This is a genomic window from Actinosynnema sp. NPDC004786 (genome assembly GCF_053601135.1).
The window spans coordinates 1-57,671 of sequence record NZ_JBSGBG010000019.1; the positions used below are offsets into that span (position 1 = coordinate 1).

Consider the following 57,671-nt stretch of genomic DNA (forward strand, 5'->3'; position numbering starts at 1 on the left):
GACACGGTGCCACCGGTCATGTGCATCACCCTCCGATCGACCCCACTCGGGGACTTCACGGAAGTGTGCAACAGGGGACCGACAAATCCGGGACGCCAGGAGCCGTACCCACTGAAACCGAGCGTTCCTCGACGAAACCGTCCATGGTGAACCGGGCCCGAGAGGCGCAATCGCCGTCGAGGGTGTTCGCCATTCTGCAGGGGTGTCGAGCTGCCTGGGTGACTGTAACGGTCAATCTGGCTGGGTTCGGTGCAACATCCAATCGTGTGCCGCTCACCTTAGCGCTTCAGGGACAATGCCGTTTAGTTAGGCGGTGTTGCCGTAGATGTGCAGGTGGGGTGGGGTATTATGGCAGGTGCCGGTGTGGTGGGGCGTTTGAGGATTTTCGCGCCGACGTGTTTGCGTTTGACCATGGACTCTAAACGAGTGGTGTAACTCCTGATCAAGGATGCGCACCTGATGACCAAGATGATGCGCGGCCCACACTCTGCGACGGGCCGACCGCCCTTCGGTGGGAATCCACGACCCGTACGGGTGTGCGTGGTCGCGGGCCTTGCGGCCACCCCGGCGTGCCGGCTGGCTGGACGGCATGACCAGACGCGTTCTGCCCGTCCTGCTGACCGTGGTGGCGTTGCTGTGCACGCCCGCGACCGCCGGAGCAGGCCCGCATCCGCCCTACACCCCGCTCAACCCGTCCGCGATCGAACTGTCCCAGTGGGGCCGCTTCACCGGCCAGGTGACGTTCACCAACCTGCCTTGGGTCTACGCCTGGAGCTTCAAGATCAGCGAGTCGTGGGCGGTGGGCATCGTCGGGCCGGTCACCGAGTTCACCACCCTGGACTGCGACGGCAAACGCATCGCCGCGAACGACCACGTCGAGTATCCGGACTACCTCTTCCACGGCTCCTCGGCCGTGAACTCCTCGTGCGGCGAGTACTACCTGTTCGGCCGGTTGGACTTCGTGCGGCTCAACCAGAAGGGCTGGATCGAATACTGGGACCGCTTCACCGTCGCGTTGGCCCGCGACGGCGGCACCACGCTGCTCAGCTTGGGCAGCGGCATCAGGCATGGCGTCGAGGGCACGACGCGGTCCGCCGCCGCGCGGGCAGGCTCGGTGCCGGTGCGGCGCACTACGCTGCCGGCGTGACCGACCACCCCGATCACGACGATCCGAAGCCTCCCGCTCCGTTCATCGTCCGCGCGTCCACCTCGATCCGCGAACCCGAGCTGGCGGCACGCGCCGTCACGGCGATCGTCCCGGCGTTGACCGACCTGGTCGTCGGGGCGCAGCCGCCCGTTCCGGGGCATCCGCCGGTGACGGTCACCGTCGACGACGCCGGCGACCACGGCGGCGTCATGGTCCGGGTGGACCACGCCGGGTTCGGCGTGTTCACCCCGACCGACGTGACCGCCGCGGTGGCCGACGGTCTCCAGCAGGAGGTCGTGCGGCAGTTCGCCGTCACCACCCCGGTCTGCCCCGGACACCGCCATCCGGCCCGCGTCGCGGTGGTCGACGGGGCGACCGGATGGCAGTGTCCGGTCGACCCGGAACACTGGTCCTGTCGGCTCGGTGAATACCCCGGTGACGCCGCAGGACGATCAGCGGTGTGACAGGCTGCCGTTCCGCCCGCTTCAGGAGAACCCGTAGTCGGCGAAGGGGGGTCCGGCGGCGTCGTGCCATTCCCGGGGGCCGCGGGCCGGCGGGGGGTGCTGGCGGGGGGTGCTGGCGGGGGGTACAGCGCGTTCCGTCCGTCGGCGTCGGCCGGTCGCAGGGTGGCCCGAGCCAGAACTCTCCGGCGGGTACTCGGCACCGTAATCGCTGACGATCGTCATGCCGGGCCGCTCCAGGAGGACCGCCAGGTGGCGGCGCTGGTCAGGCCCATCGCACGCCCGGTCGATCGCCGTGGCCCCGGCGTCGGAACCAACCGGCCGGAGGTTCGGTGTCCGCCCGCTTGCCGTCTTCGGGGCACGCCCCTCCGGGCGTCGCCGTTGATCCGGCCGACCGAGGCGACCGCCATGGTCTTGGGGGGTACCTGACCGTGTAGCTGCGTCCGCACCGGGGTGGTCGTGACAGCATTCCCCCATGTCCGACGAGCGGCTCGAAGGCGGGCGCGCCGACACCACTCCGGCCGGTGCGACCGGGCCGGCGAGCCACTGTCCCCGGGGTTTCCCGAGGCTGCACCCGCTGGACTGGGTCGCGCTCGGCCTGCTGGCCGTGGGGCTGCTCTGCGTCCTTTCCGGCGCGCTGCCGGTGGGGCAGGCGGAGGCGACGGTCGCGCGACTCGTGCCGCTGCTGCTGTTCCTCGGCTCGGTGGTCGTCCTCGCCGAGCTGACCGCCAGGGCCGAGGTGTTCGACGTTGTGGCCACCCGCCTGTCGATCCTGGCGCGCGGCCGCTACCCGGTGCTGTTCCTGTTGTGCGTGGCCCTGGCCGCGGTGACCACGATGGGGCTCAACCTCGACACCACGGCGGTGCTGCTCACCCCGGTGCTGCTGGCGTTGGGGGTCACCCTGCGCATCGCGCCGCTCCCGCTGGCGATGACCACCGTGTGGCTGGCCAACACGGCGAGCCTGCTGCTGCCCGTCTCCAACCTCACCAACCTGCTGGCCGCCGACCGCGTGGCGCTGACGCCGTCGGAGTTCGCGGCCCGGATGTGGGCGCCGCAACTGGCGGCGATCGCGGCGACCGGCGTCTTGTTGTGGGCCTTCTACTGGCGGCGCGGCCGACGCGGAGGTGACGCCTCCTACCGGCCGCCCGCGCGGTACGAGCCCGCAGACCGCGTGCTGTTCCGGGTGGCGGCGATGGCGTGCCTGGTCTTCGTCGCCGGGATCGTCGCGGGGGTGCCGATCGGCCTGACCTCGGCCGTGTCGGCGGGTCTGCTGGTGGTGGCCTACGCGGTGCGGCTGCGCTCGGCGTTGCGGTTCGGACTGGTCCCGTGGCGCCTGCTGGTGTTCGTCATCGGGCTGTTCCTGGTCGTGGAGACGATCAACCGGCACGGGCTGGCCGGGATCGTGGGCGCGTTGATCGGCGTCGAGGACGACGCGCTGGGCGCGGTCCGGGCGGCCGGCACCGGGGCCGCGTTGTCGAACCTGGTGAACAACCTGCCCGCGTACGTGGCGGGGGAGTCGGTCGTCCCGGCCGGCAACCACACCCAGTTGCTCGCGCTCCTCATCGGCACGAACGTCGGTCCGATCGTCACACCGTGGGCGTCGCTGGCGACCCTGCTGTGGTACGAGCGGTGCGTGGCCTTCGGCGTCAAGGTGCCGGTGGCCCGGTTCGTGTGGACCAGCGCGGTACTGGCGGTCGTCGCGCTGACCGCCTCGACGGGAGCGCTGCTGCTGGTCGCCTGACGGGCCGCTCAACCTCGTCCGGGCGACCCCGGCCACCTGCGGCTCGGCAATCGCCGTCCGTGCCCCGAACCGCGAGTGGCAGGGTCGCCAAGCGTCCGTTTTCCCGGAAATGCCGTCGGGTTCGCCCGGCATTATGGGCGAGTGGGAGCCCTCGCGCAGATCGGCATCCTGGGCGCCATTTGATTCTTCGGCGAATGATTCTTCTTCTTGATCGCTGCGACCATTCGTGGGTCACACGATCGCGTGAGCCACGACTGGGCACTGTCAGGTGTGGTCGCGGTGGAGCAGAATGGATTCGCACTGCTCACGCGCCGCACTCCCCCTGCACGCCGACGCCACTTGCGTCACGGGCGCTACGGCGGTGACGTGCCGACGGCCACCGCGCCTGCGCCGGCCCGCACGATCACGTGGAAGCGCAGTTCTCGTGATGTCGATGATTGTCGGCCTTGAAACGGTGAGGACGTCGGGTCATGTGGGAGCCACGCGAGATCGGGCGGCCATCGCCTCGGCGGGCGGGTGAGGCGTACGACACGTGGCGGCGGAAGCTCGCCGCCGCGCCGGTCGGGACCCAGCGGGAACTCGTCCTCGAACTGATCGGCGACCACGTCCGGGCGGCCACCGGCCGGCCGGGTCCGCACCGCGTGGACCGCCAGGCACCCTGGCGTCGGCTCGGCGTCTACCGGCACATCGCCGACCGACTGCGGGAGGACCTGTCCGCGGCCGTGGGGCTGCGACTGCCGACCACGCTGTTGTTCGACCGTCCGACGCCGGACGCTCTCGCGGCCCACCTGCGCGCGGAGCTGCTGGGGCTCACCGAGGACACGGCCGACACCGCGCCGACCCACGCCCCGGGCGGGGACGACGATCCGGTCGCGATCGTCGGCATGGCGTGCCGCCTGCCCGGCGGCGCGGACTCCCCCGAGGCGTTGTGGGAGCTGGTGCGCGAGGGCCGCGACGCGGTGGCGGGCTTCCCGACCAACCGGGGCTGGCAGCTCGACCGCCTCTACGACCCGGACCCGGAGCGGCCCGGCACCGTCTGCACCCGCCACGGCGGCTTCCTCGCGGACGTCGACCGGTTCGACGCCGCCTTCTTCGGCATCGGCCCCCGGGAGGCCAAGGCCCTCGATCCGCAGCAGCGGCTCATGCTGGAGCTGTCGTGGGAGGTGCTGGAGCACGCGGGCATCGACCCCGGGACGCTGCGCGGCAGCACGCGGACGGGCGTGTACTCGGGCGTGTCCCTCCAGGACTACGGACCGCCGTGGCACCAGGCGCCCGCCGAGGTCCAAGGGCATCTCCTGACCGGCAACGCGCTGGGTGTGCTCGCCGGCCGCGTCTCCTACACCTTCGGGCTGGAAGGGCCGGCGCTGAGCGTGGAGACCCAGTGCTCGGCGTCGCTGGTGGCCCTCCACCTCGCCTGCCGGGCGGTACGGGCCGGCGAGTGCGATCTGGTCCTGGCGGGCGGCGTCACGGTCATGTCCACCCCCGGCATGCTGCTGGAGTTCAGCCGCAAGCAGGGCCTTGCACCGGACGGGCGGTGCAAGGCGTTCTCCGCCGACGCGGACGGAACCGGCTGGGCGGACGGCGCGGGCGTGCTGCTGCTGGAGCGGCTGTCGGACGCGCGCCGCCACGGTCGCCGGGTCCTCGCCCTGGTGCGCGGCAGCGCCGTCAACCAGGACGGGGCGAGCAACGGCCTGACCGCTCCGAACGGCCTGTCGCAGCAACGCCTGATCCGCCAAGCCCTCGCCGACGCCCGCCTGACCGCCGCCGAGGTGGACGTGGTGGAGGCGCACGGGACGGGGACGAGGTTGGGCGATCCGGTGGAGGCCGCCGCCGTCATCGCCACCTACGGGCAGGGCCGTCCCGCCGGTCGCCCCGTGTACCTGGGATCGCTCAAGTCCAACATCGGCCACGCCCAGGCCGCGGCCGGGGTCGCCGGGGTCGTCAAGATGGTGCAGGCGATGCGGCACGGCGTGCTGCCCCGGACCCTGCACGTGCGCGAGCCCTCGCCGCACGTGGACTGGTCGGCGGGCGGGGTCGCGCTGCTGACCGGGAACCTGCCGTGGGACCGGTCGGATGGTCGTCCGCGCCGAGCGGGCGTGTCGGCGTTCGGCGTCAGCGGCACGAACGCCCACGTGATCCTGGAGGAGGCGCCCGACGACCCGGCCTCCGCGGCGGACGCGGTGTCGTCGGCCCCGGTGCCCGTCGTCCTGTCGGGCCGGGCGGAGGCGGCGCTGCGGGCGCAGGCGAGGCGGCTGGACGACTACCTGGCGCGGCACCCGGACGCCGATCCGCTGGACGTGGGCCACACCCTCGCCGGCCGCGCCCGCTTCGAGGACCGCGCGGTGGCCCTGGTGTCCTCCGGACCCGACGGGCGCGCGGAGCTGGCCCGCGCGTTGCAGGCCCTGGCCGGTGGTCACGCCGCGCGTGGCGTGATCCGCGGCTCCGCCCGTCCGCCCACGGGCGGCACGACGGCGGTGTTGTTCACGGGACAGGGCAGCCAGCGCCCGGAGATGGGCCGCCGGCTCTACGACGCCTACCCGGTGTTCGCCCGGGCGCTGGACGAGGTCTGCCGGGGTTTCGCGCCGCACCTGGACCGTCCGCTGCTGCCGGTCCTGTTCGCGCCGGCGGGCTCCCGGGACGCGGCGGCCCTGGACCAGACCCGGTACACCCAGTGCGCGTTGTTCGCCTTCGAGACCGCTCTGTTCCGCCTGGTGCGGTCGTGGGGACTGACCCCGGGCGTCGTCCTGGGCCACTCGATCGGCGAACTGACCGCCGCGCACGTCAGCGGTGTGTGGGACCTGGAGGACGCGTGCACGCTGGTGGCCGCGCGCGGACGGCTCATGGGGGCGTGCCGGCGGGACGGGGCGATGATCTCGTTGTGCGCGGGGGAGGCGGAGGTCCGCGAATCCCTGTCCGGGCTCGACGGCCGGGTGGGGATCGCCGCCGTCAACGGCCCGACGGCGACGGTGATCGCCGGGGACGCGGACGCGGCCGAGCGGGTCGCCGCCACGTGGGCGCGGCGGGGGCGCGGCACGAAGCGGCTGGCGGTCTCCCACGCGTTCCACTCCTGCCACATGGACGGCGTGCTGGAGGAGTTCCGCGCGGTCGTCGGACGGGCCGCGTTCGCCGAGCCGTCGATCCCGATCGTCTCCAACGTCACCGGCGAGCTCCACAAGCCCGAGACGCTCACCTCGCCCGACTACTGGGTGCGGCACGTCCGCGAGCCGGTCCGCTTCGCGGACGGGGTGCGCCGCCTGCACGAGAGGGGCGTGACGGCGTTGCTCGAACTCGGGCCCGACGCCACGCTCACGGCGCTCGCGTCGGCCTGCCTGCCCGAGGCGGACGGGCCGGTGCGGGTCGCCGCCTGTCGCCGGGGGAGTCCCGAACCGGAGACGCTGCTGGGCGCGGTGGCCGAACTCGACGTGCGGGGCGTTCGGGTCGACTGGCGGGCCGTCCTCGACGGGCGTGGCGGCCGGCACCTCGACCTGCCCACCTACCCCTTCCAACGCACCCGCTTCTGGCTCGACGAGACCGACTCCGACTCGCACCGCTCCGCCGAATCCGCGAGGACCGAATCCGTCGCGCCGCGACCGGGTGACGCCTGTCCGGACGACCTGCGCTACCGGGTCGAGTGGGAGCCGGTGGCGAACGACGTCACCGCCACGGTCTTGGCGATCCACCGGCCCAGGACACCGCTCCTCTCGGGTGCCTGGTTCCTGCTGACCACGGCGCACGGGTGCGACGACGCGCTCGTCTCGCGCGTGGCCGTGGTCGTGGAACGCCTCGGCGGCAAGGTGGTCCACCTGACGTTGAGCGGCGCGAACGCGGACCGCGCCGATCTCGCCGAACTGCTGTCGGAACAGGTGTGCGCCAGTGGGGACGCGGTGGGTGGCGTGGTGTCGCTGCTGGCCCTCGACGGCACGCGGCACCGCGACCACCCCGCGCTCACCGGCGGGCTCGCGCTGACGGTCGCGCTCGCCCAGGCGCTGCGCGACCTCGGGCTGGAGGCGCCGACGTGGTTGGTCACCCGGGGGGCGGTCTCGACCGGCCGGCACGACCCGGTCACCGCCCCCGACCAGGCGATGGTGTGGGGGCTGGGCCGGGCACTGGCCCTGGAACGCCCGCGCGGCGGGGGCGGGCTGGTCGACCTGCCCGCCGAAGTCGACGACTCCGCGCTGGGCGGGATCGGCTCCGCGCTGGTCGGCCCCGGCGGCGAGGACCAGTTCGCCGTCCGCGGCCGAGGGCTGCTGGTCCCGCGCCTGGTCGAGGCCGGACCCGCCGCCCCCGCGCCGCCGTGGCGGCCGGGCGGGACCGTCCTGGTCACCGGCGGTACGGGAGCCCTCGGAGCCCGCGTCGCGCGGCGGCTCGCCCGCGACGGGGCGCGCCGCATCGTGCTGGTCAGCCGGCGCGGCCCCGCGTCACCCGGCGCGACCGAGCTGGTCGCCGAACTGGACGACCTCGGTGCCGAAGCGCGTCTCACGGCCTGTGACGTCGGCGATCCGGAACAGCTGGCCGCGCTCGTCGGCGAGTTGGCCGAGACCGGTCGACCGGTCACGACGGTCGTCCACGCGGCGGGTGTCGCCGGCCGCGTCGCTCCCCTGCACGAGTGGGACCTGGACGAGTTCGCCGAGGTCCTGGGCGGGAAGGTCGTGGGCGCCGCCGAACTGCACCGGCTGCTCGACGGGCAGGACGAGGCGCGCCACGCCGACGGGTCGAGCGAGACCGACGCGGCGCGCGGCCCTCGCTTGGAGGGGTTCGTGGTGTTCTCGTCCGTCGCGGCGACCTGGGGCGGCGGCGGCCAGGCCGCCTACGGCGCGGCCAACGCCTACCTCGACGCGCTCGTTTCCCGCCGCCGCGCCCACGGGCTGGCGGCCACGTCGATCGCGTTCGGGCCGTGCGCCGACGCCGGGATCGGCGCCCGGCCGGGCTTCGGCGACTACCTGCGCGAGCGGGGTCTTCGGCCCCTGGGCCCGGAGGTGGCCGTCGCCGCGCTGGCCGACGCGGTCGCGGCGGACGAGGACGCCGTCACCGTCGCCGACGTCGACTGGGAGCGCTTCCTCCCCGCCTTCACCGCCGCCCGCCCGACCCACCTGTTCGACCGCCTGCGGACCCGGGTCGCCGCCACCTCCGCCGATGCCGACGCGCCGCACCCACCGGCGGACTTCGCGGCGCTGCCGGAAGTCGAGCGCGTGCGCGCCCTGGTCCACCTCGTCCGGGCCGAGGCGGCGGCCGTCCTCGGGCACGCCTCGCCCGAGGACGTCGACGCCACCCGGCGCTTCCTCGACCAGGGATTCGACTCGCTCGCGTCGGTCGGGATGGGCCGACGACTCGCCGCCGCGACGGGCCTGACCCTCTCGCCGCAGGTCGTCTTCGAACACCCCACCGCCGAGGACCTGGCCCGTCACCTGGGCACGCTCATCGACGCGGCGCCGCGCCACCCCTCGGCGGTGCGCCCCGTCGGCGGCGGAGCGGGGGAACTCCTCGGCGACGGCTCGACCGGGGTCCGCGGCCTCTACCGGCACGCGTGCGTGATCGGCAAGGTCATTGAGGGCGTGGGGCTCCTCCGCGCCGCCGCGAAGCTGCGGCCCACCTTCCGCACGGTCGCCGAGTTCGGCAGGCCGGTCGCGCCGGTCGCGCTCGCCTCGGGACCCGCGCCCACCGCCCTGGTGTGCGTGCCGTCGATGGTCGCCCCCTCGGGGCCGCACCACTTCGCACGCCTGGTGCCGCACCTGCACGGCCTCCGCGACGTCTACGTGCTGACACTGCCCGGTTTCGGCGACGGTGAACCGCTGCCGGCCGAGCCCGGCCTCGTCATCGACCTGCACGCCGACGCCGTCCAGCGGAGCTTCCCCGACCGGCCCGTCGCGCTCGCCGGGTACTCCTCGGGCGGATGGCTGGCGCACGCGGTCGCCGCGCGCTTGGAGGAGCGCGGCACGCGGGCGGCGGCGGTGGCGCTGCTCGACACCTGGCTGCCGGAACACCGCATCCCGGAGGCGGACGTCGAGGAGGAGTTGCGCGGCATCGCCGTCAACGACCAGGCTTTCGCCCTCATGACCGAGGAACAGGTCACCGCGCAGGGCGCCTACCTGGACCTGTTCGGCGACTGGCAGCCGAGCGCCGTCACCACACCCGTCGTGCTGGTCCGCGCCCGGGAGCGCATGCCCCGGCGACCCGACGACGGAACGGGCGCGGTGGGCAGCGGCTGGACGGCGGAATGGAACCTCGAGCACGAGACCGTGGACGCGCCCGGCAACCACCAGACGATGATGAACGACCACGCCGGGTCCACCGCCCAAGTGCTCCACGACTGGCTCCACGAGCAGGAGCAGCACCGCTGACGGCCGCGGTTCCTTCCCTGTCCCGGTGATGCCCGTGACACAGTCGGCGTCGCGTGAGGGCGCTTGCCTCCTCACGGCCGGCCGTCCGCCAGAGCCGACAAACGCGCCCGCCCGGGGGCGCCGGCCGCACCTGAGGGCTGACGGTACCCGGACCGGCTCTGGCCGCGGCTCCACCGATCAGGAATGCTCCGCCACGTCGTCAGTTCCGGTAGCCCCCTCGCACCGGTGGAAGGATTGACGACCATGACCGACGCCAGACCGCTGGGCGCCGCCGAGGCCACGTTCATCGCGGCGGTCCGCGCCGGCGACACGGCGCGGTTCGCGCTCGTCACGGAGCGCCACCGGCGTGAGCTGCAGGTGCACTGCTACCGGATGCTCGCGAACTACGAGGACGCCCAGGACATGACGCAGGAGACGTTCCTGCGAGCGTGGAACAAGCGGGAGTCGTTCAAGGGCCACGCCGCGCTGCGGACCTGGCTGTACCGGATCGCGACGAACGCCTGCCTCGACTTCCTGGAGAAGCGCGACAACCGGACACCCGAGCCGTACGGGCTGCCGGACCCCGGCTCCGAGGTGCTGCACCTGCAGCCGTACCCCGACCGGATGCTCCCCGCGGACCCGCTGGAATCGGTGGTGGCGCGGGAGACGGTCGAGCTGGCGTTCATCGTCGCCGTCCAGCACCTGCCGCCGCGGCAGCGGGCGGTGTTGATCCTGCGGGACGTCCTCGGCTGGCCGGCGTCGAAGGCGGCCGACGCCCTCGAGCTGACCGTCGCATCGGTGACCAGCGCACTGCAGCGGGCGCGCGTGACGATGCGCGAGCACCTGCCCGGGCGCCGCCTCGACTGGCGGAGCCCTGCCACTCACGAGCTGTCGGATGACGAGCGCGGCGTGGTGAAGGCGTACATCGACGCCCATGAGCGCAACGACCTCGACGGGTTGATGTCCCTGCTGCGCGACGACCTGCGCTTCGCGATGCTGCCCGATCCGGGCACCGTGATCACGGGGGCCGGGGACGCGGTGGACGGCTGGATCTCCGGCGGGCTCTTCCGGCGCGGCTACGACGACTGGCGCTGTATCGCCACGACGGTCAATCGCATGCCTGCCGCCGCGCTGTACCTCCGTGCCGCCGGCGACCCGGAGCACCGGCTGTTGAACATCGCGGTCCTGCACATCGCCGACGGGAAGATCGCCGAACTCACCGGATTCGACGCCACCGACAAACCCTGGCTGGGCCTGCCCCCGACACTGTGACCACAAGGGCCCCGCTCGTCCACGAGTCCAGCACCCGGGCCGCCGTCACCGAAGTCACCACGGGATGAGCACCCCGACCCGCTGAACCCAACGCGAACACCGTCGCCCCGCCGGCGTCGCCGACGGGGCGCCTCCACGTCCCGGAGCATCCGTCACGATCGGCGACGCCGTCGTGCTCATCCGGCGGGGGTCACGGCGAGCACGTCAGGACGGATGTCGACCGCCCTCACGAGTCGAGCGCCTGGCTCGTGCTCATCGCCTCGTCTCGTATCGGGTCAGCACCACGCCGCCGGGGAACGTCCGCGTCTCCACCAGGGTCAGGTTCACCCGGCTGTCCAGCGCGGTGAAGAACGGCGTGCCCCCGCCCACCAGGACCGGATGGGTGACGATCTCGTACTCGTCGATCAGCCCGGCCCGCATGGCCGCCCCGGCGAGCGTCGCGCCGCCGATGCGCATGGGGCCGCCGTCCTCGGCCTTGAGCCGGGTGATCTCGGCGACCGCGTCGCCGGTGACCAGGCGGGTGTTCCAGTCGACCTGGTCGAGCGTCGCGGAGAAGACCACCTTCGGCGTGTCCCGCCAGTTCCGCGCGAACGCGATCTGCGCCGGGGTGGCGTCGGGCTGCCGGTCACCGGTCGGCCAGGAGGCGCTCATGGTCTCCCACAGCCTGCGCCCGTACAGCGACATGTCCCTCGTCCGCTCCTGGTCGAGCCACCACTGGAACAGTTCGTCGCTCGGCCTGCTCCAGTTGATGTCGTCGCCGGTCGCGGCGACGTAGCCGTCCAGGGTCACGTTCATGCCGAAGATCAATTTCCGCATCGTGCCAGCCTCTCGTGGGTCGGAACTCACACGTACAGACGGGCGCGGCGCGGAAACCTGATCTGTGCTCGAACTGCGTCCGCGGGAAGTGCTCGCGGACCCTGTGCACGCGATGTTCGCCGGACGAGCCCGCGAAGGGCCGTCCCGGAGTCACCGGGTGGGTGCGAACGGGATGCCGGCCGGCGCCGTCTGCGGCGGTGGGGCCGGGTGGTTCCACAAGCCCTTGGCCCGCAGCAGTGGCAGCACGCCCTCGCCGAACCAGTAGACCTCCTCCAGGTGCGGGTGGCCGGACAGCACGAACTCGTCGATGCCCAGCGCGTGGTACTCCTCGATCCGCTCGGCCACCTCGACATGGCTGCCCACCAGGGCGGTGCCCGCACCGCCTCGGACCAGGCCGACGCCCGCCCACAGGTTGGGCGACACCTCCAACCGGTCGGTGCGCCCGCCGTGCAGTTCGCGCATCCGCCGCTGGCCGACCGACCCGCTGCGCGCCAGGCCGTCCTGCACGGAGGCGATGACCCGGGGGTCCAGCGCGGCCAGCAGCCGGTCGGCCTCCGCCCACGCCTGCCCGGAGGTGTCGCGGCTGATCACGTGCAGCCGGATGCCGAACCGGGGCGCGCGGCCGGCCGTCGCCGCCTCGGCCCGCACCCGGGCGATCTTCTCCGCCACCTGTGCCGGCGGCTCGCCCCAGGTCAGGTACACGTCGACCTGGCGGGCGGCGACCCGGACGGCGGCGGGGGAGGACCCGCCGAAGTAGATGTCCGGCACCGGGTCCGGCACCCGCGACAAGGCCGCGTCGACCACGTGGACGTGCTTGCCGTCCAGGGTGACGCGTTCGCCGCGCCACAACGCGCGGGTCACCGCCAGGAACTCGTCGGTGCGCTCGTAGCGCTCGTCCTTGCCGAGGTGGTCGCCGTACGCGCGCTGCTCGTGGTCCTCGCCGCCGGTCACCACGTTGAGCAGCAGCCTGCCCCCGGAGTGCCGCTGGAACGTGGCCGCCATCTGCGCCGCCAGCGTGGGGGAGACCAGGCCGGGCCGGAAGGCCACCAGGAACTTGAGGCGTTCCGACTCGCGCGCCACCATCGCGGTGGTGAGCCAGGCGTCCTCGCACCACGCGCCGGTGGGGGTGAGCGCGCCTACGAAGCCGAGCTGCTCGGCGGCGCGGGCGATCCCGGCGAGGTAGGAGATGGTGGCCGGCCGGTCGCCGCCCGCCGCGGTGATGTCGGTGCCGTGGCCACCGCCGACGAGGTAGCGGCTGTCCCCGTACGTCGGCAGGAACCAGTGGAACGTCAGGGTCATGACGGCCTTCCGGGTCACGGTGTGGGCACGAGCGAACGAGCGCGCACGGCGGCGGAGAACCCGTCCACCACCGGGTGGAACGGGCCTGCGGTGTCGGGGTGCGGCCGCACGTCGCCGTCCGGCGCGTCGATGTGCCGGTCCAGCACGAACCAGCCGGTCGAGGACAAGTCGGGCCTCCGGTCAGATCAGGCCGTGCCGGGGCGGCGGCGCCCCGGTCAACGCGTAGCGGCCGATGTGCTGGACCTTCCAGCGCACCGGGTCGTGCAACGTGTGGGTGCGGGCGTTGCGCCAGTGGCGGTGCAGGTTGAGCCGGTCCAACGCGGAGCGGGTGCCCGACACCTCGAACAGCGCGCTCGTCACGTCGACGGCCGTCCGATCGGCGAACGCCTTCGCGGTGGCGACGGCGATGGACGCCGAGGCCGCGTGCTCGTCCGGCGACGCCTCGGGTCCGCCCTCGGCGAGCCGCGCGGCCGCGTCGTCGACCGCCCGGCCGGCCTCGGCGAGCAGCGCCTCCGCCGCGCGCACCGAGATCTCCAGCTCGCCGAACCGCTGCACGGTCAGCGGGTCCTCCTCGGCCCGCTCGACACCGGCCTCGAACCACGGCCTGCTCTTGGTCCGGACGAACGCCACCGCATCGGTCAACGCGCCACGCGCGATGCCCACGTCGATGGCGGCGTGCAGGACCTGCGCCTGCGCGCCGTAGAGCTGCGGGCCGGTGAACGTCAGGTGGTGCGGCACGACTCGCTCGGCGGGCACCCGCACGCCGTCCAGGCGCACCGAACCGCTCGCCGTGGTGCGCTGCCCCATACCGTCCCAGTCGTCCACCACGGTCAGCCCCGGTGCGTCGGCCGGCACGTAGGCGACCACCACCCGGTCCTCCGCGTCCCGGGCGAGCACCGGGATCCAGTGGGCGAACAACGCCCCCGTCGAGTAGTGCTTGAGCCCGTCGAGCACGAACCCGCCGTCGGGATGGGGCAGCAGCCGCGTCCGGTGCTCCTGGACGTGGCCGGTGCCCGCCTCGGACTGCGCGTTGCCGAACCGCCTGCCCGCCAGCACCTCGGCGAAGAAGAACCGCCGCTGCTCCGGCGTGCCCTGGTGCCGCAGCACGTTCACGTACGCGATGTGGCTCTGCGGGATCTGGGCGATGTTCGGGTCGGCGGTCGCGAGCCGCCGGAACACCTCCGCGACGACGGCCGTGCCGACGTCCGCGCCGCCGTGCGCCCGCGGCACGGTGATGCCGAGCAGGCCACTCGCCGACAGCTCGGCCAACTCCCCGGTGGGCAGCAGCCGGTGGGCGTCGCGCTCGGCCGCGCGTTCGGCGAACCGGGCGGCCAGCCGGTCGGCCGCCGCCAGCGCCTCGGCCCCGTCACGGATCACCGCGACCGCGCGCGGTGGTCCGACCAGTCCGGTCATGGCGTCCTCCGGTGTGGTGACGAGGGCCGAGGCCCGGCGGTCGGTCAGGTGTACCAGGTGGGCTCGGGCACCTCGCCGAGCAGCGCGTACCGCCCGACCTCCACCCGCTTGTACGCCACCGGGTCGTGCAGGCTGTGCGTGCGGATGTTGCGCCAGAAGATGTCCAGGCCGACGGAGTTCGCGCTCGCCCTGGCCCCGGTCACCTCGAACACCTTCGTGCCGATCTCCAGGCCGGTGTCGACGGCCCGTTGCTTGGCCGCCGCGACGAGCACGGCCGCGTGGCCGCGTTCCTCCGGGGTCACCGCGTCGGCGTGCGCGTTGATCCGCTCGATCGCCTCGGCGGCCCGTTCCGCGAGGGCTTCCGCGGCCCACAGCTTGGCGTGGAGGTCGCCGTAGGTGTCGAGGATGTAGAACTCCTCGGTCGCGGACTCCTTGTTGTCGCCGCCGTAGGGCCACGGCCGCGTGCGGTCGCGGGTGTACGCGGTCGCCGTGCGCAGCGCGCCGCGGGCGATGCCGAGGTAGAAGTTGGTGAACACCAACTGGATCAGCGGCACGTTGAGCGTGTTGTAGGTCCTGGGCCGGAACTCCTTGTCGACGTACCCCGCGGCCTGCGCCCACGGCACCCGCACGTCGCGGATCTCGACGCTGCCGCTCTCGGTGAGCCGCTGGCCGAGGTTGTCCCAGTCGTCGTTGAAGGCGATTCCCTCCTGCGCGGACGGGACGATCGCGAAGATGTGCTTGTCCGTCCCGGCCAGCACGCCCTCCAGCACCGTGACGTCGGAGACCTTGCCGCCGGTGGAGAACGACTTGCGGCCGTTGAACACCAGCTCGTCGCCGTCCTCGGTGATGACGAGGTCGTCGTCCCTCGGGTTGACCGCGCCGCCGTAGAACCAGCGCTCGCGGGTGGCCTGCTCCTCCACGGCCGCGATCTGCTCCGGCGTGCCGACCAGCCGCGCCGCCCACGCCCACAGGTAGTGGTAGCCGATGAGCTGGCCGATCGAGCCGTCGCCGCTCGCGATCTCGCGGATCACCCGGTAGGCGGTGGTCCAGTTCTGCCCGCCGCCGCCGTGCTCGGCCGGGCCGAGCAGCGTCACCAGCCCGGAGTCCTTGAGCAGTCGGACCTCGGCGTGCGGGGTCTTGCCCGCGCGGTCGCGCTCGACGGCGTCGGAGGCCAGGATCGCGGCGACCTCGGCCGCCCGCGCCACCCAGTCGGCGGAGTTCGCGGGCGCGGGCTTCCCGGCCCAGTCGGTGGTGGTCATCGGGTCACTCCCACGGGTTCCGGGACGCCGGCGCCGGTGGCCAGGTCGGCCTCCAGCTCGCGGACGATGGGCAGCACGCGGCGGCCGAAGTACTCGACCTCTTCCAGGTAGTGCAGGAAACCGAGCAGCAGCAGGTCCACCCCGCGCCGCTTGTACTCGACGATCCGGTGCGCGATCTGCTCGGGGGTGCCGATGAGCCTGCTGCGGAACCCGTCGTTGTACTGCACGAGGTCCTCGAAGCCCGAGTCCGCCCACATGCCCTTCCGGTCCGGCGCGGAGCCGCCCGCCTGCCGGACCGCGTCCCGGAAACCGTGCACGGCCTCGACGTCGGCCTTCGCCACGATCTCGCGGAGCGTGTCGCGCGCCTCCGCCTCGGTGTCGCGGGCGATGAGGAACGCGTTGAGGCCGAACCGGACGGTCCGCCCGTGGGCCGACGCGGTGTGGTTCACCTCGGCGATCTGCTCGCTGATGCCGTCGAAGTCCTTGCCGTTGCTGAAGTACCAGTCCGAGACCCGGCCCGCCATGGCACGGGCCGCCGTGGAGTTGCCGCCCTGGAAGATCTCCGGGTGCGGCCGGCCCGGCGCGGTCGGCGGCTTCGGCTTGAGGTCGTACCCGCGCAGCCGGTAGAAGTCGCCCGCGAACTGGGCGTCGTCCTCGGTCCAGCTCGCGCGCAGCACCCGGATGAACTCCTCGGACCGGCGGTACCGCTCGTCGTGCTCCAACCAGGGCTCGCCCAGCGCGGTGAACTCGCCCTTGAACCACCCGCTCACCACGTTGACCGCGGCACGGCCGTCGGAGAGGTGGTCGGCGGTCGCGATCAGCTTCGCCAGCACGGCGGGGTGCCACAGCCCGGGGTGGACGGCGGCGATCACCTTGAGCCGCTGGGTGGCCAGCAGCAAGGCGAGGCTGAAACTGGTGGACTCCTGCTGGTACGCGGCGCCGTAGCTGGCCATGTACCGCACCTGGGACAGGGCGTACTCGAACCCGTTGTCCTCGGCGAGGACGGCGAGCCTGCGGTTGTAGTCGTAGGTCCAGTCGGTGCGCTGCTCGATCGTGCTCGTGACGAGGCCGCCGCTCACGTTCGGCACCCAGTAGGCGAACTTCAGCGGCTCGTGACTGATTTCCGTGCGGCTTTCTGTGGACACGGCGAAGACTCCCATGAAAGGGGAAGACGAAAAGGGGACGGCTGGATCGACGCTGATCAGCGCGGACAACCCTGGCCGGCGATTCGCACGAAATCCACATGCCGCCGCCGGGTGAGGTCCCAGCGATCGGTCGACATGGGAAAAAGTCTAGGCACGCTCGCCGTGATCGGTCCATTCGCCATCGCCGAGGGGGCGATAGGATTTCCCTTCCACCGCCGAGGCTGCCGCGCGCTCACGCCGCGCGCTCCCCGAATTCCATGGCGCGCTTGACGAACAGCTGGTGCAGCTCGCGCGCCGGCCGCGTGGTCGAGCCCGCCCGGCGGCGCTGCGCGACCAACAGGACGTCCACCTGACGGGACGCCAGAGGTCGCCAGGTGATGGTCCCGGCGCGTTCGAGCGGGTCGCCGACGACGCTGAAGTCGGGCAGCACGGTGACGCCCAACCCCTCCGCCACCATCAGCTTGCCCATCTCGGCGCCGTCGGTGGAGCAGGAGAACGACGGAGTGCGCCCGTCGAGCAGCCGGTGCAGGTACCGGTGCATGACGTACCCGGACCGCATCGCGATCAGCGGCTCGCGCACGAGGTCCGACACCTCGATCGCGGGCCGGGCGGCCAGCGGGCTGTCCGCCCGCAGGCACACCACCGGCTGCCCGCGCAGCAGCTCGGTCGTGTCGAAGTCCGGCGGTGGGTCGTCGCCGCGCAGGTAGTTCACCAGCCCGATGTCCAAGCTGCCTTCCAGCAGTGACCGGTGGATCTCGGCCTCACGCGCGTCCACCACCTCGACGCGGGTCGCCGGGTGGGTCTCGCGGAACTCCCGGATGGTGGGGATCACCAGCCCGACGGTGGCCGCGTTGACCGTACCCACGCGCAGCACCCGGTTGCTGTGGTGCTGCTCGTCGGCGGCCCGGCGGAGCTGGTCCACGGCATCGAGCACCCCGGCGATGTAGGGCAGCAGCTCGCGGCCCTCGTCGCTGATCCGCGCACCGGACCGCGTGCGGTTCAGGATGTTGACGCCCAGCTCGCGCTCCAGGTTGCGCACCGCCTCGCTCAACGCGGGCTGCGACAGGTGCAGCTCCTCCGCGACCCGGCGCAGCGAGCCGAGCCGGGTGACCGCCTGGATGTACTCGAGCTGCTCGATCCGCACGTCGCCACCCTCCCGAAACGCCCGACCCATCGGACCGGGCGGCCGGACCGATGTCAACGGCGCCCATCATCTGGTCACCTTCACCGATCGGGTGACCGACCTCGTGACGGAGCCTTCGCCGGTGGAAGTGCCTGCGGGCACGAGGCTCCCGTCCGCGATCCGCGACTCGCGGTTCCCCGGCGGCTCGACTTCGCGGTGACCGGCGTGGTGTGGGAGCCGGTCAGGACTTCGAGCCGGTGCTCCCGCGGTTCCGGGCGGCCGTCGAACCGCTTGCCGACGTCCGGGACGCCGACGCGGGCGGTCAAGGGTGAGGTCGACCGGTCCCCCGGCGCACCCTCGGAGCCGCCGGAACGCGCCCTCGGCGACGAACAGCCGCGCCGCCTCGGCGCCGGCGATCGGGGCGGTCCGGAGGACGCCCGCCGTGCCCCGGCGTCGGCGCGGTCCGATGTGGACGGACAACCTCCCGGCGCCGCACGCCCGCTCCGCCGCCATGCAGGCAACCGATCGGGTCTGTCGAGCCATCTCGTTGTACAGTCCCGCACCTGGCCCACTACCCGGCCGAGGCCGCGTGACACGCCACGGGGTCGAGGAGTTCGCGCGGCCGATCGGAGCGTTAGTGTGCGACACGGCAGAAGACCACGACTCTGGTGCCGATCCTGAACGACGCGAGGCGCCGATGCGCCTCGGCCAGGCGTGGCTTGCGACCCCGAGACGCGACCGCGATCACGGTGCCGTCGTCGAGCACTTCCTCGAGCGCCCTCAGCATGCCGTCGATCCCCGCCGCCCCATTCGGTCCGCCCCAAGTTGTCTGTTCGCCGTACGGGACGTCGGTGATGACGAGATTCGGGCGCCGTCCGCCCAGAGCGTGACGCAGCTGATCGGGGTTGAAGACGTCTGCCTGCGCGACACCGCAGGGCAGGGCGCCGCCGCGTTGTGCGAGTCCCCGGGCGAGTCGCCGAGCCGCTGCTGCGGCATCGAGGTATGCGGGTTTGCCCAGTCGTTCGGCCCGTGCACGCAGTTCGTCGGCGCGCGCATCCATCCCGTGTTCGCTCAGCAGATCCAGGTTCTTCCGGGCCAACGTCACTGCCTCGGGATCGAGGTCGGTGCCGAGGACGCCGGTGATGTCGAGGCGATGCAGGAGCGCAAGTGCGGTGAGGAGGTGGCCGCTGCCGCAGCACGGGTCCCACACCTGTGCCGACGAACCGGGTGTGAATTGCAGGGCGCGCTGGAACATCTCGCTCGCCAGTCGAACGGGAAAAGCGGGAAATCCCGGGGCGGAGTGCAGCACACCGCCCGAGAGGTCGGCGTGGCTTTCGCGCGTGAGGGCGTAACGATAGGCCATTCGTGCTCCCTATGATCGGCCGCGCTGACGGGCGGCCTCGTAGAGGGCGACCGTGGCGGCACTTGCGGCGTTCAACGAACTGGCAGCGCCGCCGATGGGAATCCGCGCCATGACATCGCAAGCCTCCCGCCATCCGGTGCTCAGCCCGGTGGTCTCATTGCCGGTCACGAGCAGGGTCGGGCCCGTCAGGTCGAGGTCGGCGATGTCGTCCGCTCCGTTCTCGTCCGTCCCGATCACGGTCAGCGATACGCCATGCGCGCGCTGCTCTCTCACCCAGGAAAGAACGGGCTGGTGTGACGGCAATCGGACGATCGGTACCGCGAACAGCGATCCGGTGGAGGAACGGACGGACTTGGGGTCGTACGGGTCGGCGCCGTGCCCGGTGACGATCAGTCCCGAACCGCCGAACGCGTCCAGCGACCGGACGATGGTGCCGATGTTCCCGGGAAGGGATGGACGGTCGAACACCATCCCCAGGAACGACGGCCCCACGGAGATGCGGGACAGTCGATCGTCCGGCATCCCGACCACAGCCACCAACTCGGGCTGGTCTTTGTCGCTCAACTGGCGCAGCAACTCGGGTGCGATCGCCACGCCTTCGCCCCCTGATCGTTCGAGCACCCGGGCACCCCACTGCGACAGCGACCGTTCCGCGTCGTAGAGCACGGTGCGGATCGGCCAACCCCGCTCGACCGCGAGACTGATGGGACGCACTCCCTGGACCAGGAACTCACCGGCTCGCTGCCGCTTGTTCCGATTGCGGAGCAACGCTTCCCACTGTTGGAAGCGGGCGTTCGGACGTGAGATCCGCGGCATGGTTCCGATTCCCTTATGCATTGATCGTGTCATCGCCGTGCCGCCTTACTGCTGTCGTCCCTATATGGGCGAGGAAGGCGCGGCCGTCCCGAACCACGTCTCTACGCGCGCTCAACGGGTATCCAGACTTCGGCGGTCGCGGCGCTGTGCTCATTTCCGCGGTCGGTGAGGATCGACGGCCCCGGACGCAGACGCCAGGTGTTCGAAGGGAACCACTCGCTGACAATGGTCATCCACGCGGACTGATACGACGCGGTCGTGCGGAAAACAGCCCACGAGCCTGCCGCCACCTCGATCACGTCGAGTCCACCGGGCACCGGCGACGACGTTCCACGGGCGACACCGAACAGGAACGTGAACCGGCTGCCTTCCGCATGGTCGGGGTCAACATCCGCACTGACCTGGAGCAGACCTGCCGGCTCGGTGTCCCCGAGCGCCCTGAGTCGCCCGTGCTCCTCTGCCGGCAGCGCCGCGATGTGCGCTTCGATGTCCGAATTCCGCCCCCGGTGGACGAGCGGAACGCGAGCGGCGTGGCCGACGAGCCGGAACGCCGGTCGGTCGGTGATGCGAGCGTCCACAATGCTTCCTTTCGAGCACAAGGCGCACAGGCGCGTCCCTGGGAGTGGGCATCCATCGCCATACCTGAGCGGGGCCGTCCCCTCGGGTTCCATCCTGTGCAGCCTCGGACATCCGCACCCGACAATCCGTGCCCGATCTTGTCGCCCACAGCCGGGAAGGCTCAGTGTCCGTTTCCGAGTTCGGTTGGGCAGGGGTCTTCCGGTGCGCGACGGGAGAACTGCCGGCAGTTCGGACGGTGTCTATGCACCGTTGCAATCAAGTGGCGGCCGCTGCTGGCGGACTTCCCGCCCTGGCCCACGGTCTACAAGCGCTTCGCCGCCTGGGAGAAGGTCGGTGCGTCGGAGCGGTTGCTCGACCGCGTCCGCCTGGCGGAGGGGCGGGTGGCGGCACCGTCGGCGGCGGTCATGGCCTCCCAGTCGGTACGCGTCGCCGCGACCCTGGGTCAGGCCAAGCGGGGGTGGGACGGCGAGAAGAAGGTCGCCGGCCGCAAGCGGCACATCGTCGTGGACACCATCGGGCTGCTGGTGGCGGTGTTGGTGACCCCGGCCTCGGTTCAGGACCGGGTCGCCGTGCCAGCCTGCTACATCCGGTCAGGGGCGCTGCACAGTCACCAACGTCATGACCCGCAATACCCCCTAGTAGTGCGGAGATCGTCAGTCGTGGAGGCGATAGCTTCTGAACCAGTTCGTCTTCGACGCATCGGAGGGCCTGTGGGACGTCCTCGCGGAAGATCGAGTAGGCCGCGAGCGGTCCACAACAAGATGACGGGTGTCTTGCAAGGCCCGTTGATCCAGGCTGGGACGGTCCACGGGCCGATCACCGTCGTGAACCATCCGGGTCGGGATGCCCTGCTCGATGTGGCCGCACTCCTGGCGCGTGATGTCGCCGCGCGTTGGCGACGTGAGGAGGAGTTGCGGCGGGTTCATGATCCGTTCCCGTTGCCGGTTCGGTGGCACACTGCGGCCGAGGGATTATCGGATCACTGGAGCAACATCCGCCGCAGTCCGGCCGGCGGCGCGGACGGGGCGTTGCCACTGGATGGCCGCTTGGACCAGGTCGTCGAGGTCTTTCGGCGTGTACCGTCCGGACGTCTCGTCGTGCTCGGCCCGGCGGGATCCGGCAAGACCGTGCTGGCGGTGAGGTTCGTGCTCGACATGCTCGACGCGCGGACGGGTGCCGATCCGGTGCCGGTGGTCTTCGACCTCGGGTCGTGGGACCCTCAGGTACGGTCGTTGCGCGATTGGCTGGGTGGCCGGTTGATGCAGGACTACCCGGTGCTCGCCGAGCCCTCTCGTACCGGGCTGCCGTTCGCGTGGGCGCTCCTCGACTCAGGTCTGGTGCTGCCGGTTCTGGACGGTTTCGACGAGATGGCCCCGGGCTTGCGAGTACCGGCCGTCCTCGCGCTCAACCGTACGGTGGCGTGTTTCCTGATGACCAGTCGGTTACACGAGTACGCCGAGACCGTCGCGTCGACCGATGTCGTGACCGCCGCCGCGTGCGTGGAACTGGCCCCGCTCGGCCTCTCGGACGTGGCTGACTACCTTCCCCGCAGCACCCGTCCCGGCGTCGCGGCGAGCACGGTCTGGAATCCGGTGCTCCAGTACCTGTACGACTTGCCGTCCACGCCTTCCGCAGCCAATCTCACCGCAGTGCTGAGCACGCCCTTGACGCTCTCCCTGGCTCGGGCGATCTACAGCGACACCACCGACCACGACCCTCTGGAACTCCTCGACTCGACGCGGTACGCCAGTGTCCAGGCTCTGGAGGACCACCTGTTCGCGACGTTCGTCCCGGTCGCCTACGGTGATATTCCGCCGGGTGCGTCCGCACGCGATCCCGAGGTGTCCAGGCGGTATCTGTCCGTACTCGCATGGCACATGACCACGTGGGGCACGCGGGATTTGGAGTGGTGGCGACTCAGAGACGCGGTGTCAGGGCCAACCCGGGCGTTGTGGCTCGCGTTGATCGGCGGGCTCGAACCAGTGCTGGCCTGCCTTCTGCTGGCCCTTCCGATGCTCCCCTTCATCTTGAGCGACTCCTGGGGCGAGCCGACCATGGTGTACGTGTTGTTCGTGGTCCCGCTGGAGTTCATGTTCGGTAGAGGCGCGTGGTATGGCTACCTGGCCGGACGGTTCGGAACCGGCGGCGTCCCCTCACGTGTCCACTTCCGGATGTTCACCCTCGTGCGGACACGCCAGGTCGTCATGTTCGTGGTCAGTCTGATGTTGTGGTCGGCCATGCACCTGGCGTTCGGCGGGGATTTATGGGTGGTCGCTGTCGCTGTCGCCGTCGCTGTCGTGCTCCTGGTCGTGGTCGGTTCGATGCCGCTGTGGCGGACTCGGGTCGACCTTACGACCGTGGTCTCGCCCAGGACTCTTATGGATGCCGACCGGACGAACACGATACTCCAGGTAGTCCTCAACTCCTTGACGCGGGGACTTGGTTTCATCGCCGGGTTGCTCATCACTGTGAAGGGCCACAGCTTCGAGGTCGGGTCTGCGGTCTTGGCGATGACGATCATCATTGGCGACCGGGCGTTGTGGAGCGGATTCACCAGCACTGCCTGGGGCCAATGGGTATTGCTGACTCGCGTGTGGCTGCCACTGACCCGCCAGGCCCCTCGCAGGTTGGCGGACTTCTTGGAGGACGCCCATCGGCGAGGTGTCCTGAGGCGGAACGGCGCGGTCTACCAGTTCCGCCACGCACGGCTGCAACGCCATCTCGCCGACTTGCACCACCCTCGCCGGTTCCGCCGGGATCCGCCCATGCCCAACTGGTACCTCGTCAACCTGGTCCGCATTCGCCGCACAGGGCCACGCATTGGACTATAGGGGTCGTCCGGAAATCGAAACCTCGTACAGCGACGAGTCCGGCGAGTCCGGCGACAGCGGTCGGGAAAAGCTCCGCAGCCACCGTCGCAACGGTCGCGATCTGATCCAGAAGATGGCAGCCGACCACGACGCGGCGATGCGCCGAGCGCCAAAGGAGAATCATCGCTCGGCTCACGACGGGAAGGTGGGCGAGTCGATGCGCAGAGCGGTCGACCTGGTGGAGACGTGTTGCCGGCAGCGGACATTCGATGTGATCGATGGTGGAAACCTCTGCCGATCACGGTCCATTCCGAGGTGGTGACCGGACGCGAGAACGCGACGAACGGACGCAAGGGCCGAGTAAGAGCGCAATCTGCATCTGCCTGTAATTGGGGAGCTGAATTCTGCGGAACCTGCCCGATCCCGTCCGACGGCGCGCGGCGGTGAGGAGTTCCGCGGTTCGTGTTGGGAAGGCTCACCGGGCCTGCGGCCAAGGTGCTGTACCGGCGGTAAGTGTTCGCCGTCCACGCCGTCCGTTCCTGGTACGGCACGCCGATGGTGACGACCGTGGTCGTCGCCGGCCGTCGTCCATGGGAACGTCGGAGCGCTTTCCGCACGACGATGGCGAACTCGCGAGGAGTGCCCGGCCGTCGGGTCACCCGGGCTTGCCGTGGCCTCACGTCGTCGTTCTGCCCACGGCCGGGATTCCCGGCGGAGTCAAGCGCAGCGGGCCGACGTGTTGACCGTTATTGAACCGGGACTGTGCGGTCGCCTTCTCTCCGGCCCGCAACGCCGCAGGTCAAGAGCCTAAAAGAGGCAAGTGGACACTGCCGGAGCAATAACCGGCGCGCAACCTGACCGAACGTTGCGTCCGAATGGCGGATGTTCGATGTCTCGAGTCCTGGGCGACCATTGTCACGGTCGCAGGTCCCAATCGATCAAATGGGCCCGGGGGAGCGGCCCAATCCGCGTCGATCGAGTCGGACATGTCGTCGACCGACTCAACCTGAACCTGGGCAAGGTGGAGCCGGTGGTGCGTGATCGGGGTGCGCTCGTCGAGGAAATCTCATCGTGGCTTCGGCTGCCCGCAGAAGAACTGGATGCCAAGGTCGTCGGGCAGGACGTCATCCGGGTCGCGGACGAGGTCGAAGCGCTGAACGCGGCCGCCGCGGCCGGTGATCAGGGAGCGTTCCGCAGTCAACAGCTGCTGCTGGCGCGGATCTACGACTTGGTCATGAAGATCCCCGACGAGCCGACCGCGGAGGGCTCGCTGGTGATCAACGGCGTCCTCACCGCGCTGGAACGCGCGACCATCGCCGCAGAGGACGCCGCGGTCGACTGGGCGGTCGTCGACGCGGCGCCCACCGCGCCCGCGGAGTACCTGTCCTGGCTCAAGCGGAGCGCACGCGGGCACCGGGTGTTCAAGCACCCCTACTACATGGACTTCATCCGCCACCGCGCCACGGCGGAGCACCTGCGCAAGTACGTCATCCAGGAATCCGTGGTGGACGGGCGGTTCGACGACCTGCTCGCGCTGATGCAGGTCGGCACGGCGGGCCCGGCGAAGATGGAGATCGCCAACAACTTCTGGGACGAGATGGGCAACGGCAAGCCCGCCGAGGTCCACACGACCCTGTTCAACCAGCTCTACGAGGTCTTCGACATCAGCCCGCAGGAGCTGGAGGACTCGCTCACCGCGACCGCCCTGCTGTCGGGCAACCTCGCCGTCCTGCTGTGCCGCTACCGCCGGTTCTACCCGGAGGCGGTCGGTTTCCTGGGCATGACCGAGTGGCTGGTGCCCGACCGGTTCGTACAGGTCGTCGGGGCGTGGGAACGGCTCGGGCTGCCCGAGGTCGGCATCGTCTACCACCGCCTGCACATCACCGTCGACTCGCAGCACGCGGCGGGGTGGTTCCACAACATCGTGCTCCCGTCGGCCGACTCGGCCTACATGCGGCGCGGCATCGCGCGCGGCACCCTCTGGCGGCTGAACTCCTCGGCCCGCTACCTCGACGAGCGGTTGGCCGAGGTCTCCGAGCTGATCACCGCGGACGTCTGATCCCGACACATCGCCGCCCCCGGTGGACGGCCACCCCGTCGTCGAGCACGGAAGGACCTGACATGCCCTTGAACGACCAGCGGTTCGCGATCGTGGATCTGCCCGAGGTTTCCCAGGAAATCCTGGACAGCTACGACCGGTGCCCCGTAGACGAGTACATGGGCAACGGCACCCGGTTCAAGCGGTTCAGCCAGTACCGGCTCCACCACGACGAGGCGGCGGGCTGGCAGTTCGAGCTGTTGGAGCACCGCGACTACACCACGTTCACCAAATTCAACCCCGTCGCCGGCGGGATCAAGCGCAAGTACCTGCCGATCGAGGTCGACTTCACCCCGCTGATCCGCGCGGGCATGGAGGGCTTCGACCTCGACAAGAGCGAGGACTGGCAGATCAACGTGCACCAGAACCGCACCCGCGCCGAGGGCGACCGGGTCGGGCCGCTGACGCCCGAGGGCGTGCACCACGACGGCCACGAGTTCGTCATGATCGCCATCCTGCGGCGCAACAACGTCGGCGGCGGCAAGACCCGGCTGTGGCGCCCCGGCGCGGACGCCCCGTTCTGGGACGGCACGCTGGAGGCGGGCCAGGCCGTCCTGCTGGACGACCGGGCGCTGCAGCACGACGTCACCGACGTCACCTCCGCCGACGGCGGCCCCGGCCACCGGGACATCGTCATCGTGGCGTTCTCGCGGTGGAAGGAGAAGTGGTACGGCGACGACCACGACAAGGCGGCCCTGACCGCGGACGCGATGTAGCCGCCCGTGGCCGATTTCGTCAAGTACCAGGCGTTGGGCAACGACTACCTGCTCATCGACGCCGCCGAGACCGACCTGCCGGTCACGCCCGCCGCCGCGCGGCTGCTGTGCGACCGCCGGCTCGGCGTCGGGGCGGACGGGGTGCTGCGCCTGCCGCACGGGCCGGTCCACGCGGACCGGCCCATCGTGCTGCACACGCTGAACGCGGACGGCAGCCTGTGCGCCCGCAGCGCCAACGGTGTCCGCATGGTCGGCCTGCACTTGGCGCGGCGGCACACCGGTGTGGCCCGGTTCGTCGTGGCCACCCCCGCCGGCGAGTCCATCGTGGATGTGCGGGACGAGGCGGCGGGGCTGGTCGAGGTCGCGCTCGGCCCGGCGGTGGTCGAGGAGCCGGACGAGCTGACCGTGGCGGGCGAGCGGTTCGACATCAGCGTCGTGGACAACGGCAACCCGCACGCCGTGCTGTTCCTCGACCGGGTGGACGCCACGCTGGCCCACACCCTCGGCGAGGCCGTGGCCGGGCACGAGCGCTTCCCCGGCCGGACCAACGTCCAGTTCACGGCGGTGGCCGCGCCGGACGTGCTGCGGATCGAGGTCTACGAGCGCGGTGCCGGCTACACGCCCGCCTCCGGCGCGAGCGCCTGCGCCGCGGCGTCCGCCGCGCACACCCGCGGGCTGACCGGCGGCCGGGTGCGGGTGGAGATGGCGGGCGGCGTGGTCGAGGTCGTGATCGGCGACGACGGCACGGTGCGGCTGTGCGGCGAGGTCGAGCAGGTATGCGCGGGTGACGTGTCGCCGGCGCTGCGGCGCAGGTTGGAGGAGGTCGGGTGACCGCGGCACGGTACCCGATGCGGCAGTGGGCGTTCGAGGACACGCCCGGCCGCTACGAGATCGACCTGGGCAACAGCTACGTCCCGGTGCGCGACCTCGCCGACCTCGCCGTGCCCGCCGGCCTGGCCCTCGGCTACGGCTCGGACGTCGGGACGTCGCGGCTGCGCGAGGCCGTCGCGGCACGGTACGGCGAGGGCGCCGACCCGGACCGCGTGCTGGTCACCCACGGTGCCGCCGAGGCGCTGTACCTGCTGTTCACCACCCTGCTCCGACCGGGCGACCGGGTACTGACGTTCCTGCCGGGCTGGCTGCCGTCGGTGGACGTGCCCGTGCACCTCGGCTGCCGGGTGCAGACCGTGGCCCGCACCGACGACATGGCCGTCGACCTCGACGCGGTGCGCGCTGCGGCCGGGCCGGACCTGCGGCTGGTCTACCTGGACTCGCCGGGCAACCCGGGTGGGAGGCGGGCGACCGACGCGCAGGTCACCGCCCTGGCCGACCTGGTGGCGGCCACCGACGGCTACCTCGTGCTGGACGAGGAGTACCGGCTGGACCTGGCCGGCTCGCCCGCGGGCCGGCACCCGCGCGTGGTGTCGGTGTCCGGTCTGGCCAAGGTGTACGGGCTGCCCGGGCTGCGGATCGGGTGGCTGCACGGCCCGGCCGACGTGGTGGCCGGGTGCGCCCGGCACAAGCACTACACCTCCATCGCGAACTCCGTGCTGTGCGAGGAGCTGGCGGCCGGGGTGCTGGACCGGCACGAGGAGTTCGCCGCGGCCTACGACGCCGCCGTGGCACCGGGCCTGGAGGTGGTGGCCGAGTGGGCGGACCGGCACGCGGACCTGATCCGGGTGGTCCGGCCGGAGGGCACGCCGTTCGCCTGGGCGTCGCCGACCTCAGGCGAGCCGTCGCTCGCGCTGTGCCGGCGCGCCCTCGACGTCGGGGTGCTGCTGATGCCGGGCGAGACCCTGGGCAGCGACCGCGGCGTCCGCCTCGGCTTCGCCCGCGACCCGGCCACCGTCGCCGAGGGCCTGCGCCGGATCACTCCGCTGCTTCGGCCCTGACCGCGGCCGGGGCGGCTGCCTCGGCCGCGGGCTTCGGCTTGGGCGGCCGGGTCAGCACCACGCCGCTGATGATCAGCAGCGCGCCGAGGACGGTGTTCCAGTGCAGCGCCTCGCTGAGGAACAGCACGCCGATCAGCGCCGCCCACATCGGCGTCAGGAACGCCACCGTGGACGCCACGGTCGACCCGACCGCGCGGATCACCGTCAGGTTCCACATGTAGGCGATGCCGGTGCCGACCGCGCCGAGCACGAGCATCGCGGCCATCGGACCCCAACCCGGCCAGGTCGGCAGGCCCGGCGAGCCGGTGGAGAACGGTGCCACGACGGCCAGTTCCAGCGCGGCCAGGCCGATCTGGATCGCGGTCAGCGTCAGCGCAGGCGAGTCCACATCGGACAGGAACTTGCGGGTGTAGGTGTAGCCGAGCCCGTAGGAGGCGACCGCGAGCAGGCAGGCGACGCTGCCTGCGAGCATCGGCGCCTCCACGCCGTCCCACACGCCGAGCACCACCAGCGCGCCGGTGAACCCGGTGGCCAGGCCCGCCAGCCTGCGCGGGGTCGGCTTCTCCGACGGCAGCATGATCAGCACCCAGACCAGGGTCAACAGTGGGATCATCGCGTTCCACACGCCCGCTTGCAGCGAGCTGATGTGCTGCTCGCCGAGGGCGAACAGGGCGAAGGGCAGCGCGTTCAGCACCGTGCCCACGACCAGGGCGTGCCCCCAGACCTTCGCGCTGCGCGGCACGGCGAGCCGACGGCCGAGCACCAGCAGCCACAGCACGGCCGCACCGAAGGAGCACCGCCAGAACGCCACCCAGGCGGGCGCGATGCCCGCGTCCACGCCGATCTTGATCAGGGCGAACCCCGACCCCCAGATCAGCGAGCAGGCCAGGAAGTACGGCACCCACTTCGGGGTCTGCGCGCTCGGCTCGGTCGTCATCAACGTCCTCGTGGTCAGGTGGCCACCGTGGCGGCCGCTTCGGCGAACGCGGTCACGATCGGGTGTGGTGCGGTCGAGTCGGCGGACAGTTCGGGTTGGAACGCGGTCGCGAGGAAGAAGCGGTGCCCGGGCAGCTCTGCGACGCGGGCGACCCCGTCGTCGTCATGTCCGGTGAGCCGCAGCCCGCTCTCCTCCAACCGCGGCGCGTAGGACGGGTCCAGTTCGTGCCCGCTGTGGTGGCGCTCGGTGGTGGCGCCCGCGCCGAGCACCCGCTCGGCCAGCGACCCGGGCCGCAGCCGGATGCGGCGCTCGTGGCCCGCCAGCGGCTTGGCGGAGGGCACGATCAGGGGAACGCGGGCCTCCGGCGCGTTCTCCGCGTGGGCGGCGTCGGCCAGCCCGCACACGGACCGGGCGTACTCGAGGAGGGTGTGTGAGAAGCCACCACAGGTCGCCAGGAACGGCAGGTCGCCCTCCCGGGCCGTGCGCACGGCGGCCAGCGCGCCGTCCTCGCTCTCGTAAGGGCTGCCGGGTACCAGCCACACACCGTCGAAGGCGGCCAGGCCGGACACGTCGGTGGTCGGGGTCCAGTAGGCGTCGACGGCGATCCCGGTGCGCCGCCACAGCGCGTCGAACAAGGACGCGTAACGACCGTGCGCGCGTATGGCGGCGGAGCGCTCGCCCACCAGCGCCACCCGCGCGATCCGCTCCACGGGGCCATCATCGGCACGGGGGCGAGTGCAGGTCAACCGATCATTGGGCATGTCCGCATCAGCTACGCTTATCGACCGTGGACACCCGGCTGTTGCGCACGTTCTGCACGATCGCGAGGCTGCGGTCGTTCTCCGACGCGGCCCGGGAGCTGGGTTACACGCAGTCCGCGGTTTCACAGCAGGTCGTGACCCTGGAATCGGACCTGGGCACCGCACTGCTCGGCCGCCGCCCGGTCGTGCTCACGGAGGCGGGCGAGCGGCTGCTGGAGCACGCGACCCCGATCCTGATGCGCCTGGACGCCGCGCGTGCCGACGTGGCCCGCGTGGCCGCGCAGCCCACCTCGCGGCTGGGTGTCGGCATCGCGCCCGCGGCGTCCGCCGCGGCGCCCGCCGTGGCCCGGCACGCGCGCGCGGCGGGAGTGCGCGAGCTGACCCTGCGCGTGCTGCCGCCCGGCGCCGTCGTCGAGGCGGTCGCGGTCGGCGACCTCGACGTGGGCGTGGTCGCTGCGCTGGCCGTGCGCGCCGAGCCGCTGCGGCTGCCGGCCATCAGTTCGCTGCGCGCCACGCCTCTGGCGGAGTCGCCGGCGCTGGTGGCCGTGCCGCGGGATCACCCGATCGCGGGACGGGCCGGTGTGTCGCTGTTCGAGCTGGCCGACGCGCGGTGGATCGACGCGCCGGACGCCCTGGGCGGGCTGGACGAGCTGTGCGCCACCACCGGCCTGCCGCCGCTGCGCACGGCGGCCCGGTGCCTGGGCGCGGACCTCGACACCACCCGCCGCCTGCTGGCCGCCGGCGAGGGACTGGCGCTCCTGCCTGCCGAGGCGGTGCCGCCGGACCTGGTGGGGGTCCCGGTGACGGAGGTGGACCTCGTCTACCGGTCGGAAGTGCTGCACCGGCGCGAGGAGGACGGCGTCGTCGGCACGCTGGTGGCGGCGCTGACGGGCTGAGCGACCCGCGACCGCGGTCACTGCGGCGGCCTGGCGAGTGCGGTGGTTCGACGAGCAACTGGTCCGACGCCGGGCCGGGCCTGCGGTGCAACGGGGTTTGTCGGGGTTGGTGGCGAGACCGCCTCGGAACCCGACCGTTCCGGTCACCGGAGGCACCCACGTCGTCCGGGGGTTCCAGGCGCGTTGACGATCAGCGACCTTGCGACCTCGACAGTGCGGTGAGGGGGTCAAGGTGCCATCGCCACGGTCGGGACCGGGCGACCCGGCACCGCCTCAAGGGCACACGTGTCGGAACGCTGCGTCCGGCAGGTATCGCGCCCACTCATCCGGGGTCAGCGAGCGGCGGGCCGTGTCGCACAGTCGGACCGCGGTGTCGGCGGTGAACGACACGTCCCAGAAGCGAACCGCGTTGTCCTCTCCCGCGCTGGCCAGTAGTTTGCCGTCCGGGCTGAACGCCACCGCGCGAACCGGCTGCCGGTGCCCCACGTGAGGTGCGCTGATCTGCTTGCGTGCCTCCACGTCCCACAGCCGCACGGAGTTGTCCCCGCTGCCGCTGGCCAGTGTCCGGCCGTCCCGGTCGAACGCGAGTGAGTACACCGCGCCGGTGTGGCCGACCAGCGGCTCGCCGTCGGTGGTGTGGGTCGCGACGTCCCACAACCGGATCACGCCGTCGTCACCCGCGCTGGCCAACGTCGTGCCGTCCGGTGTGAACGCCAGTGCGCCGACGGGTCCGGTGTGTCCGGCCAGAGGCTCGCCGGTGGCCCGACGTCCGGCGACGTCCCACAACCGCACGACTCCGTCCCTGCCACCGGTGGCCAGTGTCGTCCCGTCCGGGCTGAACACCGATGCGAACACCGCGTCGCCGGCGTCGACCGTGCCGAGCAACTCACGACTCTCGACCCCCCAGAAGGAGATCACCGGCTTCACCTCGCGGGTGCCCCTGACCACCCCGCCGATCTGACCGGCCGTCACGAGCGTCGTGCCGTCCGGGCTGAACGCCACGGACCTGACCGCTTCCAGTCGATCGGCCAGCGGGTCACCCAGCGGCGTCCTTCCGGCCACGTCCCACAGCGTCGTCTCGTCGTCAGGGTCGTTCAGGCCGCCCGATACCAGCGTACGACCGTCGGGGCTGAACGCCACCGCGAGCACCGGGTCGCGGGAGCGGGTCGGCATGTCGGCGATCAGCCTGCGTTCGGCGACATCCCACAACGCGACGGTACGCGGCGGCCCCGGAGGCACGGGCCGTGCGGTTCCGGGCGGGTCGTAGAGCGTCAACATCGAACCCCCACCGCCGACGACCGTCACCCTGCCGTTGTCGATGCTGCACACACCCCAACCGTTGTGGCCGCACGCCTCGCTGCTGCCGGGGTGGCCCGCGGCTTCACCGTTGTCGCTGCCGGTGGCGAGCGTCGTGCCGTCCGGGCTGAACGCGAGCGCGAACACCTGCCCCGTGTGCTCCACTGCCGGGTGGGCGAGCTGGAGTCGTTCGGTGACGTCCCACAACCGCGCGGTGCCGTCCCGCGCGCCACTGGCCAACATCCGCCCGTCCGGGCTGAACGCAACCGAGGTGACGGCGCGGGTGTGGCCGGTCAAGGATTCCCCGAGCAACTGGCGCCCGCGGACGTCCCACAACCTGACGGTGCCGTCCTCGCTGCCGGCGGCCAAGGCCCTCCCGTCCGGGCTGAACGCCAGCGACGGGGGCAGTGTGACCCGGTCGGGGCGGGTGTGTCCGGTCAGCGCGGCACCGACGGGCCGGCGGGTGGCGGTGTCCCAGATCCGGATCGTCCCGTCGGTGCCCGCGGTGGCGAACGACGATCCGTCCTCGGTGAACGTGATCACTGGACCGATGAGGCTCGCGGTGTTCGAGGGGTGGGCGAGTAGCGGGTCGCCGACCTGGGCGTGGGTCGTGGTGTCCCAGAACCGGACCGCTCCGTCCGCGCCGATGGCGGCCAGAATCGACCCATTCGGGTGATAGGCAACGGACGGTGGCACGGGGTAGTACGACTTGCCTTGCTCGATCGGGGCGACCGCGATCCGGGCGACCTGTGCCCGGGTGCCGATGTTCCACAACACGATGGTGTCGTCGGGTGCGCCAACGGCCACCTCGGCGCCGTCCGGGCTGAACGCGGTCCTGACGGGGACGTCGATCCCCTTGTCCTCCGGCTTCGGGTACGGAGTACCGATCCGGTTCCGTGTCCCGATATCGAACAGGCGCACCGAATGGTCCCCGCCGGAGGTGGCCAAGGTCCGACCGTCAGGGCTGAATTCCACCGCCGACACGGCCGTGTCGTGCTCCGTGATCTCCCTGCCGACCTGCTGCCGTGTGGTGACATCCCACAACCGGACGTCCTTGCCGGCGGTGGCCAGCGTCCGACCGTCCGGGCTGAACGCCACCGCGTCCACGCCGCCTCCGGTGACGATCCTCCCGATCCCCGGCCGGGTCGCGGCGGACAACATCGCCGCCTTCGCCTCAGGGGTCTGCCTCACCCGCCACGCGGCCACAGCCAACAACCGGGCCAACTCGGGGTCGGTGTCGGCCATCAACTCACTCTTCGCCGCCGCCGCGCGTGACGCCGCCCGCTGTCCCTGCTCGATGGCATCCCGCTGCTGCAGGATGGTCCGCGCACCCAATCCCAGCACGGCCACGAGGAGCGCCGCCAACGCCACCGCGACTCCCCGACGAACCCGCGTGGCGAGGCGGTGCCGCCGCACGTCCTCGCTGTCCAGCTCCTCCCTCGCCGTGCCGTGCACGGGCGCGGCCAACGTGGCCAAGTCGAAGCGGAAACGACTGTGACGCACCGACAATTCCGCAGGGTCACGAGCCCAGCGAAGATCCACCCACAAGGGCTCCGCCGTGAACCACCCGCGCAACGTCTCCGGGAGTGCCGTCGTGCGCTCCCAATCGAAATCGCCGGCGACGTCGTCCCAGGCGATCTCACCACCGGTCAACACGATGAGGAACGTGTCCCGGTCCCGTTCATCCCGCCACAATCCGACCTCACGCCCCACCCAAGGCGACCGGGCGGCCTCCGGCGAGGCGAGCAGCACGAAGTACCGCGACGCCAGCAACGCATCGCCGATGGTCGTCCAGAGATCGGGGTTGGCGGCCAGGCTCTCCTGATCCCGGAAGACCCGCAACGCCCGGATCTGATTCCACCGGCGGGCCAACCGCTGCAACCCTCGCTGCAACGCAGGTGCCAACCGCCCGTCGGCGGCGTGGCTGTACGACAGGAAAACGTCATACCGCCACCGCGTCTCGACCACGGATCCGCTTCGTCCCGCCACCTTCGTCCCCCTCTGCCTGCACTGCACACGGTAGCGGATCGGTTACTTTGTGAAGTGGAAACCGGTTTACGCGCCTGAGATTTCACCGTGCACGTCGGCACCGGTTGGGCCGGCCGGGTGATCAGTGGCCACCGGGGGTCCCGATCGCCGACAACCACCCGGCCGGCGCGTCGGCGGCCGAGAGCCGCCGCTCGGGGTCGTAACCGAACATGTCGATGAACAGCGCCCCGCCGGGAAACCATCCGTCCCGCAGCGCCCGGTGGGCGGTGTGCAGCACCAGTTCGGTATTGCCGATGCCGGCCATTCCCGACACCGTCGCAGCCACCCAATCGGACTCGGCCGGGCTGGTCGGGCCGTAACGCCTGCCCCAGCGCTTCCAGCCGGTGGTCGCGGCCAGTGAACACCTTCGATGCGGCGGGAAGCCCGGTCAGCGCCGGGTGAACCTCAGCCGGCAGCACCACCTGATGTCGCGGCTCTGGATCACCGCACCGAAGAACACGCCGCCCGTGACCTGGTTCGAGACCCCTCCAACCCCGGTGGCGCCGGTCATTGGCCGGCTCCCCTCCTGCGCCTGCGGCCGGGGCAGCATCAACCCTGCACATCCAACCCCATGATCAGCGGTCCGTGGACCGTGCCGTTCTCGACCCGGTTCACGACATCGGCGGACTCACTCACAGCCGGGTTACCCGAGGCATCAGGCACGCCAACACCTGCCCCGCAGGGGCGGTCGAGGGTCAGGTCGGAACGGCATCGCGGGCGGTTGAGGGCTCGCCCGCGTCGGCGGCACCGGCCGACCACGGCGGGTGCGGACTTTCCGACCGACCCCGCGAGTGGAGCTTCGCCCCGGTCTCCATGCCCCGGTTCGACCGCCGCCGCGACCTGCTTCGCCGTTCACGTCTCCGCAGCCCCGGAGAGTGCGACGCCCGGGGAAAACCCTGCCAAGCGCCCGTCCTTGAACCCGTTTCCGCGGGACGCCCCGCCGGCGCCTCTACTTCGGGATGTACACGTAGAACTTGGCGTCCGGTCCGATCCGGTTCGCCCCGGCGGCGATCGAGTCGCTGGCCGCTCCCTGGCAGTTGGCGCCGCGGTGGATCCGCACACTCGTGTCCAGGCGGTTCCGCATGTACCGGTACAGCTTGTCGCTCTTGTTCTCCGGGATCTCGTAGCAGCCGGCGGGCGGGTCGGTGAGGGTTGTGACGTCGAAGAACCAGAAGCAGAAGTGTTGCTCCGGATTGCACGGGCCGCCCAAGCCCCATTCGAACGTCCCGTTGGCCGCGTGGGCGGCCGGGGAAACGAGGGAAGTGGCGAGGCACGCGACGCCGACGAGGGCCGCGACGCGGGCGAGTGCACGACGCATGAGTGGACTCCTTGAGGTGACGGGTACCGGCTTGCCCGACTTGCCGTTCGGTCGGACCGTCCGGACGGTGTTGTGGCAGTTCCCGGCCCGAACCTGTGGACCGCCATGTTCACCTGTTCCGGCGTCCCCCACCGGAAGCTCGGTCGGCTCTACCGTGGAACCCCACCGGCAGCGACCCGGTCGATCCCGATCGGGACGACGGTGCGGCCGTCTGTCGACGGGATGCCCAGCGGTGGACGACATCGCCGATGCCGACAGGCTCACCGGGGCGGAAGCCCGCTGCACGACGGTCCCGGGTGCGGCATGTGGATCAATTGTTCGAGGTGTGTCGGAGCCGTGCTAGACCGAAGCGGGGGCTGAACGTCCCGCCAGGGAGTGAACGAGTCGTGGCGCGAGGGACGGGTGCGCGCACGATCGTGCCGTGGGTCCGGTTCTCTCCCGAAAGCGGGTGGGGCGAAATGAAGACGCAGAAGGTGGCTGTCGTCACGGGTGCGTCCCAGGGGATCGGCGCGGCTCTCGTGCCGGCGTACCGCAAGCTCGGTTACGCGGTCGTGGCCGTGTCGCGGTCGATCGGCACGTCGGACGACCCCGAAGTGCTCGACGTGCGTGCCGACCTGGCGCGGCCGGGCGAGGGGGCGCGGGTCGTGGAGCGGGCGCTGGCCCGGTTCGGCAGGGTCGACACGCTGGTGAACAACGCGGGCGTCTTCATCGCCAAGCCGTTCACCGAGTACACCGACGCCGACTTCGACGTCGCCACGGGAACGAACCTGCGCGGCTTCTTCGAGACCTCCCGCGCCGCGGTGGCGGCGATGGTCGCGCAGGGCGACGGCGGCCACGTCGTCACCGTGTCGACCACGCTGGTCGACCACGCGCTGTCCACCGTGCCGTCCGCGCTCGCCTCGCTGACCAAGGGCGGCCTCAATGCCGTGACCAGGTCGCTCGCGATCGAGTACGCCTCCAGGGGCATCCGCGTGAACGCCCTCGGGCTCGGCATCATCCGCACCCCGATGCACCCGCCGGGGACGCACGAGGCGTTCGCCGCGCTGCACCCGGTCGGCCGCATGGGCGAGGTCGACGAGGTCGTCGACGCCGTCACCTACCTCGAACGGGCCGGATTCGTCACGGGCGAGATCCTGCACGTCGACGGCGGGCAGAGCGCGGGGCACTGACACGGGCGCGGAAGGGCGGTGCGCGGCGCAGGGCGTGCCCCACCCGTGCGGCGTTCACCCGATAGCGGGTGAATCGGCGGACGCCGGGCCTGGTGAGTGATCGGGCACCCACTTCCCGTCGGGTCGGCAGCGGCCGGGATGTGGGGCCGGGGGGACGTGCGTCGCTGTCGGGCGCCGGGTCGACATCCCGCCTATCCTCGGCGCGTTCCCGGACCGTCTCGCGTCGTGCCGGTCCTGATGATCTCGGCGGCACTCGATCGGCGAAGGGGTCACACCGATGACCGTTTCCTTCCTCCTCACCCCGGAGCAGGAACAGCTCAAGGCGACGGCCCGCGGCTTCGCGAGGGAACGACTGCGGGACCTGGCGTCGGCGACGCGCGCGGAACCCGATCCCAGGGCGCGGGCGCAGCTGGTGCGGCCGGTGTTCGAGGACGCGGTCGCGGCGGGCTTCCTCAAGGGACTGATCCCGGTGCCGTTCGGCGGCAGTGCCTCCAACGGCGTCGACGCCGCCCTCTTCCTCGAAGAGTGGGCGGTCGAGATGCCGGACTTCGTCATCTCCCTGGCCGGGCCGCTCATCGCACTGGCACCCGTCTACCAGGTGGGCACCCCGGACCAGGTCGAGCGCTTCGTGCACCCCTTCCTGGCCGACTCGGGCGCGCCGCTGGCGGCCATGGCCTTCAGCGAGCCCGAAGGCAGCGCGAACTTCGACGCCGAGGGCCCCGGCCAGGGGGTGCGCACCACCGCGGTCGCCGATGGTGACGAGTGGGTGGTCAACGGCCGCAAAGCCTGGGCGTCCCACCTCTGCGGCTGGGACGGCGACGGCCCGGACGTCATGACGATCGTCTGCCGGACCCCCGGCGGCATCTCCCTCCTGGTCGCCGAACGCGAACACCTGGCCGGCCACATCGAGGTCGAGGAGTACTACGACCTCCCCGGCCTGAAAGGCTGCCTCACCACCCGCGTCCGGCTCGTCGACGTGCGCGTCCCGCGCGGCAACCTCCTCGGCGCGGAAGGCCAGGGCGCGTCCCTGACCCGTGACGCGTTCTTCGCCAGCGGCGCGTCGATCGGCGTCTTCGCCACCGCGGCGATGCGGCAGGCGTTCGACATCGCCTACCGCTTCGCGCTCACCGAGAAGCGCGGCGGGCCGGTGCCGATCATCGAGTACCAGGCCGTGTCCGACGTCCTCGCCGACGCCAAGGGCCGGATCGAAGCCGTCCGGCTGCTCGCCTGGCGCGCGCTCGACGCCGTGGTGTCCCTGCACCCCAGCGGACCCGAACTCGCCCTGCACAGCAAGATCTTCGGCTCCGAGACCGGGGTCCAGGTCGTCAACGACCTCGTCAAGATCATCGGCGTCACCGCCTACGACGGTCACCACCCCGTCATCCGCCACCTGATGGACGCCTTGTCCTACCCGATCATCGAGGGGAGCAACGTCGGCGTGCGCCGCAGGCAACTGCAGGCACTGTTCCGCGCCCCGGGCTACGACCCGCTCGCCGCGTCGGGCATGGCGTGAAGGCGCCCGGCTCGACGTCCACTCAGGACAGCACGGGGGACGCGTTGGTCAGGACTCGGTGCCCGACTGGGCACTTCGTGTGCCGCGCGGCGGCGAGTGTGGTGCGGGCCGACGGTGAGTGGGCGTCGAACCGAATCCACTGGGGAGTGAGGCACGTCCGGCCGTGAAACGCGTCTCCACCGAAGGCGACAACCACGCTCGGTGTGCGAAAGTGGAGATCATGGCCGTCACCGCTCGCTCGCCGCTGCTGTCCTGGACGACGATCGCGCCGTTGCTCGGCATCGTGGTGCTCGCCGCGACCTGGGGGCGGGAGCCCGGCGACCTCGTGGTCGCGCTCGTCGCCGTGGTCCTCGCCTCCACGGTGCTCGCCGCGGTGCACCACGCGGAGGTCGTGGCGCTGCGCGTGGGGGAGCCGTTCGGCTCGCTGGTGCTCGCGGTCGCGGTGACCGTGATCGAGGTGGCGCTCATCGTCACGCTGATGGTGTCCGGCGGGCCCGAGGCCGCGTCGCTGGCCCGTGACACGGTGTTCGCGGCGGTCATGATCACGACCAACGGCATCGTCGGGATCTCGCTGCTGCTCGGCGCTCTGCGCTACGGCGTGACGCTGTTCAACCCCGAGGGCAGCGGCGCCGCGCTCGCCACCGTGGCCACGCTCGCGACGCTGAGCCTCGTGCTGCCGACGTTCACCATGAGCCAGCCGGGGCCGGAGTTCTCACCCCCGCAGCTCGCGTTCGCCGCGCTCGCGTCGCTCGCCCTGTACGGGCTGTTCGTGTTCACCCAGACCATCCGGCACCGCGACTTCTTCCTCCCGGTCACCGACGACGGCGTGGTCGAGTCCGAAGCGCACGCCCCGGTGCCGAGCGGTCGCGCGGCGCTGGGGAGCCTCGCGCTGCTCCTCGTCGCGCTGGTGGCCGTGGTGGGCCTCGCGAAGGTCGAGTCGCCGGCGATCGAGGCGGGCGTGCGGGCCGCAGGGTTCCCGCCGTCGTTCGTCGGCGTCGTGATCGCGCTGCTGGTGCTGCTGCCGGAGACCATCGCCGCCGCGCGGGCCGCGCTGCGGGAACGCGTCCAGACCAGCCTCAACCTCGGCTACGGCTCCGCGATGGCGAGCATCGGCCTCACCATCCCCACGATCGCGCTCGCCACCATCTGGCTGGACGGCCCGCTGGTGCTCGGCCTGGGGTCGACGCAGACGGTGCTGCTGGTGCTCACCGTCGTGGTGAGCGTGCTGACCGTCGTGCCCGGACGTGCCACCCGGCTGCAGGGCGGCGTGCACCTGGTGCTCCTGGCCGCGTTCCTGTTCCTCGCGGTCAACCCGTGAGGTTGGGCCGGGGAGACCGGTAGGAGCAGCGGCCGGCGGTGGCCCCTCGAAACGGGGTCACACGACGCCGAGCGAGATCCCCGCCGGCGCCGAGGGCACGGGGCACCACCCCGCCCTCCGCGCCGCGAGCCGCCCGCCGAACCCCGGCACCACTCCGCCCAGCAGCACATCCACCGCGACGAGCGGCTGCGCGCGCCGACCGCCGCACCCCCGCGTCCGGCCGCCCGCGAGCGCTCTACTCAGGCGCTGTGTCGGCTCCGATTTTTGCGCAGAACTGTCACTCATTCGCCCGTTCGGGCCACCCATCTGCTTCGTCCGTTCTGCTTGACGCTCGTCGCGGCGGTACCGAGGATGTATTCCGACACAGTTGTCGATCGGCCCGTCGGCCGCTGTGCGAAGAATCCTCCACGGGGTCGATCGGAAATGTTCGACTGTGTTCCCGGGGAGGTGCCGGGTCCAGCTCGTCCTGCGCGTTCACGAATCATCCCGGGGTGACGCGCGCTCGGGCATCGGATATCCGGTTCGCGGTCGTGTCCGCACATCCTGTCGCGCCGCGCAGGAGGTCGGGGCTGTTGCGGACCTTGGGAAAAGGTAGATCCACGAAATGAACGCCGTACTCTCGCACGAATTACGCCGCAGATCCGGTTGGCGACGCGGAGTGGCCTTGGCCGCCAGTGCGTCCCTGGTGTCGGTGGGCCTGCTCGTGGCGGGCGCGCTGCCCGCCTCGGCAGCGGTCACCCACCCGTTCGCGTACGTGGCTAACAGCGGCAGCAACACGGTGACGGCGTACGACACCGTGACCAATTCCGTGGTCGGGTCGATCGTGGTCGGATCGTCCCCCCTCGAGCTCGCCGCCTCACCGGACGGCGCACGCGTCTACGTGTCCAGGTACACGGGCGGGGTGGTGGTGATCGACACCGCCACCGCCTCGGTCGTGTCGACGATCACGGTGGGGTCGACCCCCTACGGGCTCGCGGTCACGCCCGACGGCAGCCTGCTCCTGGCCGCGAACAACGGTTCCGCCTCGGTGTCGGTGGTCGACACGGCCACCGACACCGTGACCGCCACCGTCGCGGTCGGCACCGGACCCACCTCGATCGCCATCACCTCCGACGGCGCCACGGCCTACGTGACCAACGACAGTTCCGGCACCGTCTCCGTGCTCGACATCGCCACGGCCACGGTCACCGCCACGATCAACGTCGGGCTGTTCCAACCCCAGGACGTGGTCCTCACGCCCGACGACTCCACCGCCTACGTCACCCGGTACGGCAACGGCACCGTGGCCGTGATCGACACCGCGACCAACACCGTGACCGGCTCCATCGCGGTCGGCTCCATCCCCGGTGGCGCGGCCATCACCCCCGACGGCAGCCGCGTCTACGTCGCCAACATCGGTTCCGGCTCGGTCTCGGTGATCGACACCAGCACGAACACCGTGACCGCCACCGTCGCGGTCGGGACCAGCCCGAGCAGGCTGACCGTCACCCAGGACGGCGCGTCGGTGTTCGCCCCCAACAACGGCTCCTCGTCCACGTCGGAGATCGACACCGCCACCAACACCGTGACCACGACCTTCGCGGTCGGGTCCGGCCCCTTCGGCGTGGTCACCACCGACGTGGTCCAGCCGGAGGTCACCGCGGTCAGCCCGGCCTCGGGGCCGCCCTCCGGCGGCACGTCCGTCACGATCACCGGCAGCGGCCTGGCCGCGGCCACCGGGGTCGCGTTCGGCGCGACGCCGGCGACCTCGTTCACCGTCGTCAACGACACCACCATCACCGCGACCGCCCCGGCCCACGCCGGCGGCACGGTCGACGTCACCGTCACCACCCCGACCGGCACCAGCGCCACCAGCGCCGCCGACCGGTACACCTACGTCCTGGCGGCGGACCTGTCGGTCTCCGTGGCCGACTCGGCCGACCCGGTGTCCCTGGGCGGTGACCCGTACAGCTACACGGTGACCGCCGCGAACGCCGGACCCTCGGCCGCGACCGGGGTGTCGGTCTCCACCACCCTGTCCGGCTCGGCGGTGACGATCGACTCCGCCACGTCCTCCCAGGGCTCGTGCACGATCAGCGCCCCCACCGTGACCTGCTCCCTGGGCGCGGTCGCGGCCTCCGGCTCCGCCACGGTGACCATCACGCTCACCCCGTCCGCGACCGGGACGGTCACCGCCACCTCCACGGTGTCCGCCACCGAATCCGACCCCGCGCCGGGCAACAACACCGACGCCGAGCCCACCACCGTCGACAACGCGCTGGGCTGCACGATCACCGGCACCAGCGGCAACGACACGCTCACCGGCACCACCGGTGACGACGTGATCTGCGGCCTCGGCGGCAACGACACCATCAACGGCGGCAACGGCACGGACACCGTCTACGCCGGCGCGGGCGACGACGTGATCAGCGGCGGCAACGGCCCCGACACCCTGTACGGCCAGGCCGGCGACGACTCCACCTACGGCGAGACCCTGCTCACCGCGCTGCTGCACCTGTTCGACAACGGCAACGACACCATCTACGGCGGTCCCGGCAACGACGACCTCCACGGCCAGAACGGCAACGACACCCTCTACGACCACGACGGCACCGACACCATGAGCGGCGACCTCGGCAACGACACCATCAACGTCCAGGACGGCGTCGGCGGCGACACCGCGAACGGCGGCCTCGGCTTCAACAGCTGCACCGCCGACGCGGGCGACACCACCATCCTCTGCTGACGCAGGACGGACGATCGGGTCGACGTGGGCCGGGAGGCTGCGATCACCTCCCGGCCCACGGTCCGTTGTCCCGCGCCCTGCGCCCCGCGCCCCGCGCCGTGCGCCCCGCGCCGTGCGGCGTGCGGCGTGCGGCGTGCGGCGAGCATGCCGTGACCGGGCCGTCGTCCCGGTTGTCGCGGTGGCGAAGAACCGGGGATCCGGCGGCCGCAGTGTTCGGTCCGGTCTGGAAGAGATCGTCCTCCGCGTGCGCGCACCGGCACGTTCCCCCACGATCCCTGGTCAGCGCTCGCCGCTGCCCTCCGGCTCGCCGTCGATGGGCGTCGTGCCCGACCCGGACGGCAGCTGCACGTGGACGTGGCCCCTGCCGGCCTCGATGTTGATCACGTCCAGTTGCAGCGCGGCGACCGACCACGTCCGCAACGCCGTCGTGCGCTGCGCCGAGGCCAACCCGACCAGCCGACCCCGCAACGGGTCCGACGCGGCCAGCGCCGACTCGAACGCCCCGACCGCCAACGCCAGTTGCTCCACCGCCGCCCGCATGGACGTCCGGGCCACGTTGACCCCGTTGCCGGCCGACGGCGTCTCCTCGTACCGCCGCACCTCCGCCGAGACCGCCTCACGCCACCCCGCCAGCTCCTCGGCGGTCGGCACGACGCCCGCCGCGCCGTCGAGCGGCGCGGCCCGGTTCATGCCCGTCAACACCGGGGTCAAGCGGTCGCGGGTGCCGCGAGCCAACTCGGTGAGCACGCCGACCTGCTCGACGTCACGCGCTTCCTCGGCCTGTTCGTACTCGGCGATCCTGCGCTCGGTCGCGTCGGGTCCGCTCGTCCACGAGCCCAACGCGAACGCCATCGCGAGCCCGAGCACGAACGCCACCGCCACGCCGGTGACGGGCTTCCACCCTCGTGGTCCCGCGGACGCCTCGGAGGTCTTGCGCACCGACTTCCCCCGCGGGGGAACGGTCTTCACCACCACATCCTCCTCTGACCGGCGGGCGCACACCTCCGAGGCTGCCCGGACGCGGGCGACGAGGCGAGGGCTGCGGCCGGCGGGAACAGGACACGGCGAGCGCTTGACGCGGCCCGACGTCACTCGGGACCTCCGCCGGGGCGCGGGCCGGAGGTCGGGGCCGTCCCTCTTCGACCGGGCGTCCCCGTGCTCGGACTCGGCCCGGGCTCACCGTCCGCACGGAGCGGCCGACCCGGTCGGAACCCGCCTCGACGGGCCGCTCCGGGCTCCCGCACAATGGCGCGTCCCCACGAACCCCCGAGAGGGCAAGCCATGAGCTTCTCCGGCCACGCGCGCCGCGCCGGCGACCCGACCGTGCCGCTGCCGCACCGCGTGTCGTCGTTCCGCTCGTGCGTGCGGGCGTTCCCGGCCGCGCCCTACGAGGACACGATGCGGTACCTGGAGCTGGTGGCGGGACCGTTCCAGCGGGACGCGCGGGCGTTGGACGCGGCCCTGGGGCTGCTGCTCCTGCTGCGGGCGCGGTGGAAGGCCCAGGTCGCGACGTACGCGGCGGTGCGGCGCATCGAGAAGCGGCGGGGGATCCGGCGACCGCGCCACCCGTCGGCCTTCGGCCCCGTGTCCGAGATGCCGTTGGCCGACCTGCACACGCCGCGCGGTGCGGAACGGTTCCTCCGCGGCGGCGGTCCCCTCCCCGGCGGTGAGGTGCCGCGGTTCGACGGCTCGTCGTTCGAGCTGTCGACCACCGCCGCGCACGACCCGCGGCCGAGCACCGTGCTCGGCCGCGGGTCGTCCCGCCCGTTCGGCGCGCGCGGGAGCCGGTGGAGCGGGACGTTCGACGGCTCGTCGTTCCACCTGGGAGCCGACCACCACACGGACACGCCGGGGTGACGGGTCGGCCGGGTTCAGTTGGCGATCAGGTCGTGACGGGTCAGGGCACGCGGTCGGCGGGCGGCGCGGTGGCGCGCCTGGGCGCAACCGATGATCAGCAACCCCGCCAGCAACGGCAGGACCATGCCCCCCTCGACCGCCAGCGCGCACGTGAGTGCGATCCACAGCAGCAGTCTCATGTCGGAAAGGCTAGGGAGACGCGGGTCACATCCGCACCTCATTTGGGGAAGGCTTGAGGTAGGGGCCCGCCCGCCCGCGGGTCACGGCACGGCGGCGGAACCGGCGTCGGAGATCGAATTGTCGGACCCCGCCGCTACCCTCCGCGCCACACCGTGAACGACTCGCAGGAGGAACCGTGGGCTGGCTCGACGCCGCTTCCGGCTACCAGGTGCGGCTCGGGGAGAACGGGCGCGTCCAGTGCCGCAACGGCAAGGGCAAGATCCTCTCCTCCGTGCCCGCCTCGATCAAGGACGACCCGCCGGTCGTCCAGTTGCGGCAGCTCGCCGAGTGGCTGTCCCGGCACGAGGCCGAGTGCCTGGCCGCCGTGGACGGCTGGATGGTGCGCTCGCTGCCGGTGCCCACGGCCCTGGTCGCGGAGGTCTGGGCGGACGCCGCGTGGGCCGGCGCGCTGCGCGACCTCGTCGTCACGGCCGGCGACGGGGCGGCCCGGGAGACCGGGTTCCTGCGCGACGCCGACCCGGAGCGCGGGCTGGGCGTGGTCACCCTCGACGGCGACACGGTCCGGCTGACGTCCGAGGCGGTCCGCATCCCGCACCCGGTGCTGCTGGAGGACCTGGAGGAGCTGCGCGAGTTCGGCGCCGAGCTGGGCGTGGAGCAGAAGGTGCAGCAGCTCTTCCGGCAGACCCACGCCCGCCCGGCGGACCCGGGGGGCAAGACCTCGGTGGACGACTTCGCGGGCGGCCGGTTCGAGCAGCTCAACCACGCGCTGGGCCGCTGCCGCACGCTCGGCTACCCGGTGCGCGGCGGCGACGCGGTGTACGCGGCGTTCGAGGACGGCCGGGTGGTGGAGGCCCGCTACTGGCTCGGCTCGGACTACCCCGAGGGCGAGACCTGGACCGGCGAGCTGAGGTGGGCGCTGGAGGACGGAACCGCGCTGCCGCCGGCCGACGTCGGACCGGTCGCGTGGTCCGAGGGCATGCGCATGGCGGCGGCGATCCACGCCGGTCGCGTCGTGGAGGAAGAGGCGGTGGCCCCGTGAGCGAGCCGGACCCGAGCGTCGTCATCGCCGCGGGCGGCGTGCTGCCCGACGTCACCGGGACGGGTGACGACCGCGACACCGTCACCGCCCGCCACTACGCCCACCCCGGTCTGGACGGCCGCGTGGTGGTGCGGCTCGTGCCCGCCGTGCTCGGCCGCGCCGAGGACCTGACCTGCGAGTACCTCGGGTTCGACGCGCCCGGCCGGATCACCGCCGTCGGCACCGGCAGGCGCAGCGCGCTGGGCTTCCCGGCGTGGGCGCTGGTGCACGACCCGGCCAACGCCCACCACGCGCTCAACCTGGTCAAGGACGTCGAACGGCTGGCCCGCACGGCCAAGTCCCGGGCGGGCGCGGCGAAGGACGGGTTCACCGCGCTGGGCGACATGCTCGGCCGGTCCGCGCCGCACTTCCTGCCCACGTTCTACGAGCAGGCCGGGCGGATCTTCCTGCGGCACGGCAACACCTCCTACGCGGCGAGCATGTTCGGCAAGGCCCGCGAGGCGGAGGAGGTGCACGACCTCGCGGTGGACCCGGAGCGCATCCGCGAGGTGTTCCTGGAGTTCGCCTTCGCCGGGGCGCTGACCGCGAAGGCGTTGTCCGCGCACGCCAAGGGCCTGGCCCGCCGGCACGACGCGGACGCGGCCTACGAGATGTTCTTCACCCTGTGCGTGGAGCGCACGCGGGGCGGCCTGCCGCCGTACACGGGGATGCCCGAGGACCTGCGGCGGCTGGCGAAGGCGGCCGGGCGCGACCTCGCGGCCGAGGACCGGCGGCTGCTGCGGTCCACCCTGGACAGCTCGGCGATCGGCCGCGCGGGCGGCGCGTTCTGGAAGTCCTACCGCGGCTCGCTGGTCGCGCTGGCGGCCGACGACGCGGAGGTGCGCGGCCGGCTGCTGGCGTTCGTGCCGGACTCGTCCGCCGTGCTCGACACGTGGCTGGAGATCCTGACCGCGTGCGGCGCGACGCGCGCCCTGACGGGGCACGACGACGCCGTGGCGGTGGACCGGGCCGGGTGGCTGTCGTCCGTGCTGGCCGTCCGCGCCTCCGGGTGGCGCGGCACCCCGCGCTCGGCGCGGCTGCTGGAGCTGGTCGAGGCGATGGCCGAGCGGTTGGCCGCCGACGCCGTGCCGGTCCGGGCGCTGCGCCGGTGGCGCCAACGCGACCTGGACGTGCTGGACCTGCTGGTGGCGCGGGACGTCCCGATCGCCGAGGGCGAGGCGGGGGTGCAGCTCGACGTCGGCGACTGGCTGGCCGACGACGCGCCGGGCCGCCGCGACCTCGCCGCGCTGGCCGCCTCCGAGCGGTTCGGCGACGCGCTCGGCAACGGCTTCATCGCGCACGCCCGGTCCCGGGTCCGCACGACGGCCGTCGCCCCGGACGTGCTGGCGTCCGCGATGGCCGTGCCGGGGCTGCGCGCCGCGCTGGCCGCGTGGATCCGCTCGCGCGCGGACCGCGTCACCGCGACCGGCCTGCCGGACCTGGCCGACCACCTCGACCTGCTGGCCGTGGTGCGGCTGCCCGAGGCGTACGTGGACGTGCCGGCGTCCGCCGAGGCGCTGGCCCGCACCGACGTCGCCGCCGCCCTGCACACGACGCTGCGCGGCGGCCTGCTGGACGAGCTGGGGTGGCCCGCCCTGGAGGACGCGGCGGCCCGCCTGGGCACGGAGGGCACGCCCGCGGACCCCGCCACCTCGGTGCGCGGCGAGGGCTGGCCCGCGCTGGTGCTGGGCCGGGGCGAGCGGTTCGTGGTGGTCGGCCCGGACGGCGTGCTGGTCGACCACGTCTCCCGCATCCCGCTCGACGCGCGGCAGCGGTGGGGCTTCGCGCCGACCGCGGACTGGTTCGACGGGGTGCTGCTGGTGCGCTGGCAGGGCCCGGACGGCGAGCTGGCGTACTGGAGCGACGCCCCGGACCGCGTGTTCGCGATCGGGGGCGGCCGCGAGCACCACCGGTCCCTGCCGCCGACCGCGTCGATCGCGCTGCCCGGCGGCGGCCGGTTCGCCGGCGGTCGGGTGGCGCACCCCGGCGACACGGTCGTGCCGACGCCCGAGGAGGCGTACGGCGACGGCGTGACGGTGTGGACCCAGGTGTGGCACGACCGCGGTCCGCGCTGGGTCGAGGTGGACCCGGCCACCGGGCAACGCGGTCGCGCGAGCCTGCCCCGGTTCGTGGAGGACTTCGCGGTCGACGGGGCCGCGCTCGTGCTCGACCGGTGCGACCTGAGGCCCTCGCTGCCCGCCACCGAGGCCAGCCCGCTGGGCGCGGCGGACGGCCTGCACGGCTGGCGGGTCCGCCGGGAGCCGGACGGCTCGCACGTCGGCGAGGGCGTGGACGGCCGTCGCGCCCGGCTCGCCGACTGCCCGAACGGCGTGCTGCGGCTGCCCGGCGGCGCGGACGTGACGCTGGCCGGCGGGCGCGGGTCGGTGGTGCTGTTCGACCCCGACGGCACCAGGCTGGCAGGCGTGTCGGTCGGGGCCAAGCACCCGCCGTACGCGCTCGGCACGCCCTTCGTGCCGCCGCTGGAGTGGTGGCACCTCCTGCGCCCGCGCGACGAGGCCGGTTCGGCCGCGCTGCGCGGCGTGACGCGGGAGGCGGTGGACCGGGTGCTCGACGCCGCCCGCGCGGAGGCGCCGGACGAGCGGTCCACGCGGGAGCAGGTCGCGGCGTTGGCGCGCGGTGAACGCGCCGGGCTCGCGGGCGTCGTCACGGACGCCCTGCCCGGCCTCACCCACCCCGCGCTGATCGCCGGCGTGGTCGACGTGGTGCGCCGCGCGGCGCGGCTGGAGCGGTACTTCCGGGGCTACGCGGACCTCGCCGCGGCGGCGCGGGAGGTCGACCCGGTCCTCGCGCCCACGGGCCCGGACGTCACCGAGGACGAGGTCAACGCCGCGCTGAACTGGTTCGGCGGCTACCGGTCCTACAACTCCCGCGGCCCGGTGCCGACCCCGCTGCCCGCGCTGCTCGCCGCGCTGGCCGAGGCGGCCGCGCGACCCGAGGCGGCCTCCCTGCCCGTGTCCAACGCGCCCCGCTGGTTCGACGCGCTGCCGCACCTGGCCGCGCTGGCCCACCGCGCCGCGTCCCCGCTCACCCCGGACGACCAGCGGGCCGCGCTGGCGCTGGTGCTGCGGTCGGTCGCGGACAGCGGCCTGGCCGACGTCGCCGGGCACTGGCGCACGCTCGGCGTGGTCGTGCCCCGGGGGCAGGCCGCGGTGAAGGACCGGGTGGTGCCGGTGCGCGACGGGTTCATCGCCCTGTTCGAGACCCAGTGGCGCAACGAGCCGGGCAGCCGGTTCGACGGCGTGCAGTTCAGCCGCACGCCGGGCGTGTTCGACCTGCCGGAGGACTGGCGCGTCGAGTCGGCCCGGGAGGTGCGCACCCCGTTCGGGCCCGAGCGGGTGGCCCGGTTCCTGGGGGTGCTCGCCGAGCGCGGCCCCGCGCCGTGGTTCCCCGGGGCGGTGCCCGCCTTGGTGGAGCTGACCGGCCTGGGCGCGGCCGAGGCGACGTTGCTGCTGGCCGGGATGCCGGGCGTGGACCGGTGGGACGCGACCTTCCTGAGCACCGCCGACCGGCGGCTGCTCGGCCTGTCCCAGGGCGGCGCGAAGGCGGCCAAGGAGCGGTTCCGCGGGCTGGGCGGCTCGTTCCGGCTGCGGTTGCTCGCCGCCGCCGTGCCCGCCGACCCGGCCGAGCTGTGGACCCGCGGCCCGGACGTCGCCGCGGTCGCCGAGGTGTGGACCGCCGAGTTCGGGCGGCGGTCGCCGGTCCCGGACGACGTGCTGGTCGACGCGGCCAAGCTGCTCGGCCTCGCGAACGCCGGCGAGTACGTGGCGGGCGTGGTCAACCCGGACCTGACGCCGTGGCTCACGGTGGACGCCGGGACGACGTTCACCGGCACGGAGCTGCGGTCGCGCCGGCCGGAGGGGTTCGACCGCCAGGCGCTGTGGGCGGTGCCGCAGGTGCTGCTGTGGCTCGCGCACCGGCTCCCGTCCGGCTCGCCGCTGCGGGCGCGCCTGCCGGAGGCGCTGGCCCTGGCGCGGCGCCGGGTGGCGCACCCCGGTTTCGCGCTCGACCTCGGCCGGTGGGTCGCGCGCGACCGGCTGTCCGCGCTGCTCGGCGCCGAACTGCCCGCGGACGAGGGCGTGTACTCCTACCGCGACTGGCTGGAGCTGGCCCGCGCGGGCGACGAGCACTGCCGCGTGGTGGTCCGGCCGGGGCTCGTCGCGCCGGGCGACCGGGACCTGCTGGCGGCCGTGGTGGAGCTGACCGGCGCGCACGACGTGCCGCGGATGCTCGCCCGGCTCGCCGACGAACGCCTCACCGCCGTGTGCGCGGCGCCCCCGGCCGCCGACCCGGCCGCCTACCACCAGGACCCGACGGTCTCGGTGCCGGCGCTGGTCGCGGAGGTCGCCGAGCGGTTCGACCTGACCGAGGACGCCGCCGCGCTCTACCTGCAACTGCTGGCGCTGCCCGACCCCACGGACGCGAACGTGGCGCGGTGGACCGGCTGGAAACCCGCCCGGCTGCGCCAGGCGCGGGCCGCGCTCGCGGAGACCGACCTGGTGCTGACCGCGAAGCGGGCGCGGGCCGGCCGGTCGCTGTTCCTGCCCGGCGGGTGGCTGGCCCTGTCCGCGCCGCACGTGCCGCTGGAGACGTGGAAGGCGCCGATGTTCGAGCACGCCCCGCACCGCCGCGACGCGATCGTGCCGCTGGAACCCGTCGCGGACCTGTTCGCCCGCGCGTGGCGGCGGGTGCTGGACGGCGACGCGCCCGCCTACGAGGAACTCAGGACCGGAGGACGCAGGTGACCGCACCCAGGCAGGTCGAGCCGGCCGAGGACGCCCACCGCGAGGAGTTGGCGTTCCTGGCCGCCCACGACGACGGTCCCCGGCCGCCGGGGTGGCGGCTCACGCCGCGGGCCGTGGTCACGTTCGTGATGGGCAGCGGCGAGCCGCTGGCGCTGCCCCGGGGCGTGTCGGTGGCCGGCGTGCCGTCCCGGCTGGTGATCAGCCCGAAGTTCGTCGGCGAGCGGGCGCTGGTCGAGCGGGCCGTGGTGACGCTGGCCGGCGAGCGCGGGCTGCTGCTGGTCGGCGAGCCGGGCACGGCCAAGTCGATGCTGTCCGAGCTGCTGGCCGCCGCCGTGTCGGGCAGCAGCCAGCTCGTCGTGCAGGGCACCGCGGGCACCACCGAGGACCAGTTGCGCTACGGCTGGAACTACGCGCTGCTGCTGGCCGAGGGGCCGAGCCCGCGGGCGCTGGTGCCGTCGCCGGTGCTGACCGCCATGCGGCGCGGCGGCGTGGTGCGGGTCGAGGAGGTCACCCGGTGCCTGCCGGAGGTGCAGGACGCGCTGGTGTCGATCCTGTCGGACCGGCGGATCGCCGTGCCGGAGCTGTCCGGCACGGACGACGCGACGGTGCACGCCGCGCCCGGCTTCACCGTGATCGCCACGGCGAACCTGCGCGACCGGGGCGTGTCGGAGATGTCCGCGGCGTTGAAGCGGCGGTTCAACTTCGAGGCCGTCGGGCCGATCGGCGACCTGGCCGCCGAGACGGCGCTGGTGCGGCGGCAGGCCGCGGCCGCCCTGGAGCGGGTCAGCGCGCCGTTCGCGGTGGACGACGTGGTGCTGGAGGTGCTGGTCACCGCGTTCCGCGACCTGCGCAACGGGGTGTCCGAGGAGGGCTGGGCGGTCGAACGGCCGTCCACCGTGATGAGCACGGCGGAAGCGGTGTCCGTGGCCACCTCGCTGGGGCTGGCCGACGCCTACTTCCCCGGCGACCGCGACCCGCTGTCGCTGCTGCCCGGCCACCTGCTCGGCGTGGTCCGCAAGGACGACCCGGGCGACGCGGCCCGGCTGCTCGGCTACTGGGACGGCGCGGTCCGGCGGCGGGCCGAGTCCGGCGCGCGCACCTGGCGACGGTTGTGGGAACTCCGTGACGTCCTCGACGCCTGACCTGGCGGACCGGCTGGCCGGCCACGAGTCGCCGCACCTCATCGGGGTGCGGCACCACTCGCCCGCGCTGGCGGCGGCGGTGCCCGCCCTGCTGGACGCGTTCGGGCCCGAGGTGCTGCTGGTCGAGCTGCCGGAGGAGCTGGGGGAGTGGCTGCCGTTCCTGGCCGACCCCGACCTCGTCGCGCCGGTCGCGCTGTCCGGCGCGACGCCGGACGGCGGCCTGGCGTTCTACCCGTTCGCGGACTTCTCCCCGGAGCTGGCCGCGATCCGCTGGGCGCGTCGCCACGGCGTCGAGGTCCGGCCGTGCGACCTGCCGCTCGCCGCCCGCGGTGACGGCCGCCGGCGGTCGGAGCGCGGCGCGTCGCCGCTGACGGAGGCGCTGCGCGGCGCGACGACCGGCCGCGACGGCGACGACCTGTGGGACCGGCTGGTCGAGGCCGCCGCGCCCGGCCAGACCCCGGAGGCGGTGCGGCGGGCGGCGCTGCTGGTCGGCTGGGCGTTGCGCCGCGACGCCGAGGGCGTCGGCGTGGACCCGTTCGACCTGCGCCGGGAGGCGTGGATGCGGCGGGCGGTGCGGGAGGTGGCCGGGCGGCGCTGCGCGGCGGTGGTCGGGTCGTTCCACGCGGCGGCGTTGCTGGACGGGCCGGTGGACGAGTCGCCCGTGCCGGTGGGCGACATCGTCACGTCCCTGGTGCCCTATGGGTTCGCGCTGCTGGACGAGCGTTCCGGCTACCCGGCGGGCATCCGCGACCCGGAGTGGCAGCAGGCGGTGCTGGAGGCGGCGGGCGACCCGGGCGCGGTCGAGGCCGCCGCCGCGTCGTTCCTCGTGCGGATCTGCGCGCGGGTGCGGGAGCTGGGCCACCCGGCCGGTCCGGGCGAGGCGCGGGAGGCGTTGCGGCTGGCGGTCGACCTGGCCCGGCTGCGCGGCCTGCCCGCGCCGGGCCGGGGCGAGCTGGTGGAGGCGGTGCAGACCGTGCTGACGCACGCCGAGCCGCTGGGCCGCGGTCGGGTGGTGGCCCGGGCGGCGGGTGACGTGCTGGTGGGCCGGCGGACCGGTGTCCTCGCGCCGGGCACGCCCCGGTCGGGTCTGGCGCCGGCGGTGGAGGCGTTGGTCGCCTCGCTGCGGCTGCCCGGCCCGGACTCGCGGGAGCCGGTGTCGCTGCGGCTGGACCCGCTGCGGTCGGAGCTGGACGCGCGGCGCGAGGTGGCGTTGCGGCGGTTGACCGTGCTCGGCGTGACCTACGCCGAGGAGACCGCGACCACGGGCGTGGGCGGCGGTGACGCGCTCACCACCCGGTGGACGGTGGCGTGGACCCCGGCGACGGCCGCCACGCTGCCGGTGGCCGGGCTGTGGGGCGCGACGCTGGAGCTGGCCGCCTCCGGGAGGTTGGCGGCGCGGCGGGCCGAGCGGGAGCGGCACGGCGGGCACACGCCGGGGGCCGTGCTGGCCGACCTGCTCGACGCCGCCGCGTGCGCGTTGCCGGACGCGGTGGGCGTGCTGTTGGCCGACGCGGCGACCGTGCTGCCGTCGTCGGGGACGTTGCGCGAGCTGTTGGCGGCGTTGGACCTGCTGGACCGGTTGCGCGCCGGGCACATGCCCGGCACGCCCGGGGACGTCCTGGACGCGCACCCGTCGCTGGCGGCGGAACTGGAGACGGCGGCGGTGGCGCAGCTCGACGGGCTCGCCGGGTCGGAGGACGTGGCCGACGCGCGGGCGCTGGCCGAGCTGGGGCAGCGGCCGGCCGTGCACGGGGTGCGGTTCGACGCGTGCCTGCGGGCGTTGGCCGACACGGGCGCGCCGCTGATCGCCGGCGCGGCGGGCGCGGCGCGGGTGCTGCTCGGCCTGGTGCCGCCGTCGGTGCTGGGGGAGCGGGTGGCGTCCTGGGTGGACGGCGCGACCACGGTGGAGCGGCGGGGCGCGTTGCGGCGCGGGCTGACGGGCGTGCTGGCGGCGGCCGGGCCGCTGCTGGAGACGCCGGAGGCGTTGTCGCCGTTGCTGGACCGGGTGGAGGGCCTGGCCGACCGCGACTTCCTCGACCGGCTGCCCGCGTTGCGGGGCGCGTTCACGTCGGTGGGCCCGGCGGCGCGGGCCCGGGTGCTGGCCGTGGTGCAGGAGCGCACCGGCACGCGGGTGGACGCGGTCGGCGCGCCCGATCCGGAGCTGCTGGCGGTGTGGTTGGCGGCGGAGCGGGCGGCCGGGGACGTGCTGCGGGCGCACGGCCTCCAGTCCGGGAACCGGGTCGGGGCACGGGCGCGCGGCGTTCGACCCGACAGTGGTGAGCGGTCGGCGGCGGGCGTGTCGCGGGCGCACGGCGTCGACCCGGAGCGCGGTGAGCGACCGGCCGCCGGCGGTGAGCTGTCCGCCGACGTGCGGTGGCGGTTGGTCCTCGGCGCGCACGGCGAGCGGCCGGCGGGGGCGGGGCGGTTCGCGGCCGCGTTGGACGAGCTGTACGGGCGTGACGGTGGCGAGGGCGCGGCGCGGGGCGACCTCGGGGCCGACCGGTCCAGCCCGTTCCCCGGCGTGCGCGAGTGGTCGGAGGAGCTGGGGGACCTGTTCGGCGAGAGCGTCCGCGAGGAGGTGCTGGCCGCGGCCGCGGAAGGCGGGCGGCTGGAGGCGGCGCTGGAGCTGGACCCGGCGTCGGTGCGGCCGTCGGTCGAGCTGCTGCGCAACGTGCTGTCGCTGGCGGGCGGGTTGTCGGAGTCGGCGCCGGCGCGGCTGCGGCCGTTGGTGGCGCGGCTCGTGCGGGAGCTGACCGCGCAGCTGGCCGACCGGGTGCGGCCCGCGTTGACCGGCATCCAGCTGCCGACGCCGACCCGCCGTCCCGGCGGGCGGCTGGACCTGCCGCGCACCCTGCGCGCCAACCTCGCGACCGCGCGCCGTGACGCCGGCGGCCGGGTGGTGGTCGTGCCGGAGCGGCCGGTGTTCCGCACCCGCGGTCGTCGGGCCAGTGACTGGCGGCTGGTGCTCGTGGTCGACGTCTCCGGCTCGATGGAGGCGTCCACGGTCTGGTCGGCGCTGACCGCGTCGGTGTTCGCCGGCGTGCCCGCGCTGTCGACGCACTTCCTCGCGTTCTCCACGGAGGTCGTGGACCTGACCGAGCGGGTGGCCGACCCGCTGTCGTTGCTGCTGGAGGTCCGGGTGGGCGGCGGCACGCACATCGCGGGGGCGTTGCGCCACGCCCGTTCCCTGGTGACCGTGCCGGAGAGGACGATGGTGGTGCTGGTCAGCGATTTCGAGGAGGGCGGTCCGGTGGGGCCGCTCGTCGCGCAGGTGCGGGAGCTGGTCACGTCGGGGGTGACGGTGCTCGGCTGCGCGAGCCTCGACGACCGCGGCGTCGCCCGCTACTCCACGTCGGTGGCGGGCGCGCTGGTCGCGGCGGGCATGCCGGTCGCCGCGCTCAGCCCGCAGGAGCTGGCCCGCTGGGTGGGGGAGAAGGTGCGCGGATGAGCGTGCCCCCGGTGTTCCCGGCGGTGGTGGCGGACGTGCTCGACGCCCTGCCGCCGAGGCTGCGCAAACGGGTCGACGCGTCGCTGGGGCGGGTCGCGGAGTGGACCGTCACGGTGGACGGCGGCACGGCCCGCGCCACGCTCGACGCCGAGACGACGGTGACGTGGACCTTGCGCGACGGCGTGCTCACCGCGGCCGACGACCTGGTGTGCGGTTGCCTGCTCGCGCCGAAGTGCCTGCACCGGGGTCTCGCGGTGGCCGCGGCCGAGGTGGCGGACGGCGTGCCGGAGCCGGTCGTGGCCGAGCCCGTCGCCGAGGTCGTCGGGACGCCGATCACCGAGGACGAGCGCGCGGCGGCGGCCGTGCTGTGGGCGGCGTGCGCGACCGTGCTCCGCGCGGGCGCCACGGGCAGCGGCGCGGTGGTGCGGGCGGAGCTGCTGCGGGCCGTCCACACGGCACGCGTCGCGGGCCTGCACCGGGCCGCCGCCGACGGCCTGCGCGTCGCCGCCACGCTGGCCGCCGCGCGGTCCGGCGACCCGTCGTTCGACCGCGAAGCGCTCACCGCCGAGTTGGTGGAGCTGATGCTGCTCTGCCACGACCTGCGCACGGGTGCGGGCGAGGCGACGGAGGTGCGCGGCACCGCCCGGCGCGAGTACCGGCCGATCGGCTCGTTGCGCCTGTACGGGCTGTGCACCGAGGTCGTGGTCGCCGGCTCGGGCTACGCCGGGGTCGTCACGCACCTGGTGGACGACGGCGGCGCGCTGTGGACCGTGCCCGCGATCATGCCGGGCGGCGCGGAGCGGGTCGCCGCCGCCGCGAACGGGCCGGTGGCGATCGGCGAGTCGGGGCTCAGCCACCGCGAGCTGGGCCGGGCCGGGCTGCTGCTGTCCGGCGGCACGGCGTCGCCGGACCACCGGCTCGGCGCGGGCAAGGCCGTGCGCGCGGTGGCCGCGTCCGCCGCGTCGTGGGAGGAGCCGCCGTTCGCCGAGTTGTGGGCGCGACCGCTGCCCGACCAGGTGGCGCGGGCGTTCGACGCCGCCGCCCGGCCGGACTCCCACCGCCCGGCCGGGGCGGACCTGCTGTTCGTCGCGGGCACGGTGTCGGGCGCGGCGGGGGAGGCGCTGCGGGTGGACGTCGGCGGCATCCCGGTGGACCTCGTCGGCGACGGCGACCGGCCGCGCGAGAACCTGAGGGTGCTCGCCGGCGCGCCCGGTCTGCGCGTGCGGGCCGTCGCGCGCCTGCTGCCGGACCGGCCGGGCACGGCCGTCGCGCTGGCCGTGGCGGGCGACCTGGACCTGCCCGACGAGGTGCGCCACCACGTCGACCTCGGCCTGGACCGGCTGCAACGCTCCCACGTCGCCGGCGGCGGCACCCGCGGTCTGCCGCCGCGACGGGAGCCTGCCGATGGCCTGCCGCGACCGGCTCCGGCCGACAGCCTGCCGCCGCCGGCCGACCGCGTGCCGCAGCCCGAGTCGGCCGACCGCTTGCCGCCGCCGGAGCCGGCCGATCGTGCGCCGCGCCCCGAATCCGCTGACCGCGTGCCGCAGCCCGAGTCCGCCGACCGCGTGCCGCTACCGGAGTGGGCCGATCGCGTGCCGCGCCCCGAGTCGGCCGACCGCGAGCCCCGGCCGGAGCCGGCCGATCGTCTGCCGCGGCCGGAACCGGCCGGTCGGGTGCCGCGGCCGGTCAGGCCGTTGGAGAACGTGCTGCACCGGGTCGCGCTCGGCGGTCGGGCGGTGGCGGCGGTCGCCTCGATCGACCGGGAGGTGACCGCCCTGGCCCGCAACGGCCTCACCGCCACGGCGGACCTGCTGGCCGGCCTGGCCGACGCGTCCCGCGACCGCGGTCGGGACGCGTTCGGCCGGGTGATCCCCGACGAAGGCGACGACTTCCCGCTGGCCTGGCTGCGCGCCGGCCTGCACGTCCGCGAGTTCACCCGTGCCGCGGCGCGGCGCGCGTGGCTGGCCGCCGTGGAGGGGGACGGGTAGTCGCGGGATCGCCGGCGGGGTTCGGTAGGCGCGGCCGGCCTCGGGGTCGTCCCGGTCGGGCGTGGTTCGCGGCGGTGGGGCGCGAGGGTCAGGCCGCCTGCCCGTTGTGGGCCGGCACGACGACGACCGGGCAGGTCGCGTGTTCCAGGCAGTGCCTGATCACCGAGCCGAGGATCGTGACGCCGCCCCGGGTGTAGCCGTGCCGGCCGAGGACCAGGCCGTCGGCTTCGCCGGCCAGCTCCACCAGGGCCGGCCCCGGCTCGCCGTCCAGCACCGACCGCTCCACCCGCACGCTCCCGCTCGACCCGATCCCCTCCAGCGCGTCGTCGACCGCGCGCCGCCGGGCGCTGTGGAACACGTCCGCGCTGCCGCCGGGCGTCCGCAGCCCGCACACCGACGCCGCGACCACGACCCCGCCGTCCTGCGTGTGGCGTATGGCCCACTCCAGCGCGGCCTTGCCCGCCGCCGAGTTGTCCACACCGACGATGATCCGCTTGGCTTCCATCACGCCTCCTCGCGGGAGGGTGTCCTCGCTGGGCACCCGCCGAACAACTACCGGGAATAATCGGACCGCCACGCATTCGTGTCGAGCGCGGTAGGCGGTATTTACGCCATTTTTAGGTCTCGGTTCGATGTCGGGTAAAAGGTGATTTACCCGTCCTTTGGGCAGTGGTGCCACGATTTTCGCGGCGATGGTCGGAGCGGGTCACCGGAATGTCGGCGAAAGCGGTCCGAACGGCCCAGCGTCGGCCGTTCGGGGGAGCACTCACGGGTGTTGTCCCACCTCGACGGCCCAGTGGCGGATCACGCGAGTGGCGCATCGGCGCGCGCCCCCGGCGGTTCCACATTCCGTGGAATGGCGACCGGGCGATACCGAGTGGTACTCGCCCAGGTGTTGTTCCGCGCTATTGGCGGTGGTCGGCGTCGCGGTCCGTATGCGAGTTTCATTCCTGTTGTCGAGGGTGGTCGCGTGGTTCCGGAGCGCCC

The 57,671-nt window shown here is 73.1% G+C and carries 39 protein-coding genes and 1 pseudogene; 22 read left to right on the plus strand and 18 right to left on the minus strand.

The genetic code is table 11. From position 1 onward, the window contains the following. Window positions 1–589 precede the first annotated feature (589 nt). The 5 genes from ACWEFJ_RS18760 to ACWEFJ_RS18780 all read left to right on the plus strand — a co-directional run bounded on the left by ACWEFJ_RS18760 (window position 590) and on the right by ACWEFJ_RS18780 (window position 10,938). Entirely contained in the window at window positions 590–1,147 is a 558-nt protein-coding gene (locus tag ACWEFJ_RS18760; protein ID WP_449714476.1) for a hypothetical protein, read from the plus strand. Further along, window positions 1,144–1,611, plus strand: coding sequence for a hypothetical protein (locus ACWEFJ_RS18765; RefSeq protein WP_449714477.1), 468 nt, complete (start codon window positions 1,144–1,146; stop codon window positions 1,609–1,611). Before ACWEFJ_RS18760 ends, ACWEFJ_RS18765 begins: the two co-directional genes overlap by 4 nt. 472 nt (window positions 1,612–2,083) lie before the next feature. Further along, on the plus strand, window positions 2,084–3,349 hold the full coding sequence (locus tag ACWEFJ_RS18770; RefSeq protein WP_449714478.1) for an SLC13 family permease: 1,266 nt from the start codon (window positions 2,084–2,086) through the stop codon (window positions 3,347–3,349). 470 nt (window positions 3,350–3,819) lie between these two features. Next, window positions 3,820–9,687: an SDR family NAD(P)-dependent oxidoreductase gene (locus ACWEFJ_RS18775; protein WP_449714479.1), complete on the plus strand. Its 5,868-nt coding sequence runs from the start codon at window positions 3,820–3,822 to the stop codon at window positions 9,685–9,687. A 243-nt stretch (window positions 9,688–9,930) separates the two neighbouring features. Then, window positions 9,931–10,938: an RNA polymerase subunit sigma-70 gene (locus ACWEFJ_RS18780; RefSeq protein WP_449714480.1), complete on the plus strand. Its 1,008-nt coding sequence runs from the start codon at window positions 9,931–9,933 to the stop codon at window positions 10,936–10,938. A 252-nt stretch (window positions 10,939–11,190) separates the two neighbouring features. Here ACWEFJ_RS18780 and ACWEFJ_RS18785 read toward each other — a convergent pair whose 3' ends face one another. The 10 genes from ACWEFJ_RS18785 to ACWEFJ_RS18830 all read right to left on the minus strand — a co-directional run bounded on the left by ACWEFJ_RS18785 (window position 11,191) and on the right by ACWEFJ_RS18830 (window position 20,750). Next, a complete protein-coding gene (locus tag ACWEFJ_RS18785) occupies window positions 11,191–11,754 on the minus strand; it encodes a dihydrofolate reductase family protein (protein WP_449714481.1) in 564 nt (187 codons plus the stop codon). A gap of 150 nt (window positions 11,755–11,904) precedes the next feature. Continuing rightward, window positions 11,905–13,053, minus strand: a complete 1,149-nt coding sequence (locus ACWEFJ_RS18790) for an LLM class flavin-dependent oxidoreductase (protein WP_449714482.1) — start codon at window positions 13,051–13,053, stop codon at window positions 11,905–11,907. A gap of 14 nt (window positions 13,054–13,067) precedes the next feature. Further along, on the minus strand, window positions 13,068–13,220 hold the full coding sequence (locus tag ACWEFJ_RS18795) for a hypothetical protein (protein ID WP_449714483.1): 153 nt from the start codon (window positions 13,218–13,220) through the stop codon (window positions 13,068–13,070). A 13-nt stretch (window positions 13,221–13,233) separates the two neighbouring features. After that, window positions 13,234–14,466, minus strand: a complete 1,233-nt coding sequence (locus ACWEFJ_RS18800) for an SfnB family sulfur acquisition oxidoreductase (RefSeq protein WP_449714484.1) — start codon at window positions 14,464–14,466, stop codon at window positions 13,234–13,236. Between the two features lie 44 nt (window positions 14,467–14,510). Beyond that, window positions 14,511–15,725 (minus strand): acyl-CoA dehydrogenase family protein, encoded by a 1,215-nt coding sequence (locus ACWEFJ_RS18805; protein ID WP_449714485.1) that lies wholly within the window; start codon window positions 15,723–15,725, stop codon window positions 14,511–14,513. Then, the gene (gene sfnG / locus ACWEFJ_RS18810) at window positions 15,722–16,870 is read right to left on the minus strand and encodes a dimethylsulfone monooxygenase SfnG (protein WP_449714486.1); all 1,149 of its coding nucleotides are present in this window, start codon (window positions 16,868–16,870) and stop codon (window positions 15,722–15,724) included. The genes ACWEFJ_RS18805 and sfnG overlap by 4 nt, the downstream gene beginning before the upstream one ends. 232 nt (window positions 16,871–17,102) lie before the next feature. Beyond that, window positions 17,103–18,014, minus strand: a complete 912-nt coding sequence (locus tag ACWEFJ_RS18815) for a LysR family transcriptional regulator (protein ID WP_449714487.1) — start codon at window positions 18,012–18,014, stop codon at window positions 17,103–17,105. Window positions 18,015–18,627: 613 nt separating this feature from the next. Then, a complete protein-coding gene (locus ACWEFJ_RS18820) occupies window positions 18,628–19,356 on the minus strand; it encodes an rRNA methyltransferase (protein ID WP_449714488.1) in 729 nt (242 codons plus the stop codon). A 9-nt stretch (window positions 19,357–19,365) separates the two neighbouring features. Further along, window positions 19,366–20,172: a TrmH family RNA methyltransferase gene (locus tag ACWEFJ_RS18825; RefSeq protein WP_449714489.1), complete on the minus strand. Its 807-nt coding sequence runs from the start codon at window positions 20,170–20,172 to the stop codon at window positions 19,366–19,368. 101 nt (window positions 20,173–20,273) lie between these two features. Next, window positions 20,274–20,750, minus strand: coding sequence for a GyrI-like domain-containing protein (locus ACWEFJ_RS18830; RefSeq protein WP_449714490.1), 477 nt, complete (start codon window positions 20,748–20,750; stop codon window positions 20,274–20,276). Window positions 20,751–21,155: 405 nt separating this feature from the next. Here ACWEFJ_RS18830 and ACWEFJ_RS18835 point away from each other — a divergent pair. The 6 genes and pseudogenes from ACWEFJ_RS18835 to ACWEFJ_RS18860 form a co-directional block, all read left to right on the plus strand. Further along, window positions 21,156–21,317, plus strand: a pseudogene (locus tag ACWEFJ_RS18835) (transposase); the annotation flags it as partial. Between the two features lie 195 nt (window positions 21,318–21,512). Next, window positions 21,513–23,582: an NACHT domain-containing protein gene (locus tag ACWEFJ_RS18840; protein WP_449714569.1), complete on the plus strand. Its 2,070-nt coding sequence runs from the start codon at window positions 21,513–21,515 to the stop codon at window positions 23,580–23,582. A 1,012-nt stretch (window positions 23,583–24,594) separates the two neighbouring features. Beyond that, window positions 24,595–25,620, plus strand: a complete 1,026-nt coding sequence (locus ACWEFJ_RS18845) for an iron-containing redox enzyme family protein (protein ID WP_449714491.1) — start codon at window positions 24,595–24,597, stop codon at window positions 25,618–25,620. Window positions 25,621–25,682: 62 nt separating this feature from the next. Further along, window positions 25,683–26,375, plus strand: coding sequence for a 2OG-Fe dioxygenase family protein (locus ACWEFJ_RS18850; protein ID WP_378089110.1), 693 nt, complete (start codon window positions 25,683–25,685; stop codon window positions 26,373–26,375). A gap of 6 nt (window positions 26,376–26,381) precedes the next feature. Beyond that, on the plus strand, window positions 26,382–27,206 hold the full coding sequence (gene dapF, locus ACWEFJ_RS18855) for a diaminopimelate epimerase (RefSeq protein ID WP_449714492.1): 825 nt from the start codon (window positions 26,382–26,384) through the stop codon (window positions 27,204–27,206). After that, complete coding sequence (locus ACWEFJ_RS18860) at window positions 27,203–28,267, plus strand: pyridoxal phosphate-dependent aminotransferase (RefSeq protein WP_449714493.1); 1,065 nt, start codon at window positions 27,203–27,205, stop codon at window positions 28,265–28,267. Before dapF ends, ACWEFJ_RS18860 begins: the two co-directional genes overlap by 4 nt. Here the strand turns inward: ACWEFJ_RS18860 and ACWEFJ_RS18865 are convergent. Further along, on the minus strand, window positions 28,245–29,204 hold the full coding sequence (locus ACWEFJ_RS18865) for a DMT family transporter (protein WP_378089104.1): 960 nt from the start codon (window positions 29,202–29,204) through the stop codon (window positions 28,245–28,247). The two genes, ACWEFJ_RS18860 and ACWEFJ_RS18865, sit on opposite strands and share 23 nt — an antisense overlap. A 14-nt stretch (window positions 29,205–29,218) precedes the next feature. Continuing rightward, entirely contained in the window at window positions 29,219–29,914 is a 696-nt protein-coding gene (locus tag ACWEFJ_RS18870) for a glutamine amidotransferase-related protein (RefSeq protein ID WP_449714494.1), read from the minus strand. 77 nt (window positions 29,915–29,991) lie between these two features. Between ACWEFJ_RS18870 and ACWEFJ_RS18875 the strand changes: the two genes are divergently transcribed. Next, the gene (locus tag ACWEFJ_RS18875; protein WP_378089101.1) at window positions 29,992–30,861 is read left to right on the plus strand and encodes a LysR family transcriptional regulator; all 870 of its coding nucleotides are present in this window, start codon (window positions 29,992–29,994) and stop codon (window positions 30,859–30,861) included. Between the two features lie 273 nt (window positions 30,862–31,134). Here ACWEFJ_RS18875 and ACWEFJ_RS18880 read toward each other — a convergent pair whose 3' ends face one another. From ACWEFJ_RS18880 to ACWEFJ_RS18890, 3 genes are all read right to left on the minus strand, one after another. Further along, on the minus strand, window positions 31,135–34,125 hold the full coding sequence (locus tag ACWEFJ_RS18880) for a TIR domain-containing protein (RefSeq protein ID WP_449714495.1): 2,991 nt from the start codon (window positions 34,123–34,125) through the stop codon (window positions 31,135–31,137). 142 nt (window positions 34,126–34,267) lie between these two features. Further along, window positions 34,268–34,450, minus strand: a complete 183-nt coding sequence (locus tag ACWEFJ_RS18885) for a hypothetical protein (RefSeq protein ID WP_449714496.1) — start codon at window positions 34,448–34,450, stop codon at window positions 34,268–34,270. Window positions 34,451–35,134: 684 nt separating this feature from the next. Continuing rightward, on the minus strand, window positions 35,135–35,503 hold the full coding sequence (locus tag ACWEFJ_RS18890) for a hypothetical protein (protein WP_449714497.1): 369 nt from the start codon (window positions 35,501–35,503) through the stop codon (window positions 35,135–35,137). 458 nt (window positions 35,504–35,961) lie between these two features. Here ACWEFJ_RS18890 and ACWEFJ_RS18895 point away from each other — a divergent pair, with 458 nt between their 5' ends. The 4 genes from ACWEFJ_RS18895 to ACWEFJ_RS18910 all read left to right on the plus strand — a co-directional run bounded on the left by ACWEFJ_RS18895 (window position 35,962) and on the right by ACWEFJ_RS18910 (window position 42,228). Continuing rightward, window positions 35,962–36,672, plus strand: coding sequence for an SDR family NAD(P)-dependent oxidoreductase (locus ACWEFJ_RS18895; RefSeq protein WP_449714498.1), 711 nt, complete (start codon window positions 35,962–35,964; stop codon window positions 36,670–36,672). Between the two features lie 277 nt (window positions 36,673–36,949). Continuing rightward, complete coding sequence (locus tag ACWEFJ_RS18900; protein WP_449714499.1) at window positions 36,950–38,185, plus strand: acyl-CoA dehydrogenase family protein; 1,236 nt, start codon at window positions 36,950–36,952, stop codon at window positions 38,183–38,185. A 220-nt stretch (window positions 38,186–38,405) separates the two neighbouring features. Then, on the plus strand, window positions 38,406–39,503 hold the full coding sequence (locus tag ACWEFJ_RS18905; protein WP_449714500.1) for a calcium:proton antiporter: 1,098 nt from the start codon (window positions 38,406–38,408) through the stop codon (window positions 39,501–39,503). Between the two features lie 664 nt (window positions 39,504–40,167). After that, window positions 40,168–42,228 carry a YVTN family beta-propeller repeat protein gene (locus ACWEFJ_RS18910; protein WP_449714501.1) on the plus strand — a complete coding sequence of 687 codons (2,061 nt, stop codon included), beginning with the start codon at window positions 40,168–40,170 and terminating at the stop codon, window positions 42,226–42,228. Between the two features lie 279 nt (window positions 42,229–42,507). Here the strand turns inward: ACWEFJ_RS18910 and ACWEFJ_RS18915 are convergent, their stop codons facing one another. Next, window positions 42,508–43,197, minus strand: coding sequence for a hypothetical protein (locus ACWEFJ_RS18915; RefSeq protein ID WP_449714502.1), 690 nt, complete (start codon window positions 43,195–43,197; stop codon window positions 42,508–42,510). 312 nt (window positions 43,198–43,509) lie between these two features. Between ACWEFJ_RS18915 and ACWEFJ_RS18920 the strand changes: the two genes are divergently transcribed. Continuing rightward, complete coding sequence (locus ACWEFJ_RS18920; protein ID WP_449714503.1) at window positions 43,510–44,085, plus strand: hypothetical protein; 576 nt, start codon at window positions 43,510–43,512, stop codon at window positions 44,083–44,085. A 14-nt stretch (window positions 44,086–44,099) separates the two neighbouring features. Here ACWEFJ_RS18920 and ACWEFJ_RS18925 read toward each other — a convergent pair whose 3' ends face one another. Next, the gene (locus ACWEFJ_RS18925; RefSeq protein ID WP_378089084.1) at window positions 44,100–44,264 is read right to left on the minus strand and encodes a hypothetical protein; all 165 of its coding nucleotides are present in this window, start codon (window positions 44,262–44,264) and stop codon (window positions 44,100–44,102) included. A 176-nt stretch (window positions 44,265–44,440) separates the two neighbouring features. Between ACWEFJ_RS18925 and ACWEFJ_RS18930 the strand changes: the two genes are divergently transcribed. The 5 genes from ACWEFJ_RS18930 to ACWEFJ_RS18950 are packed head-to-tail and all read left to right on the plus strand — an operon-like array spanning window position 44,441 to window position 56,684. Continuing rightward, window positions 44,441–45,304 carry a DUF4132 domain-containing protein gene (locus ACWEFJ_RS18930; protein WP_378089082.1) on the plus strand — a complete coding sequence of 288 codons (864 nt, stop codon included), beginning with the start codon at window positions 44,441–44,443 and terminating at the stop codon, window positions 45,302–45,304. After that, window positions 45,301–50,106, plus strand: a complete 4,806-nt coding sequence (locus tag ACWEFJ_RS18935; RefSeq protein WP_449714504.1) for a hypothetical protein — start codon at window positions 45,301–45,303, stop codon at window positions 50,104–50,106. The genes ACWEFJ_RS18930 and ACWEFJ_RS18935 overlap by 4 nt, the downstream gene beginning before the upstream one ends. Then, the gene (locus ACWEFJ_RS18940; protein ID WP_449714505.1) at window positions 50,103–51,248 is read left to right on the plus strand and encodes an ATP-binding protein; all 1,146 of its coding nucleotides are present in this window, start codon (window positions 50,103–50,105) and stop codon (window positions 51,246–51,248) included. The genes ACWEFJ_RS18935 and ACWEFJ_RS18940 overlap by 4 nt, the downstream gene beginning before the upstream one ends. Next, the gene (locus ACWEFJ_RS18945; RefSeq protein ID WP_449714506.1) at window positions 51,229–54,696 is read left to right on the plus strand and encodes a DUF5682 family protein; all 3,468 of its coding nucleotides are present in this window, start codon (window positions 51,229–51,231) and stop codon (window positions 54,694–54,696) included. The genes ACWEFJ_RS18940 and ACWEFJ_RS18945 overlap by 20 nt, the downstream gene beginning before the upstream one ends. After that, window positions 54,693–56,684: a hypothetical protein gene (locus ACWEFJ_RS18950; protein ID WP_449714507.1), complete on the plus strand. Its 1,992-nt coding sequence runs from the start codon at window positions 54,693–54,695 to the stop codon at window positions 56,682–56,684. The genes ACWEFJ_RS18945 and ACWEFJ_RS18950 overlap by 4 nt, the downstream gene beginning before the upstream one ends. An 88-nt stretch (window positions 56,685–56,772) precedes the next feature. On the opposite strand, the gene ACWEFJ_RS18955 is transcribed toward ACWEFJ_RS18950, so the two are convergent. Beyond that, window positions 56,773–57,189 carry a universal stress protein gene (locus ACWEFJ_RS18955; RefSeq protein WP_378090384.1) on the minus strand — a complete coding sequence of 139 codons (417 nt, stop codon included), beginning with the start codon at window positions 57,187–57,189 and terminating at the stop codon, window positions 56,773–56,775. Between the last annotated feature and the right edge of the window lie 482 nt (window positions 57,190–57,671).

Bases quoted from the DNA above. Each gene is read 5' to 3' on its own strand.
- ACWEFJ_RS18805 (WP_449714485.1), bottom strand. From the start codon at position 15,725: ATGACCACCACCGACTGGGCCGGGAAGCCCGCGCCCGCGAACTCCGCC.
- ACWEFJ_RS18890 (WP_449714497.1), bottom strand. From the start codon at position 35,503: ATGCGTCGTGCACTCGCCCGCGTCGCGGCCCTCGTCGGCGTCGCGTGC.
- ACWEFJ_RS18895 (WP_449714498.1), top strand. From the start codon at position 35,962: ATGAAGACGCAGAAGGTGGCTGTCGTCACGGGTGCGTCCCAGGGGATC.
- ACWEFJ_RS18775 (WP_449714479.1), top strand. From the start codon at position 3,820: ATGTGGGAGCCACGCGAGATCGGGCGGCCATCGCCTCGGCGGGCGGGT.
- ACWEFJ_RS18850 (WP_378089110.1), top strand. From the start codon at position 25,683: ATGCCCTTGAACGACCAGCGGTTCGCGATCGTGGATCTGCCCGAGGTT.
- ACWEFJ_RS18825 (WP_449714489.1), bottom strand. From the start codon at position 20,172: ATGCCGCGGATCTCACGTCCGAACGCCCGCTTCCAACAGTGGGAAGCG.
- ACWEFJ_RS18780 (WP_449714480.1), top strand. From the start codon at position 9,931: ATGACCGACGCCAGACCGCTGGGCGCCGCCGAGGCCACGTTCATCGCG.
- ACWEFJ_RS18800 (WP_449714484.1), bottom strand. From the start codon at position 14,466: ATGACCGGACTGGTCGGACCACCGCGCGCGGTCGCGGTGATCCGTGAC.
- ACWEFJ_RS18885 (WP_449714496.1), bottom strand. From the start codon at position 34,450: ATGGCCGGCATCGGCAATACCGAACTGGTGCTGCACACCGCCCACCGG.
- ACWEFJ_RS18905 (WP_449714500.1), top strand. From the start codon at position 38,406: ATGGCCGTCACCGCTCGCTCGCCGCTGCTGTCCTGGACGACGATCGCG.
- ACWEFJ_RS18920 (WP_449714503.1), top strand. From the start codon at position 43,510: ATGAGCTTCTCCGGCCACGCGCGCCGCGCCGGCGACCCGACCGTGCCG.
- ACWEFJ_RS18900 (WP_449714499.1), top strand. From the start codon at position 36,950: ATGACCGTTTCCTTCCTCCTCACCCCGGAGCAGGAACAGCTCAAGGCG.
- ACWEFJ_RS18955 (WP_378090384.1), bottom strand. From the start codon at position 57,189: ATGGAAGCCAAGCGGATCATCGTCGGTGTGGACAACTCGGCGGCGGGC.
- ACWEFJ_RS18925 (WP_378089084.1), bottom strand. From the start codon at position 44,264: ATGAGACTGCTGCTGTGGATCGCACTCACGTGCGCGCTGGCGGTCGAG.
- ACWEFJ_RS18790 (WP_449714482.1), bottom strand. From the start codon at position 13,053: ATGACCCTGACGTTCCACTGGTTCCTGCCGACGTACGGGGACAGCCGC.
- ACWEFJ_RS18785 (WP_449714481.1), bottom strand. From the start codon at position 11,754: ATGCGGAAATTGATCTTCGGCATGAACGTGACCCTGGACGGCTACGTC.
- ACWEFJ_RS18840 (WP_449714569.1), top strand. From the start codon at position 21,513: ATGACGGGTGTCTTGCAAGGCCCGTTGATCCAGGCTGGGACGGTCCAC.
- ACWEFJ_RS18760 (WP_449714476.1), top strand. From the start codon at position 590: ATGACCAGACGCGTTCTGCCCGTCCTGCTGACCGTGGTGGCGTTGCTG.
- ACWEFJ_RS18950 (WP_449714507.1), top strand. From the start codon at position 54,693: ATGAGCGTGCCCCCGGTGTTCCCGGCGGTGGTGGCGGACGTGCTCGAC.
- ACWEFJ_RS18770 (WP_449714478.1), top strand. From the start codon at position 2,084: ATGTCCGACGAGCGGCTCGAAGGCGGGCGCGCCGACACCACTCCGGCC.
- ACWEFJ_RS18865 (WP_378089104.1), bottom strand. From the start codon at position 29,204: ATGACGACCGAGCCGAGCGCGCAGACCCCGAAGTGGGTGCCGTACTTC.
- ACWEFJ_RS18820 (WP_449714488.1), bottom strand. From the start codon at position 19,356: ATGGCCTATCGTTACGCCCTCACGCGCGAAAGCCACGCCGACCTCTCG.